The organism is uncultured Victivallis sp. (assembly GCF_944391105.1).
Taxonomy (GTDB): domain Bacteria; phylum Verrucomicrobiota; class Lentisphaeria; order Victivallales; family Victivallaceae; genus Victivallis.
Genome location: NZ_CALXSK010000006.1, coordinates 1 through 57,671 on the forward strand (window position 1 = coordinate 1; position 57,671 = coordinate 57,671).

Below are 57,671 nucleotides of genomic sequence, written 5' to 3' on the forward strand. Positions count from 1 at the left end.
CTTCGGTGGTACTGTTTCTTACTATTATTATACGCTATTTCTCGTCAAAAATCAACCATTTGTTGTGACAGAGCCTTTTTTATAATCCAGTTTCGTATTTGAGAAGTTTATTGCCAGATAGTGCAATCGTTACTCTTTTGTATACATCCATATCTACTTGAGCAATTTTATTCAGGCAGCTAATGATCTTGTTTTGAGCGCGTTTGATCATGATTTTTGCGGAATTCTTTCTCTCTTGCCAGTTGTTTCCTTCAAGATACCCGTTGCCTTCAACAAGCATTCTGGCATCCTTATTCTTCTCATAGAAGTCACTGATAGCTTTTGCTATTGCAACGAACTCTTTTTTACCAGCTTCACCGATTTTAAAAGGCGTTGGATTATAATTAGCTGTATGCTCATTCCAATATTGCTGCCATTTCTCAATCGTCAACTGCGTGTCATCGTAGATGTCAACTTCCGTAAGATAAGACTCATCTATATTGTTTGAATGTGAAGAACTGCCGCTTAAATCAAGATCATCTTCAAGATCGGTTTGAATGATTTGTTTTACCTCTTCTGTAAGGTGTTTTGTTTCCTCTGCAAGCTGCTTGATATTCGGATCATTCACAATGATGACATCATCATAATTATTCTTTCTAGTTGCTGGTATTGGCAGTTGAAGTTCATTGCCGAAGTTGAATCTTTTTAATTTCTTTGAATACGTCGCTGAGATATTAAGTATTTTGAAGAACTCCGTAATTGCATTCATATTTCTGGTAACATTTGCATCACCGGACATGAAGTCGAGAACATCGATATGATTCAATGCTGAAGTCTTATGTTTGTAAGACGCGACACCAATTACATACAATCTCGCAATAAATGACTTATAAGAGCGGTTCTTCACTTTGCCAAGCAAATCCCATGCCCCCTCCGTAAGCTGATTTCTGTAAATCTCATGGTTGCCGTCCTCCTTGAGCGTGTCAACATTTGTTTTGATGTAGTGGACTAAACCGCTATGATTGAAAATGAATTCATCATAATCAGCAGTGAACTGATCATACCACTTGCATTTGGTCGTGTCAGTCAAATGCCTGAATCCACCATTGAAATTGAAGATAAGATTGAAAACAGAATACTTTTCTGCTGAACATTCAGCCTGCTCTTTGTTCAAACAGTAAGTCAACCATCCAGAAGCAAATACTCTCTCCCTTATAGACAGAGTATTAAACCCATGTTCAATTCTGAAATCCGTGATAAATTGAAAACGATCTACATTTGCATAAATCTTCATGCTATTTTCTCCATTTTTAATTTTCAAAAGTATTTATACAGGAAACCTTAATCTAGTTTTAGAATAGCAAAAATCTGAAAAAAGTTAACTGTTTTTGAAACAAAATAATATGATTCTGTAATGCCATGTTCTGGAGGTTTTTCGCATGTTCTGAGGGTTAATTTTCTGTTCTGGGGGTTAATGCCATGTTCTGGAGGTTTTTCGCATGTTCTGAGGGTTAATTTTCTGTTCTGGGGGTTAATTTTGCAGTTGTAAGTATTTGGATTCCAATGAAAAATATGAGCCGTATAAAGTATATAAAATAGGGTACTTCGTATAAAGTGGTGGGTAGAAAAATTATAAAATTATAGGTGTTTTTTTAAACCACCATTTTGTTGAGGATGAATAGAGAGTGGAGCTTTAGCTCCACATTCTTGAATAACTCATTTCTTTGGTAGTTGGTAAACTTTGATTTACCTTTAGGTAATTGAAATATTCTACTTAGTTCTTGATTGATTAAAATATCCACTTGAAATACTCTACTTAGTTCTTGATTGATTAAAAAACACCTACCTTTAGGTAATTGAAATATTCTACTTAGTTCTTGATTGTTTAAAATATCCACTTAAAATATTCTACTTAGTTCTTGGTTGATTAAAAACACCTACCTTTAGGTAATTGAAATATTCTACTTAGTTCTTGATTGTTTAAAATATCTACTTGAAATACTCTACTTAATTCTTGATTGATTAAAATATCCACTTGAAATACTCTACTTAGTTCTTGGTTGTTTAAAATATCCACCAAACATATTGAGCAGAATATCCGCTCGTTTTCTCCCTCGTTTTCTCCCGCGTTTATTTCTTAAGATTGTCTATTAGAATATGTCTGGTATTCATCCGGGTGATTGTGGATCACGTTATGTTGATGGATATAGTTTTATTCATCCAGCTATTTCGATTCAAATAGGCATAACGATGATAAAAAAATAGCCAACTGATGAAGGACTCACCAATTGGCCGTTACGGAGAAAATATGAGAATTAGTAGATCGTTACCACCACTTATTTCGCGGTGGCAAAGTTATTTATATCAGAATTCGTCATGTACAAAAAAAAATGGGATAGCCCATTATGAACTATCCCATGCATATTGATGGTTAGAGATTCTGCACTGTCACGTGAATGACTCTCTTGCTTCTGATGATGAGCATTCCGATAGAGAATCTCACGCTATTGGAAGTGAAGTTGAAATGTGCAACTGTATTACGGATATTTTCAGCGATTTTATCAATCAGAGGATCATCACCTCCATGACTGGACACGCTGATAATCCACCAACGGGAGCCGTCAAACATTTCATCATGGTAAAGCCTGTCACATTTCCAGCAAATCGTAATATTTCCGATATTCGTTTTGCCGTCAATCAGGTTGAACGTGATGGAAACATCTTTGTCGTCCATGTCGATAACATTACCTGTACAAACGATACGCACCTTTTGTTTCAGTGCTTCAAGTTCATACATGGCATTCAGTACTTCAGTTTCAGTTGCATTCTCAATCATGCTCATAATTTATAACCTTTCTTGTTTTAAGTTAAACGGGATAGCCCACCATGAGCTATCCCTCGTGTGACAGTTTTTAATTAGTCGAGCGGAAGCTCGCGTTTGAGCATCTCTTCGTGGTAGTGATGATACATGCGCTTGATGTCCTCGTTCGACATCTTTTTAATGCGGTAATCAGTCATCCAATCAGATTTCTTTGCCTTGTTCTCAGCTTCTTTATTGCTCTTTTTGCGTTCGAGAATTGCCAAATACCCCTTTACAATGAGAATCTCATCTTCACTTGCTGTTGCAAGATCAGCTCTTGCAATCTCAATCTGCCTGTCAATTTTGGACATACGATGTTTCTTTTCGGTATTCATCTTGACCTCAGTGTTAATGTTAATGTTTTCGTTCGTGAATTCGTTCATGATTACCTCGTTGTTGATGCTTTCGTTTACGATTTCAGCGGTGTTTTCAATTTCAGAATTCAGCATAATAAATGCCCTTTCATGTTTATTTTGAATTTTGCTTTACGATAGATTTGCTGTTCAAGCCCCTATTATAAGACCTCCTTTCTAGTGGAGCTTGACTGTTAATATGAGATACGGGAATACACTTCACCTATCACAATCATATTCTATTAAATTTTCAACCAACCCATAAAAATAATTTCTTATCTTCACTACTCCCAGAATATCAATATCGCTGAAAAAGTTAGCTGACATTCTGAAAAAAATGGAAAAATCTTTACCCGAGTGACAAGGCATCAAATTATCAGTACCTTCTTGATAGAGGAGCGTGTCTGCGCACGCGATAGCAGATTCTGAATAAAAGTTAACCACCAAAAGAGAAAATATTTGATTTTTTCTTATGGTAGTGGTATTATATTTGACACCCAACCCAACAAAGGAGGACGTCTCATGGCAGGGAAAGCACCGGAATCAGCCGAATTGAAAGCAGTTGTAGAAGCGTATGATCGTCTATCTGTTGGAGACCAAGCGCTCTTCCGCAGTAAGGCGTTTGCCAAGCTTTGTAATGGCCTGTCAAAAGAGCAACGAATCGCTTTCAAAGAGGAGCGTGCAAAATTTTTGGCTCGGTTGGAACAGGAAAAGAAAAAAGCAGCCCAACTTGAATCGGTAGCTGCTCTTTCAACTGAGGAACTGGAAGCCATTCTTGCTGCACGCAAGAAGAAAAAATAATCCAGCTAATCTGTTTCTATGGGGATAACCATCAAGGTTATCCCTTAATTTTTTCCAACTGCGATAATTTTCAACCTGTCAAATGAAACTATTTCTCTTATCGTGGTGTCCCCTTGATAAGCCGATGGATAGAGATACTTGATTGTGATCTTCGTATCCCTGAAGTCGAACTTGCTGAATTGTGGTGATTCCACTTCATCAATGTCAATGTCATATTTAGGGAAGTGTTTTTTATTTCCTCTGATATACCGCTCAAGTGGGATTTCTCCATAGACGGTATGAATAATCACTCTGTCCTCGAAGACAACGATTTTTTTGATTACTTCCTTTAGGTACTTTTCATACACCTCATTTGGAAGTTCTCTATTGATCAACGTGCAGAAGCTTGTCCATTGGTCATACATCATTTTATCTCTGTTGATCGGTTTGAACGAGGACCCTTCTGCAATGAGTTTTTGCAGCTCAGTTTTGCGTTTCTTATGGTTGACGAGCATTCTTTCCAACTGGTCTTCTGTGATGATTCCTCTAGAGAACATATCGAATAGCGGCTGTTCTTTTGCCGCCATGTTCTCGATCTCGATCTTGTACTGTTCGATTTGTTTCGCATTCTGCTCTTGTTTGAAGTATTCTTCCACTTTGTGTCTGAAGACCAGTAGCAAAATGGGATTTATCGCTTCGTAAATCCCCGAATAATCTTTCTTGTCAGCTTGAAATAAGACCACTCCACCTGTTTTGACGTTGGCCTTGAGGTTGGTGATATTCGGGAAATAGATGATTTGTGTACGATTCTTCGATACCACCAGCTTAGAATCTGTATAACCATCATACAGAAGCCCGCTGAACGGCAACCAACGATATTTTGCTTTAGGAGGATTCCGTTTTTTCTTCGTCATGATGTCTTGGACTTTCTTCCACTCATCGAAAGAAATGATCTCCTTACCGTTCATCTGCACATTTTTGATCAGTTCTTTTTGTGAGTTATACATATAACCCGCATAAATCGGATTTGCTGCAATGTGATATAGATTTGACTCATAACAACACTTCTTAAAACAATGTGGCCAACGCTCGTTGACATATCTGATGATTTCGTTATATGGCCTGTAATTTGCAATTTCCCGATAGATGAAACGAATGACTTTTGCTTTTTCTGGATCGACCTCAAGCTCGAATTTTCCCTTGTAAATCAAGCCGAAAGCCTTTCCTCCATTGCAGTTGTAACCACTGTCCCGAAGTTTCCTGAATGCGGCCATCGATTTTCGTCTACAAGTAGCAATATGTTCATGGTTGATTCTGTTTTGCAATGCTGTGATCAATGAGTCATTGAAAGTCCCTACATCAAGAACTCCATTATTGACAGTCATGATCTTGACATTGTTGACTATGAGCAACTGATTGACATAGCTTTCAAGGAATGATCCTGATATTGGCCTGTATAACCTTGTTATGTCATAGCATATTATATAATCAACCTTATTGAGTGCTTGTATCGCCTCTCCAAAACCACTCCTGAACATTTTGTGTCCAGTTTGCTCTTTGAACCAGCTTTGGAAAGCAATGTCCATACTTGCAATATTTTCTGCTCCTTCAGGATATGTTTTTCCAGAAGTGTTGAGGTCTTCAAATTCATCAATCACAGTGAGCTTTTCTTTTTTAGCAAGCTCTCTACATTTTTCTTTCTGAAGCTCAACAGACTCTGAAAACGTTTCTGAATCAGAACTGGATTGTCTTGCATATATAATGGCTTTCATCTTGTAAACCTCTTTTCTCCTAATATACAGTAATGGTCTTTAAATTCAAGGATCATTACTATTGGTGTATTTCATAAAAACGTACCCAAGATTATTTGAGTTTTCTTTTTCCGTATGGCTTTCTGCCTCGATAAAAACCATCAGGTACGATTTCATCATCTCTCAAGGCAATGTTTACTTCTCCATTCGTGTAAAAATGCTTCCCTGTATTCCAAGTAGGCTTTTCTCTTAATGATTCAGATATATGCTTTTTATGTTCTTCTGTTAGTTTTATTCCTTTTCTATTAGACGTTTTTCCCTTCAATGCACGAGAAATTGCTTCTCTGTGTTTTTGACGTTCTTTATCGCTTTTATAAAGCCAAGCAAGTCGTAATTTTCCTTTTGTCTCATCAGAAACAATACGCCCTTTCAGTGATTCTGATTGTTTCTTTCGTGTTTCGTCAGATACAATTTTCCCTTTATTAGAGTTTGAGATTTTTTCTTTAGTATCAACTGATTGGATAAATCCATTATCTCCGCCAGTCTGATTGTTGTAACAACGAGGGTCATTCATGACATCTTCAGTCAGCCATCTTTTTTCTGCTTCATTTAGCTCATCGTATGAGTTGCAGAATTCGAGTATGTTTCGATAAAAATGCTGTTTCCCAAATTGTTTGATCTTCTTCAAGATAGTCATTCCTGTTCCAATATAGCCATCATTAAGGTTTTCTGTGCAATGCTTACCGATGTAAAATTCACCTGTCAAGACATTGGTTGTTTTATATATGATGTAATACATTTTTTAGTCCTCTTAGTATATTGAGATTATTTATAGCAAATACACCTATGAGTTACATAAAAACGCACCCATGATCGAACATTATTCGTCGTGATTGCGATCATTGCGATTCTGGCCTCGATGCTGCTGCCCGCCTTGAACAAGGCACGGGAGCGGGCGCAAGCCGCTTCGTGTTTGAACAACTTGAAACAGATCTCTTCCGCGATCAGCATGTATGTGACCGATTTCGGGTTCACTCCCGCCGCGGTTCCCCCGTGGGCGGATACCGGCCGTGAACAGTGGCACGGCAAGCTCGACAAACTTTACCTGGGCGGCGCCTCCTGGGAGAGAAACTCCTTCCAGTCGGAAACCGTTCGTCCGGTCAAGATCTGGGATTGCCCGGGAAGGCGCATGCTGCTCGGCAGCAACAGCGATCTGAGCAAGAACAAAAATCAAATTTACGGAACCGGCGGTTACACCGCCAATGTCGGGATTCTGCCGCATTTTCTCGATGGAAACACTTCCTGGCGGGTGTGGATCCGGGCGGAAAAAGTGAAGGAGCCCTCGCGCTGTCCGACAGTTTTCGAGTCGGTTCACTATGCCGCAGGCACTTACTGGTTCCGGGAAAGCGGTACCTTCCAGATGTTGCGCTTTGAACATGGAAACGCGATGAACATGGCGTTTCTGGACGGACATGCCGCCGCGGTGCAGTGCCGTCCCGCGCTCTGGAGCGATCCCTGGCTGAACGGTCAGTTCCCCTCCCGGCAATATCCCTGGTGGCTGATTACCACGTGGACCGATGTAACCAACAGATGGTGAGAAACGTATGAAGAAAATTGGTCTGTTTTTCGCTCTTTCCGGATGCTTTGCGGCTTTTGCCGCTCCCGAACTTGTTACCGTCGGAGACGCAGGCAACGCGGGGAAAAAGGTATACTTCCACGAAGTGCCGAATCCTTATCCGCGCGGCGGGGTCAGTTATCCTTACCGGATCGGAAAATCCGAGGTGACGAATGCGCAGTACGCCGAATTCCTGAACGCCTGTGCGGCAAAATCCGATCCGCACGCTCTTTTCGACCCCCGCATGAAGATTGTACGCAGCGGAACGGAAGGAGCATGGCACTACGCCGCGGCGGCAGATGCGGCGGAGGAGGGGGTGAATTTCGTCAGCCGGGTCAATGCGGCACGTTACTGCAACTTTCTTACGACCGGTGATCCGGAAAAGGGCGCCTACACCATTGCCGAGAGGCCGCGGGAGAACGGCAGAGTGTTTGAGGCGATTATCGGATACCGCGACCTGACGTTTCCGGACGCCCCGCGCGTTTATGCGCTCCCTGACATGCACGAATTTTTCAAGGCGGGCTGGTATGACGGGCGTGGCGGATATCGAGAACTGACTGCCGAAACCCGGAATGAACCGTCGCATTACGGCGTTGTGAAACACGCTTCCGGATTGCGCGAACATATGGAGAACAAATTTTATGCGGGCGCGCCGTTTGTGCTCGGCGCGGATGACGGAAGTACCGACTTCGCCGCGCTGAATACCGCCCGGCTCTGGCAGCAGCCGGAGTACGAGGGACGCGCGACAGCGGGATTTCGAGTCGTGGCTACAGCTCCGCTGCAGATCGGAGACCGGCTGAACCGGCGCAATAACTTCTTTTTTGAAAAGAGCGAACCGGCCCTGCTCCGGATCCGTTCCGATGCGCCCGCCCGCAAGGCGGCCTTCCGGCTTGAATTGCGCGATTTCTCCGACAAGCCGGTCTGGTCAAAGCGGATTGAACCGGAACTGAAGCCCGGCGTGACCGCGATTCCGGTCGCGCTGCCCGGAGCGGATGGTTATTATGAACTGCGCGTTACGCCGGAAGACGCTTCCTTCAATGGAAACAGTGTCGTGATTCCGCTGGCGGTGATGCGCGATCCGGTCGACAACGGTGCGGAGGGAAATTTCGGTTTCACCTGCCATATCACCAGACGGGAACGGCGGTACAGTTTCGAGGAGTTCGATTTCGATCTGCTGCGCCGTCTCGGCGTGAGCAATGTGCGGGTGGATGTCGGCTATGACGACATCGGCGGAGCTCAGAGCGTTTTGCGCCGGGTCAGGGCCGCCGGACTGAACCCGCTGGGGATCATCACAAGTTCCGGGGTGAACGGTTATCCCGCCATCGCGAAGAACCGGGCGGAGAATCCGGCAATGGTGGAGAAATGGGCAAAATACGGCATCCCTGCCGATTACGCATGGTACGCCGAACAGGTCTACAAACTGATTTCAGCCCATAAAGGAGTGGTGCGGGACTGGGAGTTCGGCAACGAGCCGACCTACTGGGAGATTCTGCCCGAAGATTACGCCCAGATGTTGAAGGCCGGATACAAGGCGGCGAAGCTCGCGAATCCGGAATGCAACGTGATGGCCGGCGATCTGAATGCGATCCATGCGCCGGTGTTCCGGACAGGCGGGGCGCGTTTCTGTGATTCGATTGCGAGCCACATTTACGGCTTTTACGTTCCGATGTTCTGGGGCATTGCCGGGAAGATGCGCGAACTCAACGGCTGGAAAGCCGCGGCCGGGATTCCGGAAACTCCGGTCTGGCTCACGGAGATCGGCGGTTGCACGTACAGCTCCATGCATATGATTCCGGTGCGGACGCTCGATGAGGTGCGCCGTTATCAGGCGGTTCACCAGCCTAAAGTCATGCTGGGCGGACTCGCGTTCGGTGCGTCCAAGGTGCTTCCGTACAATTTTCGTGATGTTCCGGTCGACTTCCTCGAGGAGGAGTTCGGCATGCTCGACCGTTACGGGCGGCCGAAACCGGGTGCCGCAAGTTACCGGGCCGTTGCGAAACTCTTCGGCAAGGCGAAATTCGAAGGATTTGTGAAGGGGCATTCGCTGAAGGCGGGGGAGATTGCCGGGCTCTCGTTCCGGGATGACCTCGGACAGCGGGTAATCTCGTTCTGGCGCAACGATCCTTACGGATACGATCAGTTTCAAATTCCGTTTTTCGACACGATCCGTCCGGCGCAGACCGTTCGGCTGAAAGCCGCCGGGAACGAAATCGAATTCTTCAACCTCTCGGGCGGTGCGTCGACGTTGCCGGTGAAGGATGGTTATGTGGAAATCCCCGTCTGCGAATACCCGGTATTTGTACGCGGCGGTATCGAACCGGAGTTTGACAAGGTCTCGACGGCACATGAGATTCCGAAGCTGAATCTTCCTGATGCCCGGGTGAAGATTCTGCCTTCTGCCCCTTCGCGCGCCTGTGATCTGATGTCTGGTGCCGTTCTCGAACTCATTGCCGGGAGCCGTGATACGGTGAAAATCCATGTATACAACCTGAAGGCGCACCCGCTGTCCGGAACTGTGCGGCTCATCCCGAAGAACAACTGGCGGGAGTGGGCGTGGAATGTAGTTCCCGCCGCAGTGAAGCTCGACATCCCCGGCGACGGAATGGGCGAGGCTGCATTTACAATTCCCGTCCCGCGCAATGCGAAGCCGGATCAGCTCTTCTACCTCGATGCCGTTTTCGAGACCGAACCGGGTGTGGAATTCCGCGATACGGTCGTGTTTCGGGCGGTGGAGCGGAAACTTCCGCTCAATGAGTGGATCACTTATGCAAAAGGCTTTCAGCTCGCCTCGGCGGAAAATGGCAGACGGATCCGGATCTCGTGGGAAAAGGAACGCGCTTCGTTCGTGAGCTTTTTCCTGCGCACTCCGCAACTGTTTGCGGAGGAGGCCGCGAAACTTGCGGTCGACGTAGGGGTTCCGGTGTGTTCCGACCGGGCGAAGATTCATGCGGTCAACCTGCTTTTTATGGACAGGAACGGTGAGATTTTTCAGCTCAAACAGTCGCGGACGCTGCCGGATGGCGAGTGGAACGTTATCCGTTTTGATGCTTCCGGCATCCTGAAGCCGGGGGTCATCGTTCACAAAGGAGGCGATGGGAAGGTCGATTTCCCGGTTCGGCTGCTCGGATTCAATTTCGAGCTCCGTCCCGATGCGGCAGCGGACGGTTCGATTCTGGTCGGTTGCTGGGAGCGCCTCAAACCGCAGAAACGTTGGGAGCGCGGCGGCTGGACCGTGTACGGCGAGGGGTACAAGCTCGCGCGGAGTGCGGACGATTCGGAGCTGATTGTGACGCGCACACCGGGAGGCCGCTCCTATGCTTCTCTTTTCACAACGAAACCGCCCGTGCTCGCGAAAGATGCGTCGTCGTGGCCGAAATCGGTCGAGATTTCGTTCCGGCCGGAGAAGGTCGCGGTTCACTCGGTCAGTTTCCTTGTGCAGGACGCATCGGGCGAGACGTTCCAGGTGAAGGAGGACATCACTCCGGTTGTCGGTCAGTCGCGATCGCTGCGGTTCGACCTTGCCCGGATTCCGCAGGGGCGGAGTTTGATCGTTTACGGCGGCGATGGAAATCGGAAACTCGACTATCCGGTCCGGCTGCTCGGATTCAACTTCGAATTTGTCAGGAGCGATGAATCCGGAACGTTGACGGTCAGACCTCCGGAATTCGATAAAACCACCGAAGTTGAAACCGGCGGAGGCGGCGGCGCGGTCGCAATGGAATGAGCCGGTGAAAACGGGAGGGGGCGGGGCGTCTCCTCCTGCTTTTTTGCCGGAACAATTTAGGACTGACAGACGAGGAAGGGGTTGCCTTCGGGGTCGAGTCCGCGCCGGTATTCGACGATGCCGATTCGAATCGGATCAGGCTCAAGCGGGCAGCCGCTGTCGTCAAGTTTCCGGGCGAACGCTTCAAGATCCGGCACCGCAAAGGCGAAGTTCGCCGCGGCCGAGGCGTGCTCCAGATACTCCGCCGCACTCTTCTCCAACGTGAGCGTCAATTTGTCGCCCAGAACGAAAACCACCGCGAACGTGCTGTCGAACACCGGTTCCCCGAGCCTGAGCAGGTCGCGGTAGAAAATCCGGCAGCCGTCCAGATCGTTCACCTTCAGAACCAGGCCGAAATACGCAGCATTCATCGATCGTTCCCCGTAACTTTTTTCTGCGGAACACCGGTCTCCCGATCTCTCCGCCTTATCGAAACTCTTCCCCGGAGGCCATAAAAAAACGGTTTTAAAACCGTTTCGCCTTGCCAAACCGGTTTTTGTGACTTAAATTATATATAGCTTTGTTTTCCGCGAAGTCAACTCCGGTTTTGCAAATAAGTTTAAAATAACCAATGGAATCCGAACAAGGGGGTTTTCCGTGAATCACAACACCTATGCCAGCCCGCTGACCGACCGCTATGCCGGGGCGGAAATGAGTTATATCTGGTCGCCGCAGTTCAAGCACTCCACCTGGCGGCGGCTCTGGCTCGAACTCGCGAAGTGCGAACAGAAACTCGGGCTGGAGATCACCGACTCCCAGATCCGCCAGATGTCCGAACACCTCGACGACATCGATTTCGACCGCGTCGCCGAAAAGGAGAAGGAGCTGCGGCATGACGTCATGAGCCACATCCACGTCTTCGGCGAATGCTGCCCGGAGGCGATGCCGATCATCCACCTCGGCGCCACGAGCTGCTTCGTCACCGACAACACCGAGCTCATCCAGATGCGCGAAGGCATGAAAATTCTGCGCGGAAAACTTCTGAAACTCATGGCCCAGATGGCCGATTTCTGCGAGAAGAACCGCGAGCTGCCGACGCTCGGATTCACACATTATCAGCCCGCGCAGCTCACCACGGTCGGAAAACGCTTCTGCCTTTATCTGCAGGATTTCATGCTCGACTTCGAACGGCTTGAGCGGGAGATCGAGACTCTGCCGTTCCGCAGCGTGAAGGGCACCACCGGTACCCAGGCGAGCTTTCTCGAGCTTTTCGACGGCGACCATGCAAAGTGCCGGCAGCTTGAAAAGGATGTCGCAGCCGCGATGGGATTCGACCATGTGATCGCGGTTTCCGGGCAGACCTACACGCGCAAGATCGACTACTTCGTCATGTCGATCCTCTCCGGCATCGCTCAGTCGGCCGCGAAGATGGCGACCGACATCCGGCTGCTCGCAAATCTGAAGGAGGTCGAGGAACCGTTCGGCAAAAAGCAGATCGGCTCCTCCGCGATGGCCTACAAACGCAATCCGATGCGCTGCGAGCGGGTCTGTTCGCTCGCGCGGTACGTCATGAATCTGCCAGGCAACGCCGCGATGACCGAGGCGACCCAGTGGTTCGAACGGACGCTCGACGACTCCGCGAACCGCCGGATTCTGCTCGGAGAAGGATTCCTCACGGTCGACATCATTCTGTCGCTGCTCATCAACATCACGGACGGCATCCAGCTCTGGCCGAACGTGATCCGGCGCCACATCCAGGCGGAGTTGCCGTTCATGGCCACCGAGAATCTGCTGATGGCCGCCGTGAAGAAGGGCGGAAACCGCCAGGAGCTGCACGAAGTGATCCGCACCCATTCGATGGCCGCCGCGCGCCGCGTGAAGGAGGAGGGGGCCGACAACGACCTGCTCGAACGGCTCAAGGCCGATCCGGCATTCGACTGCATCCGCGACGAGTTCGACTCGCTGCTCGATCCGGCGACCTTTGTCGGCCGCGCGCCGCGGCAGGTGGAGGAGTTCCTCTCTGAGCAGATTCGCCCGATTCTCGAAAAATATCGCGCGGAGCTTTCGGAAGCCTCCGCTGATTCCATTAATGTATAAGGAGTTGCATGATGGCTTTTCTGGATTCGAATTATCTCATCACGAATGAAACCGGTCTGCGCATTTTTGCGGAGATCCGGAACCTCCCCGTGGTCGACCCGCACAACCACGCGAATGTGAAGGAGATCGCCGAAAACACAAATTACGCCGACGCGTGGCAGCTCTTTGCCGCGACCGACCATTACGTGTGGGAGATGCTGCGCAAGCGGAACGTTCCGGAGAATCTCATCACCGGAGATGCCGCGCCGAAGGAGAAGTTCCTTGCGATGGCGAAGATTTTTCCGGAGCTGGCTGGCAATCCGGTTTACGAGTGGATCCACCTCGATCTCAAGAACTATTTCGGCATCACCGAACAGCTTTGCGGAGAGAGCGGTGAACGGATCTGGAACGAAGTGAATGCGAAACTCGCGACCGATGCTTATCGTCCGCAGCAGTTGCTGACCGGTCCGCTGAATGTCGAAGTCATGAGTTCGACCGACGACCTCATCGACACGCTCGAGTACCACAAGCAGGTCAACGAGGCGGTCGGTCGTGTGCTTGTCCGACCGACCTGGCGGCCGGACAAGGCGATGAAGATCTTCGCTCCGGGCTGGCGCGACTATATCCATCAGGTTGAAGAGCGGTTCGGCATGAAGATCGAGAGTTTCGACGACATGCTCGAAGCGATGACGCGTTCCCATGCGTTTTTCGCCGAGAACGGCTGCCGGGCGAGCGATCATGGCCTCGAATATCCGGTCTACGCCGACTGCGCGTTCGGGAATGTGAATGAAACCTTCCGCAAGGCGCTCGCCGGAAAGGATTTGACGCAGTCGGAAATCGACTGTTACATGGGCACATTCCTCGCGGAGGCCGCGGCTCTGAACGCCGAGACCGGCTGGGTGACGCAGCTGCATATCGGAGCGGTGCGCGATGTCCGGTATTCGCTCTACGAATCGCTCGGGCCCGATGTCGGTGGCGACGTTTCGAACCATCTGCTTGATTTTACTCCGAATCTGGTTCGTTTTCTGAACCGTTTCGATGGACGGCTGAAGGTCGTGCTCTACTGCATGGACGCGATCCATCAGATGACGCTTGCGACGCTGACGCGCGCATTCGGGGCGACCGTTTCGCTCGGTTCGGCCTGGTGGCTGAACGACACGCCGATCGGCATGCGCCGCCAGCTTGAGTATATCGGTTCGATCGATGTGCTTTCGAATTTTGCCGGAATGGTTTCGGATTCGCGCAAACTGCTGAGTTACGGATCGCGTTTCGAGATGTTCCGGCGCGTGCTTTCGGATGTGCTCGGCGGGATGGTCGAACGCGGTCAGATGCCGGAGCAGATCGCCATGGAGCTTGCGGCCCGGATGGCTTATTCCGGCGTCAAGAGCTTCTGGAACTTGTAATCGGTCCGGGGAACGTGTATATTCTGTTCGTGAATATGTCCCCGGGTTCCGGGCTTGATTTCATTTCATATTTGAAGGATTTGCGTGTATGAGCGAAAAGGTGAAGAGCGATTTGTACAAGGCGGCCGGCGTGGACATCGATCTGGCGACGACGCTGCTGGATCAGGTGAAAAAGAAGTTTGCCGAGACGCGGCGTCCCGAAATGCTCGCTCCGGTGGGTGGATTCGGCGGGCTGTTTCAGCTCGATCTTGCCAGATACCGGGAGCCGGTTCTGGTCGCGAGCATCGACGGCGTCGGCACGAAGCTGATGATCGCGATGATGATGGAGAAGTACGACACGGTCGGGCACGACATCGTGAATCACTGCATCAATGATATTTCCGTGCAGGGTGCGGAGCCGTTGTATTTTCTCGATTACATCGGAATCGGCAAACTGCGCAGTCCGCTCTACGAGCATGTTTTAACCGGGATTGCCGATGCCTGCAAAGCGGCGAACTGCGCGATTCTCGGCGGCGAAACCGCGGAGATGCCCGGCATGTACGGCAACGATTTCGACCTTGTCGGCGTGATTACCGGAGTGGTCGAGAAGTCGAAAATGATTACCGGCGAAAAGATCCGTCCGGGGCACGTGGCGATCGGGTTCGGATCAAACGGTCTGCACACCAACGGGTTCAGTCTTGCCCGCAATATTTTCTTCTCTCAGTGCGGTTACACGGTCAAGACCTATCTGGAGGAGCTCGGCGAGACGGTCGGCGAAGCGCTGCTCAAGCCGCACATCTGCTACTATCCGGCGATCCGGGCCGCGCAGGATGCGGATCTGCCGCTGCACGGAATCGCCCACATCACGGGAGGCGGACTTTACGACAACGTGCCGCGCATTCTGCCGGAAGATGTTTCGGTTGTGTTCCACACGGACGTGCTGCCGATTCCGCCGGTATTCAAGGTTCTGGTGGAGAAGGGACACGTCGATCCGGTCGAAGCGTACCGGGTGTTCAATATGGGCATCGGCATGGTCTGGTTCGTCCCGGAAAAGGCGGTCGATCAGGCGCTTGAAATTGCCCGGGGGAAAGGTTTCACCGTCGGTGTGGTCGGCGAGGTCGTTCCCGGTCATCGCGATGTGCGGGTTCACTGATTGAGTCCGGCGCCGCCTGGAAGCGGAGAGCGGTGCCGGGTCTATTTCGGACAGGGGCGGCTGATTGCCGCATGCAACCGGCAGGAGAGGCGCAATGGTCGATTTTTCCAGAATTTCCGGAACGGTCAGAATTCGGGGGCGGGTGGAGCGGTCGCTTCGCCGGACGTTTGCCCGGGCCGTCGCCCTTTTCGGCGGGGACGGCGAAGAGCGGATGGATGAGGAGGAACGGATTCGCCGAAAGGCGTTCCTTTCGCTTGTCCGGACGGTCATGGAGAGCCGGGGAGCCATGGGCGAGGAGGAGATCGATTCGTTTCGCCGGTTGCTTTCGGAAGATCTCTCGTCGTTCGAGATTGAGCGGATGATTTCCGGGCTTCGGCACGCGTCGACGATCACCGCGGAGGAGGCCGCCCCGCTTTTTGCCGATCAGAGTGCGGAGGAGCGGGAGCATCTGCTTCGTTTGCTGCTGATTCTTGCCGCGAGCAACGACTGTCTGGAGGAGAGTGCGGAGCTGATTGATGATCTGGCGAAGCGGTTCGGCTTTTCCAAATCGGTGATCGACCGGATTCGCGAGGAAGTTGTGGATGCGCAGCGTCGCCGGATGCGCATTCTGCGTTCGGGCGCCGGCGTGTTGGTTGCGCTGATTGTCATTGCGGTGTTTATTCTGACTGCGACGCTGCTTCGTTCCGTGATTTTCGGATTGATCGCGGCTTACGTGATGCTGCCGCTGGAGAAATATTTCGAGCGGCGTCTGCGCCGGAAAAAGGGTCTGGGTTATCTGTTTTTCCGGGTGGTCGATTTTCTGATCGCGCCGCTGCGCAATCTTGCCGCGAAGATTCAGCGCCGGAGCGAGCCGCTTGACGATGCGGAACTTCAGAAGCGTGCCGGGAGAAAAATCATCACGCAGGCCGTGACGCAGACGTGCGGCGTCATGTTGATCGTTGTGATTCTGCTGGTGAGTGGAATCTCCATGCTGACGAACCACTATTTCCAGAATCTGAAGGGATGGACCCGGACGCAGATGGAGGTCGCCACATCGCTTCCGCGGGAGCCGGTTCCGGGTTCTCCGGCGGGGGGGGCGTCGATCGGAGAAGCGCCCGACGGGACGGAGCCGCTTCCTGACGAAAACGGAATCTGGGCGAACGGCGTGGGGAAGCTGATTGAGCAGGTGGAGATTTATCTGGAACGACTGCGGGAGCGGTTTCAGAGTCTGCCGCTGGTGAAATGGGGGCTCGACCAGGTCAGCAGAGTGCTGCATGATGAAACGGCGCGGCGCGAGCTTGTCGGGTATCTGCTGCAGCGGACCGGAGGGTTGTTCTCGTTCACTGCGAGTTTGATCGGCACGATCGGAGTGGTGATTACCGATCTTCTTCTGGCGGTTTTCTTCTTCCTGCTGTTCCTGATGAAACTTGCGGAGTTCTGCGGTCCGGGGGATGATCCGAATCGGAAGCGGCAGAGTGAATACCTTGTGCGGACCGTGTTCAACGGCAACTGGTTGCCGGGGGCGAGCACCGAGACTGTTTCCGAGGCGCAGCGGATCATCGGAGAGGTCATCAACAAGCTGCGGATCTGGGTTCGCGGCTATCTGACGCTGATGATTGTGGATGCGACGGTGTACACGACGGTGTTTTTCTTTCTGGGGGTTCCGTATTTTGCGTTGCTTGGTCCGCTGGCCGGTTGCGGGATTCTGCTGCCGTACATAGGGCCGATTCTGTCGGCGATGGTGACGATTCTGGTGACGCTGGCGGTCGGCGGATCATCGGTGAGCGGGTTGCAGCTCGCGGGAATCATCGTGACCTATCTGATCTACAACGGGGTGATCGAACAGTTCATTCTTTATCCTGCCGTGATTGGGGAATCTCTGGGGTTGACGACGCTCGAGACGATCATCGTGGTGCTGCTCGGTGCGATTTTCGCGGGGATTCCGGGGATGATCCTGGCTTTGCCGGCGGCCTCGATCATCAAATATCTGGTTCCGCAGATCTACCATACGTGGGGAGCTGGCCTGCCGCAGAAGGGGGCGGGGGAATGAATTGGAAAAAATGGCTGCCTGGGCTTTCCTCCGCGCTGGGGCTTCTGCTGATATCCGGCTGTTCCAGTGAGATTTCCGTGGTAAGGGTCGGCGTTGACGGACGGCTCGGCTACGGGGAATCGATCACGTCTGCGGGAATTTCCCAGGAGACGAACAATCTTCTCGGCAATTTTCTTCTGGAGGAGGCGTTTGAGGAACGCCCTGGGGAGCTTGTCACGGAGTTGGAGAGACTCTTCCGGGCGGAGCCCCGGCCGGCTTATCTGGCTGCGCTGGCGGATTGTTCGCTGAATATCGGATTGCGTTACCGGAAGGATCCGGATACGGCGATCCGCTATCATCTTTCGGCTGCGCTGTACAGTTACGGATATCTGGCAGCGCTCGACCGGCCGGATTTGAAACCGTATAACGCCGAACGGCTGCAGATGATGCGGATCTACAATCTGGCGACGACGGAGCTTTTTGACTATCTGCATCGTCGGGGATTGCATCTGAAGTCCTCCTTTTCGCTGAGTGCCGCCGGGGGACAGAGGGTGAACTTCCTGGCTCCGCAGTTTGAGTTGCCGCTTGCGCCGGAGGAGTTTGAGGATTATTTGCTCTGTGCGGATTATCGAACGAAAAACCTCACTCACATCAGCCGCAGTTTCGGCGTGGGAGCGCCGTTGATCTGCGAGTTGACGGAACATGCGGTCAAGGGAGGTGGCGAGACACGTTTTGCCGAACAGCAGACTCTGCCGGCGACGTTGCTGATCCGGTTTGACATGCCGGAGCGCGGGGAGCTGACGGCGCAGCTGCTCTATCTGGATTCGCGGAATTGCGAGACTGTGCGGCTCGGCAAATACAATCTTCCGGTTGAGCAGGACTTTTCCACGCCGCTGGCTTATATGGTGAGGAATCCGTTGCCGTTCGATTATCTGACCTACATGCTCCGGCCGGAGGCGACGCGGCAGATGCAGGGACTTTACATGTTCGAGCCTTTCCGCGAGGATCGGATTCCGGTGATCCTGGTGCACGGGCTGATGTCCAATATCCGCACCTGGATGCAGCTGATCAACACGTTGCAGAGCGATCCCGTGCTGCGGAAACACTATCAGTTCTGGGGGTTCACCTATTCCAGCGGGAATCCGGTGCTGCTTTCGGCGAAGATGCTGCGGGACGATTTGCTGCTGGAGGAGGAACGGTTGCAGGAATCCGGGTGTTCGACCGAGATGTTTTCTCGGATGGTGATCGTCGGTCACTCGATGGGGGGGCTGGTCGCCAAGACTCTGGCGATGAATTCTGGTGACCGCCTGCTGGAATCAGTCCTCGGTGCGGATTATCAGGAAAAACTGGAGAATCTGGAGCCGGATCAGCGGCTCTTTGTGCAGGACATGATGAATTTCGAGGCGTTGCCGTTTGCGAAGCGGCTTGTCTTTTTTGCGGTTCCGCATCATGGTTCGGAGATGGCGCAGAGCTGGATTGCGCACTTCGGGTCGTCTCTGATCCGGCTGCCGGTTTCGCTCGTCATGCGGGGGGAGGGAATCATCAAGGCATTGATGGATCAGGGCGTGTTCATGCCGAATGATACGAAATTCGCAACCGGAATCGACAATCTCGATCCTGACAACCGGATGCTGAATCTGCTTCGTGAGCTGCCGTTTGCGCCTGGTGTCGTCTATCATTCGGTGATCGGCAACCGGGAAGAGGACGGGGTGCCCGGGGGCAGCGACGGCGTGGTGCCGTATCTGTCGAGCCACCTGGACGGCGCCGCGAGCGAACTGGTGGTGAAATCGGACCACAGTGTGCAGGTCAATCCATTGGCGATTCAGGAGCTGCGGCGGATTTTGATCGAACATCTCAGGCAGTATCCTGAACTGAAAGTGGAACTTCCGAAGTTCCCGGACCGGGTGGGCAATGAAGATCAGATTCCGCATTAACCGGGCATCGCTGCTGCGTTTCTGTCTTCTGGGGCTGATTTTCGCCGGTGTTTTTCTGGTCGGCGTCTGGAGCGCGGGAGCCGTTTTTTACGCGTTCGGCTGGTCTCCGGTCGGGGCGGTGGTCTATTCCGGGGTGTTGCTGGGTTGCTGGCTGGTCGGGTTTCAGCGTCGAAAACTGCTGTTGATTCCTGCATCGATGGAGTTCGTTGTAATTGTGGCTTTTGCTGCGATGACGCCGGAAAGGGTGTTCGCGGAAACGGTGTGGCAGGCTCCGTGGGGGCGGGTCCCTTCTGTGGAGGTTGATGCGAACCGGATTACGGTACGGAATGTGCGGGATTTCCGTTACCGGAGTGTGGACGATTACGAGATTCGTTACATCGATTTTGCGTTCGATCCTTCGACGGTTCGGACCGTTGATGTTGCGGTTTCGCACTGGGACGGTATGCAGGCGATTGCCCATACGATGTTCTCGTTTGGATTTGAGGACGGCCGCTATCTGGCGGTTTCGATGGAGACGCGGCTGCCGGTCGGTGTGGAACAGGGATTTCTTCCTGGTTTCTATCGCCAGTATGAACTGTTGATGGTGCTGGCCACGGAGGAGGATTTGTTCCGGCTGCGGACCAATTTCCGCAAGGAGGAGCTCTATCTTTATCGAACCAACGCGACGCCGGAACAGGCGCGGGCTTTGCTGGATTCCATCATGCGGCGCGCGGACACTCTGTCGAAGCAGCCGGAATTCTACAACAGCATCGCCCGCAACTGCACGACGAGTCTGGCTCCGCTTCTGCGGGTGATCGACCCTACCTTCGAGGGTGACCTCCGGCTGCTTTTGAATGGTTATTCCGACGAACTGCTGTTTGAACTCGGGTACTTGAAGTGCCGGGAAGGGGAGAGTTTTCCGGATTTGAAAAGGAGGCGGTTGGCCAATCGTTATGTGTCCCAGCCGTCGGATCTGCCCTACTCCCGATTGATCCGAACCGATCTGTGACATGACGGGTAAACTGTTTTACCTGGTGGATCGGAGCGGAAAAAAAACGTTTTTTTTCAAAAAAAATGAGATTTTTGGAAAAAAATCGAAAAAAATCGAAAAAAAAAAGAAAAAACTCTTGCATATTTGAAGATTCTTTGCTAAAATATAGGTAACGAGCACGGGTTCGTCTTTTTAAGTATTGGCATTATAAAGACGGAACCGGGATCTGAAATAATCAATAGGGAGATAAAAATGAAGAAAAGTCGTGGGTTTACCCTCATCGAGCTCCTCGTCGTGATCGCGATTATCGCGATTCTGGCGGGAATGTTGCTGCCGGCCCTGAACCAGGCGCGTGAACGTGCCCGTCGTATTTCCTGCGTCAGCAATCTGCGGCAGATCGGTCAGTCGCTTGCTCAGTACGCGATCGATTTTGAAAGCCGTCTGCCTCCGGGCGAATACAACGAGGGGCTGGAAGTTCTGCGTTCGTCCGGCGTTCTGACCGACTATGCGGTTTACCTCTGCCCGTCCACGACCTCTTCCGCTCAGACCGGAAGTGCCGCGCTGACCACCACCAACTGCGACTATGCGTACTGCCCGAGCATGATGATGGGCGACTCGACCAAGTTCGGTCGTTCCGATTCCGGCGTCGCGGCTGACATGGCTGACGGCAACAAGAGCACCTCTGCCCGTAACGGTGGTGCTCCGAACCACACCGACTACGGCAACATCCTGTTCCTCGGCGGCAACGTCAATGGATTCAGCACCAGCCGTTGGTACAGCAAGGCGAATCGTGGTTATACGCCGACGATCGCGCCGAACACCGATATCGATCCGAAATAGTCGATATTGCGGTTGATTCAGCAATGAAAAGGGAGGCAGCGATGCCTCCCTTTTTTCTATCTGCAATTGATTGACTTCGCAAACAGACCATGAATTGAGTATGAAACGCTTGTTTTTCCCGGCCGCAGCAATCCTGATTTTTGCTCTTTTGCTTGTTTTTCCGTTGGCTTTCGGGAAAATCCTGCTTGGGCGCGTACCGCTGTTCGGAGATGTTCCCGGGGTGGATTTTTCGGTTCTGGCTCTGCTTGCCGCCGGTGTTGTGGCTGCCGCACTTCCCGAACTGGCTGCGCTGTTGAAACGGGAGCGAGTGATTCGATTCTTTGCCGTCGGGAGCGGGTTGGGTGGTGCGGTGGTTCTTCTTCAGCAGTTCATATTTGGGGTGAATCTCGCTGCTCTGCTGTCCGGATTTGCCTGTTTTCTGGTTCCACTTGCCGGTTTGCTGCTCGTTCGCGAATTGCGCCGGCTGCTTCCGTTTTTTCTGATGACTTTGTTCGTGGTCAGTGCGGCAATCACATTTCGGGAGACGATTACGGAAAAATTTGCTGTCGGGTTGGCGGGGAACTGGAACTGGAATTGGACGTTGCTGACGGTTTCCGCTCCCGCTTTTGCATTTTTTCTACGGAATCGGCGTCTTCGGCTTCCGATCGGGGGAGGGCTCGCAGGATTGGTTGCGTTTGGTCAATTCCTTTTCTGCGGCGCATATGCTTCGCGCGGGACGTTGATTGCGAGTCTGGCTGCGGGAGGCTGGCTGATTCTTGCCGGTTTTCTGCATCGGCGTCCCGGCATCCGCAAACATTTCGTCGTGTCGATGGCGGTGATCGTGTTGGTGGCCGGGAGCGTGGTTTATTGCGGAATCCGGTCCGGCTTTTTTGCGGAACGGCTGCCGGAAGAAAACCGTCTGATGCTCTGGCAGGGGAGTCTAGCGCTCGGCGAGGAGCATTGGCTCTTCGGGGTTGGACAGGACCGTTTTGAGGGAGAGGTTGCTCCGTTTCTTCCCGAGAGTTATTTTGATTTCGATTTCGCATCCGACCGCCACCCGCATCCCCACAACGAACTGCTGTTCTACTGGTGCGGATTTGGTGTGGCCGGGATCCTGTGGTGGTTGCTGGTGTTGTGCGTCGGCGTGCGTGGTGCGATTCTTCAACGTCATGGAGACGAACGAACACTGCTTGTCCTCTGGGGATGGTGGGTTTTGTTTTTCCATGGTGAAATCGATGTATTGTTGCAGACCCCATTGGCGGGAGGACTCTTTCTGATTTTGACCGGGATGTTGGCGGGGACGGATGTCGCCCGGATCGGAAAACGGGCGGTGGCGCGGTGGCAGATCTCGGTTGTGTGCGGTTTTGCGTTGCTGGCGGTCGCGGCGTTCTGTCTGAATGTTTGCGGGGGATGGTATTGCCGGAGCGGGAAACTTGCGCTGCTGTCCGGAGAGCCGGAACCCGCTCGACGGGAACTCCGGCGCAGTATTGCAGTATGTCCGACGGCCGAGAATTTGTATACGCTTGCGAATGTGGAGTTATTTGACTTTCGGAATCCGGCCGCAGCGGAAGAGATGCTTCGACGGATCGGGGATGAATTGCGCCTCGCCTCCTACTCCCACAGTGCGGGGCGAATGGCGCGCGCTCTGGCAGCCGGGGGAAAACCGGAAGAAGCATTGCCGTTTTTCGCGGCGGAGCAGAAAAATTTCCCTCGCAGTGCGGTGAATCTGATTCTCTGGCAGACCGTGGTGCGTCAACTGGGCAGAACGGCGGAGGCCGATGAAATGTTTGGAGCCTGGCAGGAATTGCTGCGGCATAAGGGGATCACGCCTCAGGAATTTCCTTATCTGATGCGGAATCAGCAGCTGGACGACAGCCCGCTTGAGTTGCGTCTGTTCTTGAACAAGGTGCGGAAATGAACACACTGCAGGAGTTGATGATGTCGATGCAGGGAAGCTGGTATGAGCCGCTTTCCGCGTTTTTGATCTTGTTGCTCGCCGGCTGCGGCATTGGATTTCTGCTCGTCAGGCGATTCGGGGCGGAGCTTGAGCGGAGGGGAAGCGGCTTTCTCGCGCTCATTCTGGGGCTGGATCTGCTTGCGATTCTTTTCCGGCTGGGGGACTGGGCCGTGATCCGGCTCTCGCCCGCTTGGCTCTGGGGCGTTGCCGCCTGTCCGGCCGCGGTTGGTGTCTGGTTTCTGGCGCGGCAGGCGCGGAATTTCCGTCGGATTGACTGGATCCTCTGGGGATGTGTTCTGCTGCTTGCCGGAATCACCGCGGCACCGGCTTTTGTCCCGCCGTACTCGTGGGATGAGCAGTCCTACCAGGTGGCGCTGATGTACCGTTATCTTGCGCAGGGATCAACTGCCGTGCTTCCGGACAATCCCTACTCCGCGCTTTCGTCTATGCCCCATTTTCTGATGCTCTGGGGGGTGAAACTCGGTGGATTGAATTTCCCGCGATTGCTGATCCTCGGGTGCTATCTCATTGCGATTCCCTGGATTTATCTGCTTCTGGAGCGGTTCGGACGGAAGACGGCATTGGTCTTGACGGCGGCGTTTCTGCTCTCTCCGCTGACTGGCGGAATGTGGCGCGAAGTATATCTTGAGCCGTTTATTCTGCTGAATCTTCTGGCAGGAGCGGAAGCGATCCGGCAATTCCGGACCCGGATGACGCCGCTGGCGTTGCTGACCGGTTTCGCAGCGGGGATGGCTGTTGCCGTCAAGATCACCGGGGCATCGGCTTCGCTGGTGCTGGCCTGTCTTTTCTTCTGTGTGTCGGCGTTCGACCGGCTGCCGCGCCGTCGGTTCGGAGTCGCCTTCGGATGGTTCGTTCTGGGCGCTGCGGCTGCTTCTGTTCCGTTTTATCTGCGGCCGTTGCTGGCGACGGGAAATCCGTTCTATCCATTCGGGTCGGCGCTTCTGGATCCGGCTTTTCCGGCGGCGGCGGTGGAGGTTTACCACTCGCTGCTCGGGACCAGCCGGTTCGGTCTGAGCGGCATCGAGGCGTTTTTCTCCTCCTGGATCATTGTCGCCTACCGGATGGAGATTTACGACGGCTATGTCCTCGGCTGGCAGTTCCCGCTGATGATTGCAATCGGCGCAGGTGGATGGTATTGGACTGTTGTGCGAAGGAGGCGGAGGGCTGCTCTGCCGTTCCTGTGGGTTGCCGCTGGAGGTTTTCTCTGTTATTTGTACTGGTGTCTGAGTTCGCAGCAGACGCGTTTTCTGCTGCCGGTCGGATTCCTTGTGCTTTTCTGGTGCGGGTCGGGATTGAGACTTCTGCCGGTTCGGGTGCGGAACTGGCTGCTCGGTGCGCTTGCCGCGGCGACGCTGGTTTCGTTTCAACCGGATGTCTGGAAAAATTTCTACTATGCGTGGCGTTCTCTTGAGGTCGGCAGAAAGGCGCCCGTCGACTTTGTCCGGTTCGGTTCGCGGGAGCGGGAGTACATGAACATGCTTTCGTTCCTTGCGGATACCCTGCCTGAGGATGCGAGGGTCATGCTGCTTTTCGATCGGCGCGGGCTTTACGTGCCCCGGGATTATGTGCTTGGTACGCCGTTCTTTCAGGAAGCGTATTTCACGCCGGTCCCGGAAAATCCCGGGGAAGTTTCGGCAACGCTCACCCGGGGGGGGATCAGTCACATTGTCATTCTGACCGGCGGCGAATCCCGGCGGAATCCGGATCCGGTTCCCGATTTTGACGAGCAGAACGAACAGTTGACACTGCTGCTCCACGAACTTTTGAAGAAGGGTGAACTGGAAAACATTCCGGTTCCCGGCAGCGGGCGGTACCTGCTGTTGAAAGTCGTGCGTTGAAGGTGTATATTAACAGGGTTTTATCAACGATTTCATTCTGGGACGATCATGGACGAGAATAATCTTGCGATACGGCGCGAATTGATGAAGAGCGCCCGTCAGGTGGTGGTCAAGGCCGGGACCCGGCTTCTGACCAGTCAGGAGGCGATTTCCGAACTCGTGTCCGGCATCGATCTGCTGCGGCGGGACGGTCGCCGGGTTCTGCTGGTGACTTCCGGTGCGGTCGGCATGGGGATGAGGGCGCTGAATCTGACGAAGCGTCCGAAGGAGCTTGCGCAGGTGCAGGCGCTTGCCGCGATCGGCCAGAGCCGGTTGATGGCGATCTACGAGGAGGAGTGCCGGAAACGCGGTTTCGGCACTGCCCAGTTGTTGCTGACCGCCTCCGATCTGCGGAACCGCGAACGCTATTTGAACGTGATGAACTGCATCGGAGCGTTGTGGGACGCGGGGGTTCTGCCGGTGGTGAATGAGAACGATTCGGTTTCGGTGAGCGAGCTGAAGTTCGGTGACAACGACACGCTTGCGGGAATGCTCGCTTCGCTGACCGATTCCCGGCTGACGGTGATCCTCACAACCGAGCAGGGGTTGCGCAAACGCAATGAGGATGGCACTCTCGGGGAGCGGATCTCCGTGGTGAAGGAGGTTTCCGAATCGGTTCGAGCCATGGCCGGAGGGACCGACAACTCCGAGTTTTCCATCGGCGGAATGAGCTCGAAAATCCATGCGGCCGAACTCGTTACCGCGTCCGGAGAATATCTCTGGATCGCAGACGGACGCGAGAAGGGGGCGCTCGGGCGGATTCTGGCGGGGGAGGATATCGGGACGGTTTTTCTGCCGCGGGCCCGCCGGATTCCGGGACGCAAGCGCTGGATCAGCTTTTTCAGCCGGGTTTCGGGTTCGCTTCTGGTGGATGCGGGGGCGGCCCGGGCGGTTCGCGAGCAGGGGCGCAGTCTGCTGCCGTCCGGTGTGAAATTTGTCTCGGGCGAGTTCAAGCGCGGAGACACGGTTGAAATCGCCGGACCCGACGGCGTGCCGTTTGCGCGTGGTCTTGTGAATTTCGATGCGGCCGACTGTCTGCGGATTTGCGGGCAGAGTTCCGTGCGCGTCCACTCGATTCTCGGACCGAATGTTGACGAGGAACTCATTCATCGCGATAACCTTACGTTGAATTTGCCATGAAGATCCATATCAAGACCTACGGTTGCCAGATGAACGAGCGCGACTCCGAAGCGCTGGCCGGAATGTTGATCGAAGCCGGTCATACGATGGTCGATGTCGAGGAGGAAGCCGACGTCCTGTTGTTCAATACCTGCAGTGTTCGCGAGCAGGCGGAACGCAAGGCGAAGGGCAAGATCGGCTATATGAAAAAACTCAAGGCGAAGAATCCCGATCTCGTTATCGGAGCGCTCGGCTGCATGGCGCAACGTCTTGGAAATGAATTGCTGAACGAGCTTCCGCATCTTGATTTCGTGCTTGGTACCGGGCAACTGCACACGCTTGTGCCGCTGATCGAATCGATTCGGGAGGAGCGCCGCCAGGTCGCCTCGATTGCGGAGTCGGCCGATGTTCTGACCGGAATGGGGAACCATTACCGGCCGTCGGGCGATCCGTCCGGCTTCAAGGCGCAGATTGCGATCACCCGGGGCTGCAACCGTTTCTGCAGTTACTGCATCGTGCCCTATGTGCGTGGCCGGGAGATCAGCCGTGAGCAGGCGGATGTGGTCGCCGAGGCGCGCATGCTGGTCGAGGACGGGGCGAAGGAGATCATGCTGCTCGGTCAGAATGTCGCGGCTTACGGTTGGGGGGGGAACATCAATCCACCGCCGGCGGGCGTTTCCCCTTTCGCGGAACTGCTTGAAGAGCTCGACCGGATTCCGGAGTTGCTGCGCATCCGGTTCACCTCGCCGTATCCTACCTATTTCAATGACCGGCTGATCGGGGCGATCGCGTCGAGCCGGACGGTTTGCCGCAACATCCATCTGCCGCTGCAATCGGGTTCGGACCGGATTTTGAAGGCGATGAACCGGCAGTATACGGCAGATGGCTACCGGCAGGTGGTTCACGCGATTCGGCAGGCGATTCCGGATGTGACGTTTTCGACTGATGTGATCGTCGGGTTTCCCGGCGAGACAGAGGATGATTTCAGGATGACACGTGATTTGATGAATGAGGTTGGATATGATAACAGCTTCATTTTCAAGTATTCGCCCCGTCCTGGCGCGAAATCCGCCGAGATCGCCGACTCCGTCCCGCAGGAGGTGAAGGAGGAGCGCAATGCGGTTCTGCTGGAAGACCTGAAAAAGCGGGTTGCCGCTTCGTTGCGCACGCAGGTCGGGAGTGTGCAGGAGGTGCTCGTGGAAGGGACGAGCCCGCGCAATCCGGAGCGCTGGAGCGGTCGAACCGGAACGAACCGGGTGATTCATTTTCTGCCGGATTCCGGCATCCGGGCCGGAACATTGCGCCGGGTGCGGATCACGCGCGCGGGGAGCGTTTCGCTTTTCGGGGAACTGCTCTGATTTCGTCTGGGTCGCGGAGGAGCATCTTGAGAGAGCGGGAATACGGTAAGTATTTGCAGAAGTGCAATTTGCTCCCTGTTGAGCCTGCACCGGTTCCATCGGGTGTACGGTGTGTCGCGGTGATTCCCGCCTGTGACGAACTTGAGACGATCGGGCGGACGCTGGAGTCGCTCAGGGTTCCGGACGATTGCGCCGTGCTGGTGGTGGTGAATCATCCTGCTGAAGCGGCTCCCCGCGTGAAAGAGGCGTCCGCCGGGCTGGTGTGTCAGCTGCGCCGCGGCGCGTTGGTCTGCCGGAATCTGCACTGGATTTATGCCCCTGATCTTCATGGCGGGGTCGGCGAAGCACGAAAACTCGGTATGGATGCGGCAGTCGCTTCGCAGAAGGCGGAACTGCTTGAGCATTTGATTCTTGCCTCACTGGATGCGGATACGGTCGTCGAGGCCGATTACTTTCCTGCGATTTTGAATGCATTCGGACATGAGCCACGGCCGGAGGCACTGTCGATCCCGTTCCGGCACCTGCCGGGGGAGACTCCTGACGAGGAGCGTGCGATCCGGCAGTATGAGGGGTATCTGGAACGCTATGTTGCGAAATTGCGCGAAGCGGGTTCTCCCTATGCGTTTCAGACGGTCGGCTCGGCTTTTGCTGTTCGTTTCGACGCCTACATCCGGGCGGGGGGGATGCGAATCCGCAAGGGAGGCGAGGATTTCTATTTTCTGCAGGCGGTGGCGAAGAACGGTGTGGTTGCTGTCGGCGACAAAGTTCTTGTGCACCCGTCGGCGCGGCCGTCGGCGCGGGTTCCGTTCGGCACCGGCCCGGCGGTGAGAAAACTGATGGCCGGAGAGAAACTTTCCGAAATCTCCGACGAGGCGTTTGGCGCGCTTGGACAACTGCTGTCTCTGGCGCAGGACCCGGAGCTGTTGAATGATACGGAACTGTTTCTGGCGCAGATGGATTCATGCTGTTCCGATTTTCTGCGTTCCGAAGGATTTTCCGATGTGTGGCCGAAGGTTCTCGCAAATACGCCGAAGCGAACCGACGCCCGGATTGCGGCCTTTCACCGCTGGTTCGATGGATTGCGGACATTGCGTTGTCTGCACACATTTGACCGCAAAGCCGCTTCCGGATCGGAGAATTGATCGGGAAAATCACGGGAGGGACTGGACATTTCCGGGATTCTCCTGTATATTCCAGAAAATGAGTCTGTCGCATTAATTCAACGGGGGGATCATGTTTCATACCAGGAATATCGTGACCGCGATCGAAATCGGCACGTCGAAAATGAATGTGCTGGTCGGCGAGGCGGGGACGGATGGTCGCGTGAGCGTGATCGGCCGCGGATCCGCCCCTTCCGCCGGATCGGTCGTCAAGGGTGAAATCGAGGACATGGAGCTTGCTTTCGAGCAGCTTGGCGCGGCGATCGCAGATGCGGAAAGTTCCTCGGAGGGGATGTTGAACAGCACGAGGATCGTGGTTGTGGCCGTGACCGGATGCCGCATAGAAGCGTTTCAGGGAATCGGTTCCGTCGTGGTGAAAAACGAAGAACACAAGGTCACGAGCAAGGAGCGTCTTGAGGCGCACGAAAATGCGCGGGTGCTGCAGCTTGCGACCGGGCGCGAGATCATCAACAGCTCCGAGTCGTACTTCACCATCGATGAGCGGCGGATCCGGAATCCGTTGAATCACACCGCGAGCAAACTTGATGCCTATGTGCATGTTGTACATGCCGATGCGGCCCGTCTGGAGAATTTCCGATCGATCGTGCGCGATTCCGGATTTGAAGAGGCCACGATCGAAGTTGCGTTTTCTCCGCTGGCCGATGACTTCGGCATTCTTTCCGAAGAGGAGCGCGAACACGGGGTGCTGCTGGTGGATTTCGGCGCCGGAACGACGGAGTTCGTCGTGGAATACAACTCCGGTGTCCAGGCTTCCGGCGTGCTTCAGGTGGGGTTCGATCACGTCTGCAACGATTTGTCGCTGGGGCTGGATCTTCACATCGACGTCTGTCGCAAGATGATCGAGGACAAGTCGTTGCAGAAGGCGATGCGCGAGCGCCGTGAATACATGGAGTTCCCGAGTTCAACCGGTCGTGTCCGCCGGATTCCGCTCTCTTCCTTCGAGGCGATTGTCGATGCCCGCATCCGTGAGACGTTTGAGATCATCCGCGCCATGGCTTCGGCGCAGGGGGCGCCTGCCGTTCTGGATGCGGGAGGAGTTCTGACAGGAGGAGGTGCGTTGTTCGAGCGAACTGCTCCACTGTTCGGTGAGGTGTTCGACATGTCCTGCCGGATCGGGCAGCCGTTCGAGGCGGGAGGTGCTCTGACGGGGCTTGACACTCCCCGTTGCAGCACGATCTGGGGAGCATTGAAGATTGCCGGATATTATAACGAGTTGAACGGCGGTCAGAGTGCTCGCGGCATGGTCGGGAGTCTGATCGACGCGGTTGATGGAGTTTTGAACCGGACGCGTCTCGGGTGGCTGAATTTCCGGGATGCGTGGAAGGGGTGACCGATGATGGACGAGAGGAAGATCACCGTTCTGGGAATCGGCGGAAGCGGGTGCCGGATCGTCGGAATTCTGAAGAATAATCCGCTCGCGTCACCGCTCCACCTGGTGGCGATTGACAGCGATGCAGCGGGGCTTGAATCCTCGGGGCTCGATGAGAATTTCCGGCTGCTGGCCGGAGAGCGCTGGCGGAACGGGCGTGGCTGCGGCGGCAGCGTCATCGACGGGCAGCGGGTGGTTGCACACGAACGCAGCCGCATTGAAAAGTTGCTTGACGGGGCTTCGTTTCTGCTCGTGGTCGGCGGTCTCGGACGGGGAACCGCCTCCGGTGGCATGTCGGTTGTGCTTTCCGTGGCACGGAAGCTGGAGATTCCGACGCTGTTTGTCGTGACGCTGCCGTTTACACTTGAGGGGCACAGTCGCCGCAAGATTGCCGAAGATACGGTGAAAAATGAGCTGCTTGGGCTCGCGGATGCTGTGATTTGTCTTCCGAATGATCTGTTGTTTTCGGTTCTTGAGCCGACTACGCCGTTGTCGAATGCGTTCAAGCTGGCGGATCAGGAGCTGTCCCGCACGGTGCTGGCGTTGACGATGGTGCTGCTGCATGGGAACCTGCTCGCCGCTGATTTCGGGAGTTTCATCACGCTTTTGAAGAAGAAGAAAAGTTTCTGCAGCATCGGCGTCGGAGTCGCCTCGGATGAGATGGAGCCTGAGAAACGCGGCGAGGCCGCCATGGAGCGGTTGCTGCAATCTCCTTTGCTCGGAGGGGCGGACAAGCTCGGGGATGCGGATGCGGTGATCTTCACTCTGCTCGGCGGGCCGGAGTTGTCGCTCGGGGAGAGCCGGCATATTTTGGAACTCGCTGCGCGCCAGGTGAAACCGGATACGCAACTGATTGTAGGTGCAGCCACTGGCGAGGAGTGGGCGAATCAGATTCAGCTCTCGGCCGTCACGGTCAAATTCGATGCCGAGAGTGAAGCCGCAGAGCTTTTACGCAGCAGTTCCGCGCCGCATCCGCGTCGAACCCGTGCCGGTTTTGCCGGGGCGCATGGCGTGGACGGAGATCAGCTGACGTTGCCGTTGGAACCGGTTTCCAAGGGCATCATGGAACGTGGTCCGCAGGTGAAGTGGGGGAATGAGGAGCTTGATGTGCCGACTTTCAAGCGGCGCAACATCACGGTGGACAACGGCAAAACGGGAGTGGAGTAATGGAGGAGCTTAAGGCTGTGCTGGCCCGGGCCAATCTGGGGCAGGTCGCTTTGTTGACGATTCCCTGGACTTTGCTTCAAGTCGGTGGATTCTGGGCGCTTGCCGATGCACGGGCCGGGATTGCCGGAGTGATCGGGATCGGCATTGCCGCCGTTGCCTCGTTTCTGATTCTCGCTTTTGTTTATCACCGAAACCAAATCAAACTTGCGAATCTCATTCTGCTTCGGAGCGGCGGAATCGAGTCTGAGTTTTATGGCTTCTTTTCTCTGTTCCGGTTCTGGAGCGCCCGGCTGGAATTGGTTCGCAGTCGGATTCCCGGGTATGTCAACGCGTTGAGAGTGAACTATATCGCTTTGCCGCTGGCTTTTCTCGCCGCGATACTGGAGTTCTGGGGCGGCGCGTTGTTTCTGACGCTGGTCTGGTGTGTTACCGGGATTCTGGTCCGTTCAGCCGTCGTTCGCGCGGTGACGGGGGAGAGTACAGCTGTATCCGGCAGGGTCAGGTGGGGGATCGTTCTGCTGTTTGTCGTCTCCGCAGTCGGCTGGGCTTATGTCCGGTACGAGGCGGCTTCTGCGGAAGAGATTTACCGGGAAAAGGTTGCGCAGCTTCAGAAAGAGTCCTTTTTATTGACCGGGGCGGAGTTGGCCGCGCATTATGAGCTGAAGGGGGAGAATGGTGCGGATGCCGTGAGGGCGTTGACGCATTTCCCGGAAATCCCGGATTCTCTGAGGCGCCTGGCTGCGCCGGTGTGGGTGACGGACGTTTCGCCCGATGCCTATGGCGAGCTTGAAAAATTCGTGTTTGAAAACCGTGCGTTTCTGGATCAGCTTGCGAAGATCGCCCGGAATCGGTCCGCCCGTCTCGGTTTTGAGTTTGAGAAGGGGATCGATGGAAGGGGAGGGGAGGAGTTGTCGGCACGTTACCGGATGCTGGAAGAGATGGAACGGCTCGGTTTCTATTCTTACGCGGCGGTCGGCAACAGCCGGAGAGTGGAGGAAAGCTGGAATGTACTGGGGGCTCTCCGCCGTCAGTTGAGCGGAGAGCCGCTGCTGGCGGGAAGTGCCGTCGTCATGGAGATGGAATCCAGGCGTCTCGACGCGCTTGAGCGGTTGCTGAATGAATTCGGAATCCATTCGAAGAAAGAGGCGGATTTTTTTGCCGGCGATCTTGCCGTATCGGAGAAGGAACTTGCGGAGAATCTCCGGTTTGCCTTGAAAGGGGAAGTTGCACTGCATCGGATTTCGGGACAGAACCCGTTCCCAGGGTGGAAATTGCAAGGGCGCGGCAGCCGTTCTCTTGCCCGGGTTTTTCCCGCGCTCGACTGGATTCGGAGCGGCAGCAGTGCGGTTTATCTGGAGGGGATGAGCCGATTCGAATCCGCGGTAGGAGAGCCGGAGAAGTATGCCGGGATCCGGTCGAGCCTCGCCGGTCTGCCGGTCGGACTGACTCCCGGCGTCTCTGCACTGCATGCCGCGGATGCGGTTGTCGCGCGTTATCGGGGATTGGTTCGGAGGATGCGTGCGGGAGGCGTCGCTCTCTGGCTGGATCGTTATCGTCAGGCGCACGGAGCATTCCCTGATACGCTGGCCGAGCTGAAGAAGGAGTTTCCTGATGCCGTCTGCACGGATCCTCTGTCGGGTGAAACGCTGAAATACGAAAAAAAGAAGTTTTCCGTCGAAGCAACGGAGCCTGCTTCGGGGGTGACGCGGCAGCGTTGGACGGATGGTGCCGTGATCGGAGGAGACGCGGGTTTCCGGATCATTCGGTGAAGCAATTGCGCCGGAAAAGGGGGATGACGGGTGTTGATCGGCCTTGTTTTGAGGGGGAAATCGGTGGTATGATGAGAGAAAGACGGTTTTTTTTGAAAAAAAGCTGTTTTTTGATTTGCAAATGAAATCAAATGGAATATATTAGGAAATGTGATTCGCGGAATCGGAACGGTTGAAGCGGTCACGACAACAGACGTGCTCGGGTGGCGGAATTGGCAGACGCGTATGGTTGAGGTCCATATGGAGCAATCCTTGGGGGTTCAAGTCCCCCCTCGAGTACCATTTTTTAGCAGAATAGGAACGATTCCGGATGCGGGAATATGAGCCGGCGTGTGGAAAGACATGCCGGTCTCTTTGTCGGAAGCGGTCGGTTTTTATAGTAGGGTTATGCCCACATAGCTCAGTCGGTAGAGCACATCCTTGGTAAGGATGAGGTCAGCGGTTCAAGTCCGCTTGTGGGCTCCATATTTCGAATAGAAAATTTCAGGCGAAAAAACTCTAAACCTTTCAGGAGGGAAAAATGGCTAAGGAAAAATTCGAAAGAACCAAGCCTCACGTCAACATCGGTACCATCGGTCACGTCGACCATGGCAAGACGACTCTGACTGCTGCGATCACCATGGTGCTGAACAAGAAGTTCGGCGGTGAAGTCCGCAAGTACGACGAGATTGACAATGCTCCGGAAGAGAAGGAGCGCGGAATCACGATCAACACGGCGCACGTCGAGTATCAGACCGCGAACCGTCACTATGCGCACGTCGACTGCCCGGGACACGCTGACTATGTGAAGAACATGATTACCGGTGCGGCTCAGATGGACGGTGCGATTCTTGTGATCGCGGCGACCGACGGCCCGATGGCGCAGACCCGCGAGCACGTGCTTCTCGCCCGTCAGGTGGGCGTTCCGGCGATCGTGGTGTTCCTGAACAAGGTTGACCAGCTGGACGATCCCGAGCTTCTTGAGCTCGTCGAAATGGAGATCCGCGAGCTGCTTTCGAGCTATGACTTCCCGGGCGATGAGACCCCGATTATCCGTGGTTCCGCGCTGAAGGCTGTCGAGGCCGAAGGCGACCTGGACAATCCGGCCAGCCAGTGCATTCTTGAGCTCATGGATGCAGTTGACAGCTTCATCCCCGAGCCGAAGCGTGATATCGATCAGCCGTTCCTGATGCCGATCGAGGACGTGTTCTCGATTGAAGGCCGTGGTACCGTGGTTACCGGCCGTGTCGAGCGCGGAATCATCAAGCTCAATGACGAAGTTGAGATCATCGGTCTGAAGCCGACGGTGAAGACGACCGTTACCGGCATCGAAATGTTCCGGAAACTTCTCGACCAGGGCCAGGCCGGCGACAACATCGGCTGCCTGCTCCGCGGCACGAAGAAGGAGGATGTCGAGCGCGGTCAGGTTCTGGCCAAGCCGGGCAGCGTGACCCCGCACACGAAGTTCAAGGGCGAGATCTACGTTCTGTCGAAAGAGGAAGGTGGCCGTCACACGCCGTTCTTCAACAACTATCGTCCGCAGTTCTACTTCCGTACGACCGACGTGACCGGTACGATCACCCTGAAGGAAGGCACCGAGATGGTTATGCCGGGTGACAATACCACGATCACGGTTGAGCTGATCGCTCCGATTGCGATGGAAAAAGGTCTGCGTTTCGCGATCCGTGAAGGCGGCCGCACGGTTGCCTCCGGCCGGGTTACCGAGATCATCGAGTAATAATTCGGCCCCGTAGAAATCCCCCGGGCCGTCGGTTATGCGGCGGCTCGGGAGTTTCGTGTAACACTAGGGTAAGAAATTATGCGTGAACTGGTTATATTGGAATGCACAGAGTGCAAGCGGCGTAATTACACGACGATGAAAGAGAAGCGTAATACGCCTGAGCGCCTGGAAAAGAAGAAGTACTGTAAATTTGAGCGCAAGCACACGGTCCACAAAGAGACCCGCTGAAGCGAAGCAACGTATACAGTCAGGAGAGTAGCTCAGTTGGCTAGAGCGGCGGTCTCCAAAACCGCAGGTCGTGAGTTCGAGCCTCACCTCTCCTGCCATTTTTTGTGAAACAGTTGAGAACCAGGTAGGAAATCAGATGGACAACGGAAAGAAGCGCGTCGGTGCAGTCGCCGGTTATGATTTGGTTACAGGGAAGATACGGCGCTTTATCTCTGAGACGGTTGCTGAGCTGCGCCGTTGTACCTGGCCGAACCGTCAGCAGCTTTTTGAGTCGACTGTTCTGGTTGTGATCTGTATCGCGATTCTGGCGTGTTTCGTCGCCGGGGTAGATTGGGTAGCGGCCTGGGTGATCCGCCTGATTACGGTCGGCAAGTATTAAAGAGAGAGTAAGATGAACGATTCAGTCAACACCGAGCGTGACAATCGTGGACAGTGGTTTGTGATTCACACGCTTTCCGGTCACGAGAACAAGGTTCGCGACACGATCTTGCGTCAGCTTCAGAACGGCGATCAGGTTCCGGTCTATGAAGCGTTCATACCGACGGAAAAAGTGACGGAGGTTCGTCAGGGAACCAAGCGGACGACGACGCGGAAACTTTTTCCCGGATACATCTGGGTTCGGATGGATCTCTACGATGATCTCGGGATGATCGATGAACGGGCCTGGTATTTTGTGCGCAGCGTGCAGGGTGTGCTGGGCTTTCTCGGCGGTACGAACAAGCCGACGCCGCTTTCGGATGCCGAGGTTGAGGATCTTCTCCGTCCCGTGCAGGCCGGGGAAACGGCTGCTGCGCGTCCGAAGGTTGAGTTTGAAATCGGTGAAACCGTGCGCATCAAAGATGGTGCGTTTGAGAATTTCGAGGGTTCGATTCAGGAGATCGACAATGAGCGTGGCAAGCTGAAGCTGATGGTGTCGATATTCGGTCGTTCCACTCCGGTAGAGTTGGAGTTCTGGCAGGTCGAGCGCACCGTTTGACGGTGACTCGAGCTTTTGTAACATGTCGTTAGATTCACTGGTGGCGGGATACCTGCCGGTCCGGACCACCTTTGAATCGGAAAAAGGAAATTAATCATGGCAAAGAAGGTTACAGGTCTGATCCGGTTGCAGATTCCTGCCGGCGCTGCTACGCCTGCGCCGCCGATCGGTCCCGCCCTCGGGCAGGCCGGCTGCAACATCATGGACTTCTGTAAGCAGTTCAATGCCGCCACTCAGTCACAGAGCGGGATGGTTATTCCTGTCGTGATCACGGTCTATCAGGACCGGTCGTTCACGTTCATCTGCAAGTCGCCCCCGGCTGCTGTTCTCGTGAAGAAGGCGGCGGGAGTGGCTTCCGCGGCGAAGAAGCCGGGCTACGAGAAGGCCGGCAAGATTACCCGTGCGCAGATCCGTGAAATCGTTCAGATCAAGAAGGCTGACATCAACGCCCGCAGCGAGGAAGCGGCAATGCGCATCATCGAAGGAACCGCGCGCAGCATGGGAATTGAGGTGGTCGATGCGTAGAAGTAAGCTTTACAGGAAACAGATTGAGATCGAGGGATATGATCCGCAGCAGCGTTACGGCGTGGCGGAGGCGATCGCTCTTCTCAAGAAATTTCCGGGTGTGAAATTTGATCAGACTGCCGAAGTTGCGTTCAAGCTCGGCGTGGATCCCCGGAAATCCGACCAGACGGTTCGTGGTGCGGTTGCGCTTCCGGCCGGTACCGGTAAGAGCATTCGCGTTGCGGTTGTCGCAGACGGCGCTGCCGCTGCCGAGGCCAGAGAGGCCGGTGCGGATTGCGTTGGATTCGAAGATGTGGTTGAGAAGATCAAAGGCGGCTGGCAGGAGTTTGATATCCTGATTGTTACGCCGGATGCGATGCGTCTTGTGCGTCCTCTGGGTCGTCAGCTTGGGCCGCGCGGACTTATGCCGAACCCGAAGACCGGTACGGTTACCGATCAGATCGGCAACGCAGTTCGCGAGGCCAAGGCCGGTCGTGCGGAATTCCGTGCGGATCGCGGTGCTTGCGTTCATGTTCCGTTCGGCAAGCTCTCCTTTGACGATGCGGCGCTCAAGAGCAACTTCGACGTGATTGTCGATGCGATTCAGAAGGCGAAGCCGCAGACTGCGAAAGGAGCTTACATCCTCTCCTGCACGATCACCGCGACGATGACGCCGGGGATCAAGATCAATCCGAAAGAGTTGGCGAGAGGTAAGGAATGAGAAGCGAAAAGCAGTTTCTGGTCAAAGAGATCAGTGAAAAGATCGGTTCTTCCGATTATGTCTACTTCGTCTCGTTCTCCGGCCTCAAGGTCAAGGAGCTGGAGGATCTGCGCAAGCAGCTGGCGAATGCCAATGCTTCCTGTCACGTGTTGAAGAACACGCTGATTAAGAAGGCTTGCGAACTTTTGAACATCAGCGGCGCGGATGCCGTCGACTTCACTCTCGGGACCGCGATGGTGTTCGGCCGGGGAGATTGCAGCGCGGTTGCAAAACTGTTGCTCGATTTCGGCAAAAAGAATGACAAACTTGCCGCCAAGGGCGGTTACATGGAGGGAGAAATTCTCACTCCCGCCCAGGTTGGAAGTCTTGCCGAGCTGCCCTCGAAGCCTGTGCTTCAGGCGATGCTGCTCGGTGTGCTGCAGGCTCCGTCGCGGAACCTCGTCAGCGTTCTCAATGCCAAGGCTGCGAGCATCCTGAATGTGCTCAACGCTTATAAAGAAAAAGTTGAAAATCAGTAAGCCAACGAAAAATAATGGAGGCATGTAACATGTCGGAAGAAAACAAGATGGAAGAGTTCGTCTCGTATGTCGAGAATATGACCGTTCTGGAGCTTTCCAAGCTGGTCAAGACTCTGGAAGAGCGTCTCGGTGTGAGCGCTGCGGCTCCGGTTGCGGTTGCCGCCGCGGCTCCGGCTGCCGGTGCGGCCGCTGCTGCCGAGGAAGAGAAAACCGAGTTTGACGTGATCCTCGCCGGTTTTGATGCCGCGAAGAAGATCGGTGTCATCAAGGTTGTCCGCGAACTCACCGGGCTCGGCCTGAAGGAGGCCAAGGATATGGTCGAAGGTGCTCCGAAGACGCTCAAGGAAGCGGTTGCCAAGGACGAGGCCGAGAAGATCAAGAAGCAGCTTGAAGAGGCTGGCGCGAAGGTCGAAATCAAGTAATTTCCCTTCGATTTCCTGCGGCGGAGACGATTTTTTCGTCTCCCGCCGTTTTTCCGTATTCGGGTCATGGACCCACTTTCCGCGGCGCATTTTGATGTGGTATTTTGTTGAACATGCGTTGCAACCGGTTTGAATTGGTGGTTTTTTCGATTCAGGCCGCTTAGAATTTTCAGAAAAAATCGAATATTTCCGAACTGCTGGTGTGGTGTTTTGCCGGCAGGTCGGTTTCTTTGTGTTTTGGCTATGGTGTTTTTCGGATGACTTGAGGTCAAGTTGCTTGAGTTCCGGTTTTCGGTCTCTTCGGGTCTTCCGAATTTGGATAAGAATTTTTTTGTTTTTTTTCATCACATAAAACAACAGGCAGGGTATGGCAAAACGAATTAATTATGGGAAACTCCGGGATGTTCTGGATGTGCCGGATCTGATCGGTCTCCAGGTGGATTCCTACCGTGATTTTCTGCAGCGTGACGTTCCGCCCGCAGAGCGGAAGAATCAGGGGCTTCAGGAGGTTTTCAATGAAATCTTCCCGATTGAGAGTTTCGACAAGCAGATGTCGCTTGAATTCGTCTCCTATGAGATCGGCAACGCGAGCGAGCACAAAGGTGATGTTGTCGACTGCATCAAGGACGGAAAGATCTACGACGCCCCGCTCTATGTCGATTTCCTGCTGAAGGTCAACGGAACGGAGATTCCGGAACGCGTCTACATGGGTGACATTCCGATCATGACGGAACAGGGGACGTTCATCATCAATGGAGCGGAGCGAGTCATCATCAGTCAGCTGCACCGTTCACCCGGCATCTGCTTTGAGAAGACGCGTCACACTTCCGGACGGACGCTCTATTCGTACCGGATCATTCCGGATCGTGGTTCCTGGATGGATGTCCAGTTTGACATCAACGACTTCATTTTCATTTATCTTGACCGTCGCCGCCGTCGCCGGAAATTCTATATTACGACTTTCCTGCGCGCGATCGGGTATCCGACCAACCGCGACATCCTTTCAGAGTGCTACGAAGTCAAAAAGTACACGGTTCAGCAGCTGCTCAAGCAGAAGGATCTTTCCGGATTCTACACGATTGATGATATCACCAGCGACGATGACATTGTTGTGATCGATGAACTTGTGCAGCTGACCGAGAATCACCTCAAGCAGCTCGTCGATGCCGGGATCAAGGAGGTCGAGCTTGCTTACGTCGCCGACGGAGACAACTACCTCATCGGCTGCATGCGCAAGGATCAGGTGCGCAACGAGGAAGATGCGTTGAAGGAGATCTATCGCCGCATGCGTCCGGGCGATCCGACGAACATCAACAATGCGCGTCTGCTCATCAAGCGGCTTTTCTTCGACAATCGCCGTTACGATCTCGGCGCAGTCGGACGTTACAAGCTCAATGAACGGCTCAAGCAGGATATTCCGCTGACGCAGCGCGTCCTCGATCCGAAGGATCTGATGGCGGCGACGAAGATGTTGATCAAACTTCGTCATTCGGGCGGTCAGGTCGACGACATCGATCATCTCGGTGCGCGTCGTGTGCGTACGGTCGGCGAGCTGCTGCAGAATCAGTGTCGTGCGGGACTTCTGCGGACGGAGCGCCTGGTTCGCGAACGCATGACGTTCGACGAGCAGAATGTGACGCCGTCGAAACTGGTGAATCCGAAGGCGTTTGCGGGTGTGATCCGCGATTTCTTCGCGCGCAGTCAGCTTTCGCAGTTCATGGACCAGACGAACCCGTTGAGTGAACTTACGAACAAGCGTCGTCTCTCCGCTCTCGGTCCCGGCGGTCTTTCGCGCGACCGCGCCGGCTTTGAGGTGCGTGACGTGCATCCGAGCCACTACGGACGTATCTGCCCGATCGAGACTCCGGAAGGTCCGAATATCGGTCTGATCTCTTCGATGTCGCTCTACGCGATTATCGATGAGTACGGATTCCTGGAGACGCCGTACCGCAAGGTGGTCGACGGACAGGTTACCGACCAGATCGACTATCTGACCGCCGACAAGGAGGAGCAGTACGTCATTGCGCAGGCGAATGCGCCGCTTGATGAGAATGGTCGTTTCATCCGTCCGACGGTCATGAGCCGCTATAAGAGTGAAAATGAGGAGCATCCGCGCGAGGAAGTCCAGTACATGGACGTTTCTCCGAAACAGCTCGTAAGCGCGGCGGCTGGTATCATTCCGTTCCTCGAGCATGACGACGCGAACCGTGCTCTGATGGGTTCGAACATGCAGCGTCAGGCGGTTCCGCTTCTGATGCCGGATTCGCCGCTGGTCGGAACCGGTCTGGAAGCGCGCATTGCCCGCGACTCCCGGGCGGTGGTGGCGGCCAAGGCCGACGGTATCGTCGCCGAGGTTGTCAGCGATCACATTGTGGTGACCCCGGACGGGAATCTGCCCGCTGCAGATGCTCCGAAGGATTCTTATCAGTATTACCGGCTCTACAAGTATCTGCGCAGCAATGCCGGAACCTGTGTGAACCAGCGGCCGATCTGCCATCGCGGGCAGGTGGTGAAGAAAGGCGATATCCTCGCCGATGGAGCGGCCACGCAGGATGGAGAGCTCGCGCTCGGCCGGAACGTGCTTGTGGCATACATGCCGTGGTGCGGCTACAACTTCGAGGACGCGATCATCGTTTCGGAGCGTCTGGTGAAGGAGGATGTCTACACGAGCGTTCACGTTGACGAGTTTGAGATCACGAGCCGCGAGACGAAGCTCGGACCTGAGGAGATCACGCGGGATATTCCGAACGTCAGCGAGGATGCGTTGCGCAACCTCGACAGCCGCGGAGTGGTTTATGAGGGCGCGGAAGTGGTGCCGGGCGATATTCTCGTCGGCAAGATCACGCCGAAGAGCGAGACCGAGCTTGCGCCGGAAGAGCGGCTGCTGCGGGCGATTTTCGGTGAGAAGGCTGCGGACGTGAAGGATTCGAGTCTGACCGTTTCGAGCGGCAAGGGCGGCATTGTCATGGACATCCGCATCGAGTACGCGAAGGATCCCGCCCGCGGGGCGATGACCCGGACCGAGGCGAAGCGGCAGGAAAAGATGATGAAGAACGATTACCGGGACATCTACAACGGCCTGATCGACGATCTGACCGCCCGGCTTTCGGATGTGATGCTCGGTGTGAAACTGCCGTATCCGATTTTCGACATGTCGCCGGCCCGGGAGAATGCCGTTCTGATCAGTTCGAACCGGAAGGTGACAAAGAGTTCGATTCAGAAGCTTGCCGCGCATTATGACTGCTGGGGCATGGAAGATTGCGAACTCAAGAAGACGTTGACCGGCATCATCGACACGTTCATTCCGCAGTTCGAGGAGAATGAGGAGAAGCGCCGTCGTCTTGGTGACAACGCCGAGTTCACAGAGGCCGACAATGGAGTCATCAAGCGGGTGAAGGTCTATGTCGGCTGCAAGCGGAAGCTGCAGGTCGGGGACAAGATGGCCGGTCGTCACGGAAACAAGGGTATTGTTTCGCGGATCGTGCCGGTTGAGGATATGCCGTTCCTTGAGGACGGCACCCCGGTGGACATCATTCTGAACCCGCTCGGCGTGCCGAGCCGCATGAACATCGGCCAGGTGCTTGAGACGCATCTCGGCTGGGCGGCGAAGATGCTCGGGATCAAGGTTGCGACTCCGGTGTTCGACGGTATTCCGGAAGAGAAGATCGTCGAGCTCATGAAGGAGGGCAACGATGCGTTCACGGCGAAGGAAGGCCACGACTATCACTGGGGCTTCCGTCAGGATGAGGCCGGAAACTGGGTTTATGACGGCAAGGCCGACGTCTATGACGGGCGCACGGGTGACAAGTTCGATCAGCGCGTGATGGTGGGCCATGTGTACATGCTGAAACTCGACCACCTGGTTGCGAACAAGATCCATGCGCGTGCGGTCGGTCCGTACTCGCTGGTGACGCAGCAGCCGCTCGGCGGCAAAGCTCAGCACGGCGGTCAGCGGTTCGGAGAAATGGAGGTGTGGGCGCTCGAGGCTTACGGAGCGGCGCACAACCTTCAGGAGATGTTGACGGTGAAGTCCGACGACGTCGCCGGCCGGGCGCGCATCTACGAGTCGATTGTGAAAGGTCAGAATATTCTGGAAGCCGGTCGACCGGAATCCTTCAACGTGCTGCTGAAGGAAATGCAGAGCCTCGGGCTCGACATCCGTACCGTGAAGAAGACGGGCGAACATTAATTCGAGGAGGAATTTACCTTGATTGACAATACTTATGCTTACCGGGAGCTGCTGGGCAAGAGTTCGGCCTCTTCGTTCGGAGCGGTTTCGATCAACGTCGCTTCGCCGGAAGTGATCCGTTCGTGGTCGTTCGGCGAAGTGAAGAATCCGGAGACCATCAACTACCGCAGTTTCAAGCCGGAAAAGGGGGGGCTCTTCTGTGAGCGCATCTTCGGGCCGACCCGTGACTGGGAGTGCAACTGCGGCAAATACAAGCGCGTGAAGCACAAGGGAATCGTCTGCGATCGCTGCGGCGTGGAAGTTACGCAGGCGAAGGTGCGTCGTGAACGCATGGGGCACATTGAGCTGGCGGTGCCGGTGTCGCACATCTGGTTCTTCAAGTGTATGCCGAGCCGGATCGGACTTGTGCTCGACATGACGGCGAAGTCGCTGGAGCATGTGATTTACTACGAAGAGTATGTGGTGACCGATCCGGGCGATACGCCGCTGAAGGTCGGGCAGACCATGAATGAGATCGAATACCGCCAGGCGGTCGATGACTACGGCGATGCGTTCACGGCGGACATGGGCGCCCCCGCGATCAAGACGCTGCTGGAACGGGTCGATCTGCCGATGCTGAAGGCGGAGCTTGAAGTCAGCCTCGAAGGCACCCGCAACAAGGCGATTCGCAAGAAGCTGGCCAAGCGGCTGCGTCTGGTGGAAGGGTTCATGAACAGCAACTCGCGTCCGGAGTGGATGATTCTGACGGTGCTGCCCGTGATTCCGCCGGATCTGCGTCCGCTGGTTCCGCTTGAGGGCGGCCGTTTTGCGACCAGCGACCTGAACGACCTCTATCGCCGGGTCATCAACCGGAACAACCGTTTGAAGAACCTTCTGCAGCTGCGTACGCCGGAAGTCATCATCCGGAATGAGAAGCGCATGCTTCAGGAGGCGGTGGACTCTCTCATGGACAACGGCCGGCACGGCCGCGCGGTCACCGGTGCGGGCAACCGGGCGCTGAAGAGTCTCTCGGATATGCTCAAGGGCAAGCAGGGCCGTTTCCGTCAGAATCTGCTCGGTAAGCGCGTGGATTACTCGGGACGTTCGGTCATCGTGGTTGGTCCCGAGCTGAAGATTCATCAGTGCGGTCTGCCGAAGAAGATGGCGATGATTCTGTTTGAGCCGTTCATCATCCGTCATTTGAAGGGACGCGGATTTGCGCACACGGTGCGCGGTGCCAAGAAGATGATTGAACGCGGCGAGCCGGAGGTGTGGGATATTCTCGAAGAGGTGACGCAGGGGCATCCCGTCATGTTGAACCGTGCGCCGACGCTGCACCGTCTTTCGATTCAGGCATTCGATCCGGTGCTGATCGAAGGATCGGCGATCCGTCTGCACCCGCTGGTGTGTACCGCGTACAACGCGGACTTCGACGGTGACCAGATGGCCGTGCACGTTCCGCTTTCGAACGAGGCGCAGATGGAGACGAAGCTCCTGATGCTCGCGCCGAACAACATCTTCTCGCCCGCGAACGGCAAGCCGATCGTCTCGCCGACGCAGGACATCACGCTCGGCAGCTACTATCTGACCTGCGAGCCCCGCAACAAGGAGAAGGCGAAGCTGTACCGCGACTTCTTCGAAGTGCTGTTCGCGATGCAGGCCGGTTTCATCAAGATTCATGATGCGGTGCGGATTCCGAATCCGGACTACGGCAAGGATACGATCTACGGCGACAAGGAGAGCAAATATCTGCTGACGACGCCGGGACGCTGTCTCTTCCATGAGATCTGGGATCCGCGGCTCGGGTTCTTCAACCAGATTGCGAAGAAGAAGGATCTCGGGCGTCTCATCAGCGACTCGTACAATATCGCGGGTCACGAGGCGACGATCCGGCTTTTGGACGATCTGAAGGATCTCGGTTACCGTCATGCGACGCTGGCGGGTCTCTCGATCTCGATCGCGGACCTGCAGGTGCCGGAAAAGAAGGAGGAGATCATCGAGGCGGCCCGTGCACAGATCGACAGCGTGCTCGATCAGTACAACAACGGTCTGTTGACCGAGGGCGAGCGGCACAACAAGGTGATCGACATCTGGACGCAGGCGTCCAACGCGGTGGCGAATGAACTGTTTGCACGCCTGGAAGCGGCTTCGCGCCGCGGAGAGATCAACCCGGTTTATGCGATGCTCGACTCCGGCGCGCGCGGCAGCAAGGATCAGATTCGTCAGCTCGCCGGTATGCGCGGACTGATGGCGAAACCGTCGGGAGACATCATCGAACGGCCGATCATCTCGAACTTCCGGGAAGGGTTGTCGGTGTTGGAATACTTCATTTCGACGCACGGCGCGCGCAAAGGTCTGGCAGACACCGCGCTCAAAACCGCGGACTCCGGGTACATGACCCGCCGTCTGGTCGACGTTGCGCAGGACATCATCTGCCGTGAGGAGGATTGCGGTACGACGAAGGGTGTCTGGACCAGTGCGATCATCGAGGGTGACGAGGTGATCCTGCCGCTGAAGGACCGGATTCTCGGGCGGTTCAGTGCCCAGGACATCCGCGACCCGGCATACGCCGACGGCCGGCTTATCATCGCTGCAGGCGAGGAGTTCACGCCGGAGATTGTCGATCTGATTGACAAGCGCGGAATCCAGCGCGTGCTGATCCGCTCGACACTGACCTGCGAAACGTTGCGCGGTGTCTGCGTGAAATGCTATGGCCGGAATCTTGCCAGCGACCGGCAGGCGAAGGAGGGGGATGCGCTCGGCATCATCGCGGCACAGTCGATCGGTGAGCCCGGTACGCAGCTGACGATGCGTACGTTCCACATCGGCGGTACGGCGTCGAGTGCGTATAAGCAGCCGGTGATCGCGTCGCGTCACGACGGTGTCATCAAGCTGTTCAACGTGCGCACGATCAAGAACCAGAAGGGGAAGACGGTCGTGGTCAACAAGAACGGCTATGTGATCGTCTACGATCCGAATGTGGCGAAGGCGGCCGAGAAGGCGGCGCGCGAACGTGCGCAGTTCGAGGCGGAGGCGCTCGGGACCGTCTACAACAAGGATTACGATTTCTGGGGAGATGCTCTCCGGGAGGCCGAGCTGGACCGCTACGAACTCGAAGCCGGTTCGGTGCTCGACAAGAACGATGGTGACACCGTGAAGGCCAACGAGGTGTTCGTGCAGTGGGAAGCGAACCACGTGCCGATCATCATCGAGGAGGCCGGTATCGTCGAGCTGCACGACCTTGTTGAGGGCGTGACATTGCAGAAGCAGAAACGCGGTGGTTCCGATCAGGCCACGGTCATGGAGCACCGGGAAGACCTGCATCCGCAGATCGTGATCAATTCGCCCGACGGGCAGTTCCTTGCGAACTATCCTCTGCCGGCGGGCGCGGTGTTGATGACCAAGTCGGGTGCGAAGGTGACGCCCGGTATGGTGGTTGCGCGTGTGCCGCGGCAGTCGGCGAAGAACAAGGACATCACCGGTGGTCTGCCGCGTATCGCGGAGCTGTTTGAAGCGCGCGTGCCGAAGGATGTTGCCGAGATTGCGCGTATCGATGGTTACATCGAGGTCGACAAGATGAGCCGCGGCAAGCGCCAGCTGCTGATCCGCGATCCGGAATCGGGTATGACGGAGGAGCACAACAACATTCCGGCGCACAAGCATCTGACCGTGAGCAAGGGGGACTTTGTCCGCAAGGGGCAGAAGCTGACTGAGGGTTCGATTGTTCCGCATACGCTGCTTGAAGTGTGCGGCATTCACGAGCTGCAGCGGCATCTGGTTGATGCGATTCAGCTCGTGTATCGTGCGCAGGGTGTGGAAATCAATGACAAGCACATTGAGATCATCATCCGTCAGATGATGCAGAAGGTCCGGATCACGGAATCGGGGTCCACGGATTATCTGCCGGGCGAGCAGCTTGACCGGTCTGAATTTGACCGGGTCAATCGCGAGATGATCGAGAAGGGCGGCAAGCCGGCGGAAGCCGAGCCGATTCTTCTGGGTATCACGAAGGCTGCGTTGGAGACGGAGAGCTTCATTTCCGCGGCGTCGTTCCAGGACACGACCCGGATTCTGACGGAAGCCGCGACAGTTGGAAAGATCGACAACTTGAACGGTTTCAAGGAGAACGTGATTACGGGGCATCTGATTCCGGCGGGCACGGGCACTGAGAAGATGCAGTCGATCCGGCTGAAATATCTCGGTACGGAGATTGAGCCTGAGCTTCCGGCGCAGGAGCCTGAGCGTTCGGTCGAGGAGATTGCCGCCGCCTGGCGTGAATCCGACGGCAAGAGCGATGCGGCGATCTTCGCGGATGACGATGAGGACGGTCTGCCGGATGAGGCGAAGGAGATGGTTGCCGACTTCGACGGAGACGCATTCGCGGATCTCGACGATGACGATCTTGATGGAGAGTTCAAGGCGGAATACGGCGACGGGCCGGAAGACGAGGAGAACGATTGAGCGTAAATCGATGAACGGTGCGCCCCCGTGTGAAGAAGTTCGCGGGGGGCGCCGGAACGGGTTTCTGCAAGATTTTTGGCAAAAAAAACGGTAAGTTATTTGCAAAAACCACTTTGCGGTATTATTTTATTAGTCTTTGATGCATGTTAAGTCATTTAAATTTCGAATGAAAATATAAGAAACAGGAATTTGTTATGCCGACAATCAACCAGTTGGTGCGTTTCGGACGCGAAGAGAAGGCGAAGAAAAGTAAGTCGAAGGCGTTGAGCGCCTGCCCGCAGCGCCGTGGAGTCTGCCTGCAGGTGACGACTCGTACCCCGAAGAAACCGAACTCGGCGTTGCGCAAGATTGCGCGTGTTCGTCTGACCAACGGGCAGGAAGTGACGGCGTACGTCGGCGGCGAAGGGCACAATCTGCAGGAGCACTCTGTGGTGCTTGTGAAGGGTGGTCGTGTGCGTGACCTGCCGGGTGTGCGTTATCACATTGTCCGTGGCGCGCTGGACAGCCTCGGTGTGGATAAGCGTCGCCAGGGGCGTTCCAAATACGGCGCGAAGCGTCCGAAGCCGGGTCAGGAAGCGGCTGCCGCCAAGGGTAAGAAGAAGTAATTGGTCACAATTTGAATTTCAGATAAGGTGCGAAACAGATGAGAAGACGCAGTGCTGTGAAGCGGGAACTGATTCCCGACGTGAAGTACAACAGCGAGCTGGTGGCCCGGCTGATCAATACGATCATGACCCGCGGCAAAAAATCCACCGCGCAGCAGATTGTTTACGGTGCGTTTGATGTGATCCAGGCGAAGAAGCCGGAGATGCAACCGCTCGACGTGTTCCTCCAGGCGCTGGAGAACGTGAAGCCGAAACTCGAAGTGAAGAGCCGTCGTGTCGGCGGTGCGACCTATCAGGTTCCGATCGAAGTCGATCCGGAGCGTCAGGTGGCGTTGGCGATGCGGTGGATCACGACCTATTCCCGCGGCCGCAAGGGCAAGTCGATGACGGAGTCTCTGGCGGGCGAGTTGCTGGATGCGTTCGAGAACACCGGTTCCTCGATCAAGAAGAAAGAAGACACCTTTAAAATGGCGCAGGCGAACAAGGCGTTCGCTCATTACCGCTGGTAAGCGCCGGGAATGATGAATATGAGTACCGAGCAGGACAAAACCCAATATCATGAGTCGCCGCACCGCAAGCATGCGCTGAAGGATTACCGCAACATCGGCATCATGGCCCACATTGACGCGGGCAAAACCACTCTGACCGAGCGGATTCTTTTCTACTGCGGCGTGAATTACAAGATCGGTGATACCCATGAGGGCACGGCCACCATGGACTGGATGGAGCAGGAGCGTGAACGCGGCATTACGATTACCAGCGCCGCCACCACCTGTTATTGGAAGAATCACCGGATCAACATCATCGACACTCCCGGACACGTGGACTTCACTGCCGAAGTGGAGCGTTCGCTGCGCGTTCTCGACGGAGCGGTTGCTGTGTTCTGCTCGGTCGGGAAGGTTCAGCCCCAGAGCGAGACCGTCTGGCGCCAGGCGCAGAAGTATCATGTTCCGATCGTGGCGCTGGTCAACAAGATGGACCGCACCGGAGCGGATTTCGACGGGGTTGTGACGGAAATCCATACGAAGCTCGGTGCGACGCCGGTTCCGCTCATGCTGCCGATCGGTCGCGAGTCGGAATTCAAGGGCGTGATTGACGTGCTGGAAAACAAATGCGTCTATTTCAGCGACAAGGATAACGGCGTGACGATGACCGAGGAGGAGCCGACCGGCGATCTCAAGACGCGTCAGGAAGCCGCCTACAAGCACATGGTCGAGTGTCTGGCCGAGGTTGATGACGAAATTATGGAGATCTACCTCGCCGATGAGATGCCGGATCACGATCAGATCAAGGCCGCTCTGCGCCGTGCGACCCTTGCCGCTAAAATCGTGCCTGTCGCCTGCTGCACGGCGTTTAAGAACAAGGGTGTGCAGAAGCTGCTCGACGTCGTGGTTGACTATCTCCCGAGCCCGGTTGACATCTGGGACATCAAGGGAACCGATCCGACCACGGGCGAAGCGATTACGCGCCATGTCGGTGATTTGCAGCCGTTCGCGGCGCTGGTGTTCAAAATCATGACCGACCCGTTTGTTGGTAAGCTCTACTATTTCCGTGTTTACTCCGGCGTTGCCTCGCAGGGGATGAGCGTCTACAATCCGCGTACCAACAAGCGTGAGCGTCTCGGCCGTCTGCTTCAGATGCACGCGAATCAGCGGGTTGAGCAGGAGGAGATCTTCTCCGGCGACATTGCGGCTGCGGTGGGTCTGAAGAACGTCACGACGGGTGATACGATCTGTCTTGAGGACAAGCCGATTGTTCTGGAGTCGATGGCGTTCCCCGAGCCGGTGATCTCGATTGCGGTCGAGCCGAAGTCGTCGGGTGACCGCGACAAGCTCTCGAAGGGGCTGATTGCCCTTGCGGAAGAGGATCCGACCTTCCAGGTTCGTTCCGACGAGGAGACCGGGCAGACGATCATCTCCGGTATGGGAGAGCTGCACCTTGAGATCATCCTGGACCGTCTGGTTCGTGAGTTCAAGGTTGAGGCGAACACCGGTGCTCCGCAGGTTGCGTACCGCGAGGCGCTTTGCGGTTCGGCCGATTCGAACATGAAGTTCGTGCGTCAGTCCGGCGGCCGCGGTCAGTACGGTCACTGTATCATCAATCTGATTCCGGGCGAACGTGGCTCCGGTATTGTGATCGAGAACAAGGTTGTCGGCGGAAACATTCCGAAGGAGTACATCAAGCCGATCGAGCAGGGTATTCGCGAGGCGGCCGCCTCCGGGGTGCTGGCCGGCTATCCGCTGATCGACTTCAAGGTTGAAATCATCGATGGTTCGTATCACCCGGTCGACTCCTCGGAAATGGCGTTCAAGGTTGCCGGTTCGATGGCGCTCAAAGATGCTGCGAAGAAGGCGGGAATCATGTTGCTTGAGCCGATCATGAAGGTTGAGCTGACCACGCCGGATGAGAATATGGGCGACCTGATCGGTGACATCACGAGCCGTCGCGGCACGATTGTTGAGATCAATGCCGGTGAGAACAGTTTCACGCGGGTTCATGCGAACGTTCCGCTGTCGGAGCTGTTTGGATACGCCACCGCGATTCGTTCGCTTTCGCGCGGCCGCGCTTCCTACTCGATGGAGCCGGCGCACTTCGAGAGAGTTCCGAAACAAGTCCAAGATAAAATTGTGGAGAAGAAATAAGTTATGGCTACGGGCAAAACCCAGCGTATCCGCATCCGGCTGCAGGCGTACGAGCACCGGATTCTGGATCAGTCGGTCAACGAAATTCTTGAAACTGCCAAGCGTACGGGTTCTCTGGTTGCCGGTCCTGTGCCGCTTCCGACCCGGATCGAGCGTTGGACGGTCAACCGTTCCCCGCACATCAACAAGAAGTCGATGGAGCAGTTTGAGATTCGTACGCACAAGCGTATGATGGATATTGTCAACCCGACGGCGAAAACGGTTGATGAGCTTAAGAAGCTCAATCTGCCCGCCGGCGTGGACATCGCGATCAAGATTGGAGTCTAGAACGGTTCTGGCTCCATAGATACCAATGCCCCCGACCGATTGGGGGCACGTATCGAATGTTTCTCACGAAAGGAGAAAGTATGAAAGGATTAATCGGTAAAAAGGTCGGAATGACTCAGGTCTACGACGAGAACGGCGTGCTGATCCCGGTGACGGTGGTTCAGGCCGGTCCGTGCGTGGTGACCGATGTCAAGACCCCGGAGCGCGACGGATACTCGGCGATCCAGCTGGGTTTCGGAGAGCGCAAGGCGAAGAATGTGACGAAGGCTCGCGCCGGGCATCTCGCGAAGGCGGGTTTGACGGGCAGCAAGCTGCCGTCGGTGTTGCGTGAAGTCCGCATCAGCGCGAATGACGAAGTCCCGGCTTTGGGGACGGAGCTGAAGGCTGACATCTTCGAGGCGAATGAGTACCTCGATGTGATCGGTACGACGAAGGGTCGCGGCTTCCAGGGTGTCGTCAAGCGTCATCGTTTTGGCGGCGGTCGTGCGAGCCACGGTGGAGCCTGGACTCGTCGTACGGGTTCGATCGGCTGCTGCGAGTGGCCGGGCAACGTGATCAAGGGCAAGCGCATGCCGGGTCACATGGGCAATGTTCCGCGCACGGTTCAGAATCTGAAGATCGTGCGTGTGATGGCGGAAGACAATGTGTTGCTGCTCAAGGGCGCCGTTCCGGGCGCGAACGGCGGCATTTTGTTGATCCGGAGTGCAATCAAGAAGCAGCCGGCCGCGCAGAAGTAAGAGGTGTGTATCATGTCGAATACTTTAGATATCCTTGATTGCAAAGGAACCCGGGTTGGCGAGTACGTCATTCCCGAGGGCGTGATGATCGAGTTGAACAATGAGCCGGAAAAGGGACTGCAGGCTGTTCACGACACTGTGGTTGCTTATCTTGCCGGATTGCGTGCCGGCACGGCCTGCACGAAGACGCGCGGAGAGGTTTCCGGAGGCGGCGCCAAGCCGTTCCGCCAGAAGGGAACCGGTCGTGCGCGTTCCGGTTCGAGCCGGAGCCCTGTCTGGGTCGGCGGCGGTACGATTTTCGGACCCCGTCCGCGTTCGTTCGCGAAGAAGGTCAACAAGAAGGTTCTGCGTCTGGCTCTGCGGCGTGCGTTCACGGAGCGGATTGCTGATGGTGACGTTGTAGTTGTCGATCAGGTGCAGCTGCCGGATCACAAGACGAAGAACGTCGTTTCGATTCTGAAGAATCTGAATCTTGCCGACAGCACGGTGATGATGTCGCTCCCGGCTCTTGAGGATCAGGCCGCGGTGGTGTGCGCTACGGGCAATCTGCCGAATCTGGTGCTTCGCAAGTCTGATAATGTCAACGTGTATGAACTGCTTCGCTTCGGCAAGCTCCTTTTCACGAAGGACGGCCTTGATGCGTTCATCCAGCGTCTGGCGTAAGGAGATGGATCATGAGAAGTGCTTTTGATATCATCATCGCACCGGTGGTCACCGAGAAGAGCAATGCTCAGGCGCAGGCCTCGAAGTACGTGTTCAAGGTGAAGACGGATGCCGAGAAGATCGAGATCGGCCGGGCAATCGAAGAGTTGTTCAAGGTCAAGGTCAAGTCGGTGAATGTCATGAACTGCATGGGCAAGACCCGCCGCGCGGGCCGCACCAACAAGATGGGGCGGCGTGCGGACTGGAAGAAGGCGGTCGTCACGTTGTCCGAAGGCAGCATCGAGATCATTTAACAGAGGGAGAAGACAAGAATGGCGGTTAAGAGTTTTAATCCCGTGACTCCCTCCCGGCGTCATATGGCGACGATGGACTATGCGTCCATGATCACCAAGAGCGCGCCGGAGAAGAGTCTCGTCAAGGGGAAGAAGTCCTCGGGCGGTCGCAACAACATGGGTCGGATCACGACCCGTTTCCGCGGAGGCGGCAACAAGCGCCGTTACCGTATGGTTGATTTTGTTCGTACCAAGGAGAATGTTCCGGCGAAGGTGGTTTCGATCGAATACGATCCGAACCGTTCCGCGAACATCGCTCTCATCTGCTATGCGGATGGTGAGAAGTCCTACATCCTTGCGCCGGTCGGTCTGAAAGTCGGCGACAAGGTGATGAACGGTCCGAAGTCTGAGCTCAAGCCGGGCAACTGGCTTGCGCTGAAGGATATTCCGGTCGGTGTCAACATCTGCTGCATCGAGATGCAGCCCGGTCGTGGTGCGAAGATCGCGCGTTCGGCGGGTCAGGTTGCGACGCTGCGCGGCAAGGAAGAGACCTATGCGCAGATCAAGCTGCCGTCGGGTGAAGTTCGCATGATTCATGTGAACTGCCATGCGATGATCGGCCAGGTCGGCAATCTCGACCGTATGAACGTGAAGATGGGCAAGGCCGGCAAGAAGCGTTATCTCGGCTTCCGGCCGCATGTCCGCGGCGTTGCGATGAACCCGGTCGATCACCCGATGGGTGGTGGTGAAGGTCGTACCTCCGGCGGCGGTCATCCGGTTTCGCCGTGGGGTCAGCTGGCCAAGGGCAAGCGCACCCGCAACCCGAAGAAAACTTCGAAGAACTTCATTGTTGAGCGGAGGAAGAAGTAATGGCCAGATCGATTAAGAAGGGCCCGTTCGTCGACCAGTACCTGATCGACAAGGTGGAGAAGATGGGCAATCAGAAAGTTGCGATCAAGACCTGGTCGCGCCGCTCGATGATTATCCCGGATTTTGTTGGACACACGTTCAACGTGCACAACGGCAAAAGCTTTGTTCCGGTGTTTGTGACGGAAAACATGGTTGGTCACAAGCTCGGCGAGTTTGCGCTGACCCGTACCTTCAAGGATCACGGTGTGGTTTCCGGTAAATAATTTCCGGAGATGGTTCGAAGATTCCCCGCAGTTGGTTGAGCCGATTGCGGGGTTTCTTTTTTTATCTGCGTCATTTCGCTTGAACGCGGGAAATTTTGTGCTATTTTGTCAGTATGCTTCTGAATGACCATCAGCAAGGAGAGACACACCGTGGAAAAATTCGATGTTTGTGTGATCGGCGCCGGTCCCGGCGGGTACGTTGCGGCGATTCGTGCCGGGCAGAGCGGATTCAAGACTGCGATTGTCGAGAAGGCGTTTCCCGGGGGAACGTGTTTGAATGTCGGCTGCATTCCGACCAAGACGTTGATTGCCGGGGCGGAAGTGTATGTCTCCGCGCGACACGCGGCTGATTTCGGCGTTGAGATTTCCGGCGAGATCCGGGCGGACTGGAAGAAGATGCTCGCCCGAAAGGACGAGGTGATCGGAAAATTGCGCAACGGCATCTCATCTCTGCTGAAGTCTGCGGGGGTGACGGTATTCGGCGGGCGTGGAGAATTTCTCTCGCGCCGGCAGCTGCTGGTGGCTTCCGGTGAGGCGGCAGGGCGCGTGATTGAAGCGGATCGCTTCATCATTGCGACAGGTTCGGAACCGCTGGTACCGGGATTCATTCCGCAGGGGGATCGGATTCTGACTTCTACGGAGCTGTTGAGTCTTCCGAAACTTCCGAAGAGTCTGCTCATACTTGGCGGCGGGGTGATCGGCTGTGAATTCGCCTGTCTTTTTGCGGAACTCGGGGTGGAGGTTACGGTGGTCGAGATGTTGCCGCAGATCCTGCCGCAGACCGACGGCGAATGTGCCAAGTTGCTCGCGAAGCAGATGAACGGCATGGGAATCCGGATTCTGAACGGAACGCCGCTTTCGGAGATCAAATGTACGGCGCGCGGAGTCTCCGGCAAAGTCGGGCCGGAGACGGTCAGGGCGGAGTATCTGCTCGTCTCGATCGGTCGCAAGCCGGTGACGGCGGATCTGAACCTGGCCGCTGCGGGAGTGAAGGTCAATCCCCGCGGTTTCATTGAGGTCGATGAGGCGTTCCGGACGAGTGCTCCGAACATTTTTGCAATCGGTGACGCGGTCGGGCAGATCATGCTTGCGCACTGGGCAAGCGCCGCCGCGGAGAATGTGGTCAACACCCTGCGTGGCAAATCCACGGAGTTTCCGGGCGCCATTACGCCGGGTTGCATTTTCACTTCTCCTGAAATCGGCACGGTCGGCAAAAGCGAGGAGCAGCTCAAGAGTGAAGGCGTGGAGTATGTTGTCGGCAAGTTCCCGTTCTCGGCGCTCGGAAAGGCGATGGCGATGAATCAGACCGAAGGGTTCGTTAAAATTCTTGCGGATGCGAAGAGCGATCAGGTGCTCGGGGTGCACATCATCGGACCGCATGCGACCGATCTCATCGCCGAGGCGGTACCGGCCATGCTGATGGAGATCACCGCGAAGGAGCTCGGCCGAGCGATCCACGCGCATCCGACGCTCGGGGAGGCGATGATGGAGGCCGCGCACGCGGTTCACGGTGAATGCGCCCATCTGCCGACCCGCCGGAAACGGTGAAGGTTGCGGTTGGCAAGATGATTCCTGATCTGGCTGTCATCATCGTAGCGGGCGGCTCGGCGCTGCGGTTTGGAGGCGACAAGTTGATGGTTGAGCTGGGGGGGCTTCCGGTTTTTCTGCACAGTGTGCGGGAGTTTCTGCCGGTGGCGGCTCCCGGCTCTCTGGTTGTTGTGCATCCTGCCGGGCGCGGCGGAGAGTTTCGTGCGGTGGCGGAGCGTTATCTTCCGGGTGCCGGAATTGTCTGGGCAGAAGGTGGCGCATGTCGTTCCGCCTCGGTTCGTTCGGGGCTCGCGCGGATTCCGCTTGCGGCGGGGATCGTCGCTGTGCACGATGCGGCTCGTCCGCTCGCCTCGGCCGGACTGCTGGTTCGTCTGGTTGCGGAGGCGCGGCGCAGCGGCGGAGCAATTCCCGGGAAGCCGGTGACTGATACGCTCAAACGTTGCGGCGAAACCGGCTTGATAGAGGAGACGATCCCGCGCTCGGGACTCTGGCGGGTTGAGACGCCCCAGGTGTTTGACCTCGAAAAGTTGCGTGCGGCCTATGAAAGGGCTCCTGAGGCTGATCTTACGGATGACGCCTGCGTTTATTCCATGGCCGGCTTTGGCTGCGCCGTGGTGTTGAATGAGCAAGAGAATCTGAAGATCACCTATCCTGCTGATATCGCTCTGCTCAAACGGCGGGAGTGCGAGGCGAAGGGATGAAACGCCTGCGTGCGGCTCACCTTGCGCTGGGGCGTCGCGGGGAGGAGGCTGCGGTGCGGCTGCTGCTCGCCAAGGGATATACGCTTCTTGCGCGCAACTGGCGCGTAAAGTCCGGGGAGCTCGACATTGTCGCCCGCGATGGGGCGACGCTGGTTTTCGTCGAGGTCAAGACGTTGCGGCGCGAAGGGATTTTCCGTCCTGGAGACAACTTGTCCCCGCGTCAGATGCGCCGGAATTTCCGTGCGGCGTGTTGCTATTACCGGACGATCGGACGACCGGCTCTGCCGGGCAGATTCGATCTGATAGAGGTGGTTGCCGGACGTCGGTGGATACGGAGCATTCGGCATCGTTTGAATTACCTGCCGCCGCTGGCGCCGGGGGGGAGGCGGGGGGATGTTTAGGTTTTTCCGGGGATTCGCAGCCGCGTTGAATCTGTTTCCCTGTCCGGTCTGCCGTTCCGGCGACGGAGGCGGGGCGAACCGGTTCTGCCCGGAGTGCGAGGCGCGGATGCACCGGATCACCGGAGTGCGTTGCCGGGGATGTGGGGGCGAGCTTGATACGGCGCTGGCGCTCTGCTCGGCCTGTCTCGCTGCGGAGAAGAGGCCGTGGATCGGGGCGGCGGCCGTTTATGAGTATCGTGATCTGACGCGCCGGGTGATCCATCGTTTCAAGTTCTACAATCATCCGGAACTTGCGCGTTCGTTCGGAGTCGCCGGAGCGGAACGTATGCGGGAAGAGAAGAACTTTCGTGCGGAGGTGGTCGTTCCGGTTCCGCTGCATTTTACGAGATATTACTGGCGTTCGTTCAATCAGGCGGAACTGTTCGGGGAGGTGGTCGCGGAGGAGCTGGGAATTCCGCTCTGCAATGCGCTTTGCCGCATTCGGCGGACGCGCCATCAGGCCCGGCTTTCCCGCGAGGCTCGGCGGAAGAATCCGCGCGGTGTGTTCGCCGTGCGGGATGCGGAATCGATTCGCGGGCGCTGTGTGCTGCTGGTTGACGACGTGTTTACGACCGGCGCGACGCTGGCGTCGGCGGCGAATGTGCTGCTCAAGTCCGGTTCCGGGCCGGTTTTTGTGCTGACTGCCGCGCGGACTCCTCGCAACTGAATCGGAATATTTTCCATTCCCCGCTTGCGAACGGGCGGGAAAGGTGATATATTTACGTGACGGGCGATTAGCTCAGTTGGTTAGAGCGTTTGCTTTACACGCAAAATGTCGGGGGTTCGAGTCCCTCATCGCCCACCATCCCGTCTTCTTCCCTCGCAGGGAGGTGAACTGCAATCGGCGCATAGGAGTTTCGCTGCATGAAAAAAGCCTGGATCGTCGTCGGTATTCTGGCCGTGGTGCTCATGATTTGTGTGATTTCCGCGATTTCCGTCCGCAATGGACTGATCGCGCAGGACGAAGCCGTGAGTGAGAACTGGAGCCAGATTGAAACGCAATTGCAGCGCCGTGCGGATCTGATTCCGAATCTGGTTGCGACCGTCAAAGGATATGCGCAGCACGAGGAGAAAATTTTCACGGAAGTCGCCGATGCACGTTCGCGTCTGCTCGGCGCTGTGGGAGCGCAGGCAAAAGCCGAGGCGAGTGCGGGACTCAACAGCGCGCTCGGGCGGCTGCTCTGGCGGAACGATATCCGGAGTTGAAGGCGAATGTGAATTTTATCCGGCTTCAGGATGAACTCGCCGGAACCGAGAACCGGATCGCCGTTGCCCGGACCCGCTTCAACCAGGCGGTTCGTTCCTATAACGCGGCGATCCGTCAGTTTCCCGGTTCTCTGTTTGCCGGCGGGCTCGGGCTTGAGAAGCGGGAGTATTTTGAGGCGCCGGAAGGACGCGCCGCAGTCGAAAAGGCGCCGGAAATCCAATTCTGACCGGAGGAGAACGAATGAAACGCTTGCCTGCCTGGCTGCTGGTCTGCATCTGTTTCCCGCTGCTGCTTGCGGCTGCTGATTTCAAGGTTCCGGCGTTGACCGGCAGGGTCGTCGATCAGAGCGGTATGCTTGACGGTTCGGGAAAACTGCAGATTGAAGCCGCGATCCGGAAGCTGGAAGAGGCATCCGGTGGACAGATGGTGGTCGCATTCTTGAATTCCATCGGCGATACGCCGATCGAAGAGGTCGGA

General features: G+C 55.6%; 48 protein-coding genes, 4 tRNA genes and 1 pseudogene (1 of these 53 running past the window's edge). 47 read left to right on the top strand and 6 right to left on the bottom strand.

Features of this window, described 5'->3' with window-relative positions:
• Positions 1-79: 79 nt before the first annotated feature.
• The 3 genes from Q0K10_RS03350 to Q0K10_RS03360 all read right to left on the bottom strand — a co-directional run bounded on the left by Q0K10_RS03350 (position 80) and on the right by Q0K10_RS03360 (position 3,222).
• Positions 80-1,273 (bottom strand): hypothetical protein, encoded by a 1,194-nt coding sequence (locus Q0K10_RS03350; protein WP_294503159.1) that lies wholly within the window; start codon positions 1,271-1,273, stop codon positions 80-82.
• 1,137 nt (positions 1,274-2,410) lie between these two features.
• Positions 2,411-2,821, bottom strand: a complete 411-nt coding sequence (locus tag Q0K10_RS03355) for a hypothetical protein (protein ID WP_294503161.1) — start codon at positions 2,819-2,821, stop codon at positions 2,411-2,413.
• 74 nt (positions 2,822-2,895) lie between these two features.
• Entirely contained in the window at positions 2,896-3,222 is a 327-nt protein-coding gene (locus Q0K10_RS03360; RefSeq protein WP_294503163.1) for a hypothetical protein, read from the bottom strand.
• A 492-nt stretch (positions 3,223-3,714) separates the two neighbouring features.
• On the opposite strand from Q0K10_RS03360, the gene Q0K10_RS03365 reads away from it, so the two are divergent.
• A complete protein-coding gene (locus Q0K10_RS03365) occupies positions 3,715-3,993 on the top strand; it encodes a hypothetical protein (RefSeq protein WP_294503165.1) in 279 nt (92 codons plus the stop codon).
• 44 nt (positions 3,994-4,037) lie between these two features.
• On the opposite strand, the gene Q0K10_RS03370 is transcribed toward Q0K10_RS03365, so the two are convergent.
• Together Q0K10_RS03370 and Q0K10_RS03375 are read right to left on the bottom strand one after the other, a co-directional pair.
• Entirely contained in the window at positions 4,038-5,744 is a 1,707-nt protein-coding gene (locus tag Q0K10_RS03370; RefSeq protein ID WP_294503167.1) for a recombinase family protein, read from the bottom strand.
• Between the two features lie 91 nt (positions 5,745-5,835).
• Positions 5,836-6,522, bottom strand: coding sequence for a GIY-YIG nuclease family protein (locus Q0K10_RS03375; RefSeq protein WP_294503169.1), 687 nt, complete (start codon positions 6,520-6,522; stop codon positions 5,836-5,838).
• Between the two features lie 90 nt (positions 6,523-6,612).
• On the opposite strand from Q0K10_RS03375, the gene Q0K10_RS03380 reads away from it, so the two are divergent.
• Together Q0K10_RS03380 and Q0K10_RS03385 are read left to right on the top strand one after the other, a co-directional pair.
• Positions 6,613-7,320: a DUF1559 domain-containing protein gene (locus Q0K10_RS03380; protein WP_294503172.1), complete on the top strand. Its 708-nt coding sequence runs from the start codon at positions 6,613-6,615 to the stop codon at positions 7,318-7,320.
• A gap of 7 nt (positions 7,321-7,327) precedes the next feature.
• On the top strand, positions 7,328-11,062 hold the full coding sequence (locus Q0K10_RS03385) for a hypothetical protein (RefSeq protein WP_294503174.1): 3,735 nt from the start codon (positions 7,328-7,330) through the stop codon (positions 11,060-11,062).
• A gap of 56 nt (positions 11,063-11,118) precedes the next feature.
• On the opposite strand, the gene Q0K10_RS03390 is transcribed toward Q0K10_RS03385, so the two are convergent.
• Positions 11,119-11,472 (bottom strand): VOC family protein, encoded by a 354-nt coding sequence (locus Q0K10_RS03390; RefSeq protein WP_294503176.1) that lies wholly within the window; start codon positions 11,470-11,472, stop codon positions 11,119-11,121.
• Positions 11,473-11,698: 226 nt separating this feature from the next.
• Between Q0K10_RS03390 and purB the strand changes: the two genes are divergently transcribed.
• From purB to Q0K10_RS03615, 44 genes and pseudogenes are all read left to right on the top strand, one after another.
• Entirely contained in the window at positions 11,699-13,138 is a 1,440-nt protein-coding gene (gene purB / locus Q0K10_RS03395) for an adenylosuccinate lyase (protein WP_294503178.1), read from the top strand.
• Between the two features lie 8 nt (positions 13,139-13,146).
• Positions 13,147-14,520: a glucuronate isomerase gene (uxaC, locus tag Q0K10_RS03400; protein ID WP_294503180.1), complete on the top strand. Its 1,374-nt coding sequence runs from the start codon at positions 13,147-13,149 to the stop codon at positions 14,518-14,520.
• An 88-nt stretch (positions 14,521-14,608) separates the two neighbouring features.
• Positions 14,609-15,652: a phosphoribosylformylglycinamidine cyclo-ligase gene (purM, locus tag Q0K10_RS03405; RefSeq protein WP_294503182.1), complete on the top strand. Its 1,044-nt coding sequence runs from the start codon at positions 14,609-14,611 to the stop codon at positions 15,650-15,652.
• A gap of 94 nt (positions 15,653-15,746) precedes the next feature.
• A complete protein-coding gene (locus Q0K10_RS03410) occupies positions 15,747-17,681 on the top strand; it encodes an AI-2E family transporter (RefSeq protein ID WP_294503185.1) in 1,935 nt (644 codons plus the stop codon).
• Positions 17,678-19,594, top strand: coding sequence for a hypothetical protein (locus Q0K10_RS03415; RefSeq protein WP_294503187.1), 1,917 nt, complete (start codon positions 17,678-17,680; stop codon positions 19,592-19,594). The genes Q0K10_RS03410 and Q0K10_RS03415 overlap by 4 nt, the downstream gene beginning before the upstream one ends.
• Complete coding sequence (locus tag Q0K10_RS03420) at positions 19,572-20,582, top strand: DUF4105 domain-containing protein (RefSeq protein WP_294503190.1); 1,011 nt, start codon at positions 19,572-19,574, stop codon at positions 20,580-20,582. The genes Q0K10_RS03415 and Q0K10_RS03420 overlap by 23 nt, the downstream gene beginning before the upstream one ends.
• A 234-nt stretch (positions 20,583-20,816) precedes the next feature.
• Entirely contained in the window at positions 20,817-21,404 is a 588-nt protein-coding gene (locus tag Q0K10_RS03430; protein WP_366942948.1) for a type II secretion system protein, read from the top strand.
• A gap of 100 nt (positions 21,405-21,504) precedes the next feature.
• The gene (locus Q0K10_RS03435) at positions 21,505-23,301 is read left to right on the top strand and encodes an O-antigen ligase family protein (RefSeq protein WP_294503192.1); all 1,797 of its coding nucleotides are present in this window, start codon (positions 21,505-21,507) and stop codon (positions 23,299-23,301) included.
• Entirely contained in the window at positions 23,298-25,199 is a 1,902-nt protein-coding gene (locus Q0K10_RS03440) for a hypothetical protein (protein ID WP_294503194.1), read from the top strand. The genes Q0K10_RS03435 and Q0K10_RS03440 overlap by 4 nt, the downstream gene beginning before the upstream one ends.
• 48 nt (positions 25,200-25,247) lie before the next feature.
• Entirely contained in the window at positions 25,248-26,378 is a 1,131-nt protein-coding gene (gene proB, locus Q0K10_RS03445; RefSeq protein ID WP_294503196.1) for a glutamate 5-kinase, read from the top strand.
• Positions 26,375-27,715 carry a tRNA (N6-isopentenyl adenosine(37)-C2)-methylthiotransferase MiaB gene (miaB, locus tag Q0K10_RS03450; protein WP_294503198.1) on the top strand — a complete coding sequence of 447 codons (1,341 nt, stop codon included), beginning with the start codon at positions 26,375-26,377 and terminating at the stop codon, positions 27,713-27,715. The genes proB and miaB overlap by 4 nt, the downstream gene beginning before the upstream one ends.
• A gap of 26 nt (positions 27,716-27,741) precedes the next feature.
• Positions 27,742-28,857, top strand: coding sequence for a hypothetical protein (locus tag Q0K10_RS03455; protein WP_294503201.1), 1,116 nt, complete (start codon positions 27,742-27,744; stop codon positions 28,855-28,857).
• A gap of 91 nt (positions 28,858-28,948) precedes the next feature.
• Positions 28,949-30,226: a cell division protein FtsA gene (gene ftsA, locus Q0K10_RS03460; protein ID WP_294503203.1), complete on the top strand. Its 1,278-nt coding sequence runs from the start codon at positions 28,949-28,951 to the stop codon at positions 30,224-30,226.
• A gap of 3 nt (positions 30,227-30,229) precedes the next feature.
• The gene (locus tag Q0K10_RS03465; RefSeq protein ID WP_294503205.1) at positions 30,230-31,432 is read left to right on the top strand and encodes a hypothetical protein; all 1,203 of its coding nucleotides are present in this window, start codon (positions 30,230-30,232) and stop codon (positions 31,430-31,432) included.
• Complete coding sequence (locus Q0K10_RS03470) at positions 31,432-33,201, top strand: hypothetical protein (protein ID WP_294503207.1); 1,770 nt, start codon at positions 31,432-31,434, stop codon at positions 33,199-33,201. Before Q0K10_RS03465 ends, Q0K10_RS03470 begins: the two co-directional genes overlap by 1 nt.
• 197 nt (positions 33,202-33,398) lie before the next feature.
• Positions 33,399-33,483, top strand: a tRNA-Leu gene (locus Q0K10_RS03475).
• Between the two features lie 107 nt (positions 33,484-33,590).
• Positions 33,591-33,666 (top strand) — tRNA-Thr (locus Q0K10_RS03480).
• A gap of 55 nt (positions 33,667-33,721) precedes the next feature.
• The gene (tuf, locus tag Q0K10_RS03485; protein ID WP_294503209.1) at positions 33,722-34,918 is read left to right on the top strand and encodes an elongation factor Tu; all 1,197 of its coding nucleotides are present in this window, start codon (positions 33,722-33,724) and stop codon (positions 34,916-34,918) included.
• A gap of 81 nt (positions 34,919-34,999) precedes the next feature.
• Positions 35,000-35,149, top strand: coding sequence for a 50S ribosomal protein L33 (gene rpmG / locus Q0K10_RS03490; RefSeq protein WP_294477024.1), 150 nt, complete (start codon positions 35,000-35,002; stop codon positions 35,147-35,149).
• A 21-nt stretch (positions 35,150-35,170) separates the two neighbouring features.
• Positions 35,171-35,247: transfer RNA gene (locus tag Q0K10_RS03495), tRNA-Trp, on the top strand.
• Between the two features lie 38 nt (positions 35,248-35,285).
• Positions 35,286-35,528, top strand: coding sequence for a preprotein translocase subunit SecE (secE, locus tag Q0K10_RS03500; protein ID WP_294503212.1), 243 nt, complete (start codon positions 35,286-35,288; stop codon positions 35,526-35,528).
• Between the two features lie 12 nt (positions 35,529-35,540).
• Positions 35,541-36,125 (top strand): transcription termination/antitermination protein NusG, encoded by a 585-nt coding sequence (nusG, locus tag Q0K10_RS03505; RefSeq protein WP_294503215.1) that lies wholly within the window; start codon positions 35,541-35,543, stop codon positions 36,123-36,125.
• Positions 36,126-36,221: 96 nt separating this feature from the next.
• Positions 36,222-36,650 (top strand): 50S ribosomal protein L11, encoded by a 429-nt coding sequence (gene rplK / locus Q0K10_RS03510; protein ID WP_294477019.1) that lies wholly within the window; start codon positions 36,222-36,224, stop codon positions 36,648-36,650.
• Entirely contained in the window at positions 36,643-37,350 is a 708-nt protein-coding gene (gene rplA, locus Q0K10_RS03515; RefSeq protein WP_294503218.1) for a 50S ribosomal protein L1, read from the top strand. Before rplK ends, rplA begins: the two co-directional genes overlap by 8 nt.
• The gene (gene rplJ / locus Q0K10_RS03520) at positions 37,347-37,868 is read left to right on the top strand and encodes a 50S ribosomal protein L10 (RefSeq protein ID WP_294503220.1); all 522 of its coding nucleotides are present in this window, start codon (positions 37,347-37,349) and stop codon (positions 37,866-37,868) included. Before rplA ends, rplJ begins: the two co-directional genes overlap by 4 nt.
• A gap of 29 nt (positions 37,869-37,897) precedes the next feature.
• Entirely contained in the window at positions 37,898-38,290 is a 393-nt protein-coding gene (gene rplL, locus Q0K10_RS03525) for a 50S ribosomal protein L7/L12 (protein WP_294503223.1), read from the top strand.
• A gap of 367 nt (positions 38,291-38,657) precedes the next feature.
• On the top strand, positions 38,658-42,479 hold the full coding sequence (gene rpoB, locus Q0K10_RS03530) for a DNA-directed RNA polymerase subunit beta (protein ID WP_294503226.1): 3,822 nt from the start codon (positions 38,658-38,660) through the stop codon (positions 42,477-42,479).
• Positions 42,480-42,497: 18 nt separating this feature from the next.
• The gene (gene rpoC / locus Q0K10_RS03535; protein ID WP_294503229.1) at positions 42,498-46,919 is read left to right on the top strand and encodes a DNA-directed RNA polymerase subunit beta'; all 4,422 of its coding nucleotides are present in this window, start codon (positions 42,498-42,500) and stop codon (positions 46,917-46,919) included.
• Between the two features lie 194 nt (positions 46,920-47,113).
• Positions 47,114-47,524, top strand: a complete 411-nt coding sequence (gene rpsL / locus Q0K10_RS03540) for a 30S ribosomal protein S12 (protein WP_294480447.1) — start codon at positions 47,114-47,116, stop codon at positions 47,522-47,524.
• A 38-nt stretch (positions 47,525-47,562) separates the two neighbouring features.
• The gene (gene rpsG / locus Q0K10_RS03545; RefSeq protein WP_294503232.1) at positions 47,563-48,033 is read left to right on the top strand and encodes a 30S ribosomal protein S7; all 471 of its coding nucleotides are present in this window, start codon (positions 47,563-47,565) and stop codon (positions 48,031-48,033) included.
• Positions 48,034-48,051: 18 nt separating this feature from the next.
• On the top strand, positions 48,052-50,166 hold the full coding sequence (gene fusA, locus Q0K10_RS03550) for an elongation factor G (protein ID WP_294503234.1): 2,115 nt from the start codon (positions 48,052-48,054) through the stop codon (positions 50,164-50,166).
• 3 nt (positions 50,167-50,169) lie between these two features.
• On the top strand, positions 50,170-50,493 hold the full coding sequence (gene rpsJ / locus Q0K10_RS03555; protein WP_294503237.1) for a 30S ribosomal protein S10: 324 nt from the start codon (positions 50,170-50,172) through the stop codon (positions 50,491-50,493).
• 80 nt (positions 50,494-50,573) lie between these two features.
• A complete protein-coding gene (rplC, locus tag Q0K10_RS03560) occupies positions 50,574-51,230 on the top strand; it encodes a 50S ribosomal protein L3 (protein WP_294503240.1) in 657 nt (218 codons plus the stop codon).
• A gap of 12 nt (positions 51,231-51,242) precedes the next feature.
• Positions 51,243-51,893: a 50S ribosomal protein L4 gene (rplD, locus tag Q0K10_RS03565; RefSeq protein ID WP_294503244.1), complete on the top strand. Its 651-nt coding sequence runs from the start codon at positions 51,243-51,245 to the stop codon at positions 51,891-51,893.
• Between the two features lie 11 nt (positions 51,894-51,904).
• Positions 51,905-52,186 (top strand): 50S ribosomal protein L23, encoded by a 282-nt coding sequence (gene rplW, locus Q0K10_RS03570; RefSeq protein ID WP_294503248.1) that lies wholly within the window; start codon positions 51,905-51,907, stop codon positions 52,184-52,186.
• A gap of 18 nt (positions 52,187-52,204) precedes the next feature.
• Positions 52,205-53,035, top strand: coding sequence for a 50S ribosomal protein L2 (gene rplB, locus Q0K10_RS03575; RefSeq protein ID WP_294503252.1), 831 nt, complete (start codon positions 52,205-52,207; stop codon positions 53,033-53,035).
• Positions 53,035-53,298, top strand: a complete 264-nt coding sequence (gene rpsS, locus Q0K10_RS03580; RefSeq protein WP_294503255.1) for a 30S ribosomal protein S19 — start codon at positions 53,035-53,037, stop codon at positions 53,296-53,298. Before rplB ends, rpsS begins: the two co-directional genes overlap by 1 nt.
• A 150-nt stretch (positions 53,299-53,448) precedes the next feature.
• On the top strand, positions 53,449-54,846 hold the full coding sequence (gene lpdA / locus Q0K10_RS03585) for a dihydrolipoyl dehydrogenase (protein WP_294503258.1): 1,398 nt from the start codon (positions 53,449-53,451) through the stop codon (positions 54,844-54,846).
• Positions 54,843-55,547 carry an IspD/TarI family cytidylyltransferase gene (locus Q0K10_RS03590; protein ID WP_294503261.1) on the top strand — a complete coding sequence of 235 codons (705 nt, stop codon included), beginning with the start codon at positions 54,843-54,845 and terminating at the stop codon, positions 55,545-55,547. The genes lpdA and Q0K10_RS03590 overlap by 4 nt, the downstream gene beginning before the upstream one ends.
• On the top strand, positions 55,544-55,948 hold the full coding sequence (locus Q0K10_RS03595; protein ID WP_294503263.1) for a YraN family protein: 405 nt from the start codon (positions 55,544-55,546) through the stop codon (positions 55,946-55,948). Before Q0K10_RS03590 ends, Q0K10_RS03595 begins: the two co-directional genes overlap by 4 nt.
• A complete protein-coding gene (locus tag Q0K10_RS03600) occupies positions 55,941-56,654 on the top strand; it encodes a ComF family protein (protein ID WP_294503265.1) in 714 nt (237 codons plus the stop codon). Before Q0K10_RS03595 ends, Q0K10_RS03600 begins: the two co-directional genes overlap by 8 nt.
• Before the next feature lie 61 nt (positions 56,655-56,715).
• Positions 56,716-56,792, top strand: a tRNA-Val gene (locus tag Q0K10_RS03605).
• Between the two features lie 104 nt (positions 56,793-56,896).
• Positions 56,897-57,420, top strand: a pseudogene (locus tag Q0K10_RS03610) (LemA family protein).
• Between the two features lie 14 nt (positions 57,421-57,434).
• Positions 57,435-57,671, top strand: partial view of a TPM domain-containing protein gene (locus tag Q0K10_RS03615; RefSeq protein WP_294503267.1) — the 5' portion only. The gene runs 468 nt beyond the window's last position; the window shows 237 of its 705 coding nt (coding positions 1-237); the start codon lies at positions 57,435-57,437; its stop codon lies off the right edge, out of view.

Excerpts from the sequence above, each read along its gene's own strand:
- Q0K10_RS03350 (WP_294503159.1), bottom strand. The coding sequence starts at position 1,273 with ATGAAGATTTATGCAAATGTAGATCGTTTTCAATTTATCACGGATTTC.
- Q0K10_RS03355 (WP_294503161.1), bottom strand. The coding sequence starts at position 2,821 with ATGAGCATGATTGAGAATGCAACTGAAACTGAAGTACTGAATGCCATG.
- Q0K10_RS03360 (WP_294503163.1), bottom strand. The coding sequence starts at position 3,222 with ATGAACGAATTCACGAACGAAAACATTAACATTAACACTGAGGTCAAG.
- Q0K10_RS03365 (WP_294503165.1), top strand. The coding sequence starts at position 3,715 with ATGGCAGGGAAAGCACCGGAATCAGCCGAATTGAAAGCAGTTGTAGAA.
- Q0K10_RS03370 (WP_294503167.1), bottom strand. The coding sequence starts at position 5,744 with ATGAAAGCCATTATATATGCAAGACAATCCAGTTCTGATTCAGAAACG.
- Q0K10_RS03375 (WP_294503169.1), bottom strand. The coding sequence starts at position 6,522 with ATGTATTACATCATATATAAAACAACCAATGTCTTGACAGGTGAATTT.
- Q0K10_RS03385 (WP_294503174.1), top strand. The coding sequence starts at position 7,328 with ATGAAGAAAATTGGTCTGTTTTTCGCTCTTTCCGGATGCTTTGCGGCT.
- Q0K10_RS03390 (WP_294503176.1), bottom strand. The coding sequence starts at position 11,472 with ATGAATGCTGCGTATTTCGGCCTGGTTCTGAAGGTGAACGATCTGGAC.
- uxaC (WP_294503180.1), top strand. The coding sequence starts at position 13,147 with ATGATGGCTTTTCTGGATTCGAATTATCTCATCACGAATGAAACCGGT.
- purM (WP_294503182.1), top strand. The coding sequence starts at position 14,609 with ATGAGCGAAAAGGTGAAGAGCGATTTGTACAAGGCGGCCGGCGTGGAC.
- Q0K10_RS03410 (WP_294503185.1), top strand. The coding sequence starts at position 15,747 with ATGGTCGATTTTTCCAGAATTTCCGGAACGGTCAGAATTCGGGGGCGG.
- Q0K10_RS03415 (WP_294503187.1), top strand. The coding sequence starts at position 17,678 with ATGAATTGGAAAAAATGGCTGCCTGGGCTTTCCTCCGCGCTGGGGCTT.
- Q0K10_RS03420 (WP_294503190.1), top strand. The coding sequence starts at position 19,572 with ATGAAGATCAGATTCCGCATTAACCGGGCATCGCTGCTGCGTTTCTGT.
- Q0K10_RS03430 (WP_366942948.1), top strand. The coding sequence starts at position 20,817 with ATGAAGAAAAGTCGTGGGTTTACCCTCATCGAGCTCCTCGTCGTGATC.
- Q0K10_RS03435 (WP_294503192.1), top strand. The coding sequence starts at position 21,505 with ATGAAACGCTTGTTTTTCCCGGCCGCAGCAATCCTGATTTTTGCTCTT.
- Q0K10_RS03440 (WP_294503194.1), top strand. The coding sequence starts at position 23,298 with ATGAACACACTGCAGGAGTTGATGATGTCGATGCAGGGAAGCTGGTAT.
- proB (WP_294503196.1), top strand. The coding sequence starts at position 25,248 with ATGGACGAGAATAATCTTGCGATACGGCGCGAATTGATGAAGAGCGCC.
- miaB (WP_294503198.1), top strand. The coding sequence starts at position 26,375 with ATGAAGATCCATATCAAGACCTACGGTTGCCAGATGAACGAGCGCGAC.
- ftsA (WP_294503203.1), top strand. The coding sequence starts at position 28,949 with ATGTTTCATACCAGGAATATCGTGACCGCGATCGAAATCGGCACGTCG.
- Q0K10_RS03465 (WP_294503205.1), top strand. The coding sequence starts at position 30,230 with ATGATGGACGAGAGGAAGATCACCGTTCTGGGAATCGGCGGAAGCGGG.
- Q0K10_RS03470 (WP_294503207.1), top strand. The coding sequence starts at position 31,432 with ATGGAGGAGCTTAAGGCTGTGCTGGCCCGGGCCAATCTGGGGCAGGTC.
- tuf (WP_294503209.1), top strand. The coding sequence starts at position 33,722 with ATGGCTAAGGAAAAATTCGAAAGAACCAAGCCTCACGTCAACATCGGT.
- rpmG (WP_294477024.1), top strand. The coding sequence starts at position 35,000 with ATGCGTGAACTGGTTATATTGGAATGCACAGAGTGCAAGCGGCGTAAT.
- secE (WP_294503212.1), top strand. The coding sequence starts at position 35,286 with ATGGACAACGGAAAGAAGCGCGTCGGTGCAGTCGCCGGTTATGATTTG.
- nusG (WP_294503215.1), top strand. The coding sequence starts at position 35,541 with ATGAACGATTCAGTCAACACCGAGCGTGACAATCGTGGACAGTGGTTT.
- rplK (WP_294477019.1), top strand. The coding sequence starts at position 36,222 with ATGGCAAAGAAGGTTACAGGTCTGATCCGGTTGCAGATTCCTGCCGGC.
- rplA (WP_294503218.1), top strand. The coding sequence starts at position 36,643 with ATGCGTAGAAGTAAGCTTTACAGGAAACAGATTGAGATCGAGGGATAT.
- rplJ (WP_294503220.1), top strand. The coding sequence starts at position 37,347 with ATGAGAAGCGAAAAGCAGTTTCTGGTCAAAGAGATCAGTGAAAAGATC.
- rplL (WP_294503223.1), top strand. The coding sequence starts at position 37,898 with ATGTCGGAAGAAAACAAGATGGAAGAGTTCGTCTCGTATGTCGAGAAT.
- rpoB (WP_294503226.1), top strand. The coding sequence starts at position 38,658 with ATGGCAAAACGAATTAATTATGGGAAACTCCGGGATGTTCTGGATGTG.
- rpsL (WP_294480447.1), top strand. The coding sequence starts at position 47,114 with ATGCCGACAATCAACCAGTTGGTGCGTTTCGGACGCGAAGAGAAGGCG.
- rpsG (WP_294503232.1), top strand. The coding sequence starts at position 47,563 with ATGAGAAGACGCAGTGCTGTGAAGCGGGAACTGATTCCCGACGTGAAG.
- fusA (WP_294503234.1), top strand. The coding sequence starts at position 48,052 with ATGAGTACCGAGCAGGACAAAACCCAATATCATGAGTCGCCGCACCGC.
- rpsJ (WP_294503237.1), top strand. The coding sequence starts at position 50,170 with ATGGCTACGGGCAAAACCCAGCGTATCCGCATCCGGCTGCAGGCGTAC.
- rplC (WP_294503240.1), top strand. The coding sequence starts at position 50,574 with ATGAAAGGATTAATCGGTAAAAAGGTCGGAATGACTCAGGTCTACGAC.
- rplD (WP_294503244.1), top strand. The coding sequence starts at position 51,243 with ATGTCGAATACTTTAGATATCCTTGATTGCAAAGGAACCCGGGTTGGC.
- rplW (WP_294503248.1), top strand. The coding sequence starts at position 51,905 with ATGAGAAGTGCTTTTGATATCATCATCGCACCGGTGGTCACCGAGAAG.
- rplB (WP_294503252.1), top strand. The coding sequence starts at position 52,205 with ATGGCGGTTAAGAGTTTTAATCCCGTGACTCCCTCCCGGCGTCATATG.
- rpsS (WP_294503255.1), top strand. The coding sequence starts at position 53,035 with ATGGCCAGATCGATTAAGAAGGGCCCGTTCGTCGACCAGTACCTGATC.
- Q0K10_RS03595 (WP_294503263.1), top strand. The coding sequence starts at position 55,544 with ATGAAACGCCTGCGTGCGGCTCACCTTGCGCTGGGGCGTCGCGGGGAG.
- Q0K10_RS03600 (WP_294503265.1), top strand. The coding sequence starts at position 55,941 with ATGTTTAGGTTTTTCCGGGGATTCGCAGCCGCGTTGAATCTGTTTCCC.